This window comes from Bradyrhizobium sp. CCBAU 53338 (assembly GCF_015291665.1).
Taxonomy (GTDB): Bacteria; Pseudomonadota; Alphaproteobacteria; order Rhizobiales; family Xanthobacteraceae; genus Bradyrhizobium.
Map to the genome: position 1 here is coordinate 2,720,898 of NZ_CP030048.1, position 57,671 is coordinate 2,778,568.

Genomic DNA, 57,671 nt, shown 5'->3' on the forward strand with positions numbered 1-57,671 from the left:
GGAGGAGATCGACAATCTCCTCGGCTTCACCGTCGGCGACGTCACGCTCGACGACCACAGCGGCATTCGCGCGATCATCGACTCGGCGATGGTCTCCTACGAGCGTCTGCCGATGCTCGAAATCGTCTTCGACCGCCTGGTGCGGCTGTTGACGACCTCCTTGCGCAATTTCACCTCCGACAACGTCGAAGTCTCGCTCGACCGCATCACGTCAGTGCGTTTCGGCGACTACATGAACTCGATCCCGCTGCCTGCCGTGCTCTCGGTCTTCAAGGCCGAGGAGTGGGAAAACTTCGGCATGGCGACGGTCGATTCCAGCCTGATCTACTCGATGATCGACGTGCTGCTCGGCGGCCGCCGCGGCTCGAGCCAGCTGCGCATCGAGGGCCGGCCCTACACCACGATCGAGACCGAGCTGGTCAAGCGCCTGGTCGAGGTGGTGCTGGCCGACGCCGAGCAGGCGTTCCGGCCGCTGTCGCCGGTGACCTTCACGATCGACCGGCTCGAGACCAACCCGCGCTTCGCCGCGATCAGCCGTCCCGCCAACGCCGCCATCCTGGTGCGCCTGCGCATCGACATGGAAGATCGCGGCGGCAACATCGAGCTTCTGCTTCCCTACGCGACCATCGAACCGATCAGGCCCGTCCTGCTCCAGATGTTCATGGGCGAGAAGTTCGGCCGTGATCCGATCTGGGAAGGCCATTTCGCCACCGAGATCGTGCAGGCCGAGATTTCCGTCGATGCGGTGCTCTACGAGGCCGATATTCCGCTCAAGCAACTGATGCGGCTGAAGGTCGGCGACACGCTGCCGCTGGACATGCGCGCCGACGCCAACGTCTCCGTGCGCTGCGGCGACGTCATCATCACCGAGGGACGCATGGGCCGGGTCGGGGAACGCGTTGCGATCCGCGTGACGAAACCCTTGCGCAAGCCAAGTACGACACTTGCGATGTTCGAGAAGGTGGACGAACAGAACAAGCTGATGGAGGCCCCATGAACCACTCCCTGGGAATGGCGATCGAGACGCTGGTGGCTATCCTGCTGATGCTCACGATCGGCTACTGCATGCTGCTCAACAAGCGGCTGACGCGGCTGAAGGCGGACGAGCATTCGCTGAAGGCCGTGATCGGCGAATTGATCACTGCGACCGAGATCGCCGAGCGCGCGATCGGCGGGCTCAAGCTCGCGGTGCGCGACGTCAACGAGAATCTCGGCAACCAGCTCGCGGCTGCGACGCAGATGTCCGACCAACTCTACAAACAGCTCGGCGAAGCCGACAACGTGGTGCGCCGACTCTCCAAGATCGCGATCGCGGCGCGTCCGGTGACGAATCCGGAAACGGCCGCCGCGCCCGCCTCCAAGCCGTCGTCGGCGAAGGCGGTGGCCGCCGCCGCCGAAGCCTTCTCCGAGCGCCGGCGGTCCAACGGTCTCGCCGCATAAAGTCAGGGTATGAAGTCCTTTCGTAACATCCGCGTCATTCCGGTCGTCCTGGTTGCGGTCGCAGGTCTCGCCACGCTGAAGGTGGCGGGGCTCGTGATCAATGGCGGCTACGTCTTCGACTACCAGCCGAACAGTGTGAAGAAGTCCTGGGCGCAGGAGAATCTGAACTTCCCGACCGGGCGAGAGGATCCTGACATCACCGGCTCGACGCATGGCGAGCCGAAGGAAGCGCCCAAGCCGGCCGCGCCCGAAAGCAAGCCCGAGGGCACGCCGGTCAAGCTGGACGAGTCCCAGCCGCAGATTTCGGACTCGGAGCGTGCGATCCTGGAGCGGCTGCAGTCGCGCCGCCAGGAGATCGAGGCCCGCCAGCGCGAGATCGACATCCGCGAGAGCCTGCTGAAGTCGGCGGAGAAGCGTATCGAAGGCAAGGTCGAGGAGATGAAGGCGGTGGAATCCCGCATCACCGCGACCCAGGCCGAGCAGAAGGCCGCGGAGGCCCAGCGCCTGAAAGGCCTCGTGACCATGTACGAGGGCATGAAGCCCAAGGACGCTGCGCGGGTGTTCGACCGGCTGGAAATGAGCGTGTTGATCGAGATCGCCTCGGCGATCGCCCCTCGAAAGATGTCCGACATACTGGGCCTGATGTCGTCGGAGGCTGCCGAGCGGCTGACCGTCGAGATGGCGCGCCGTGCCAACGGGGGCGGGGATCAGTCCGCTTCCGCCGGGGACCTGCCGAAGATCGAAGGCAAGCCGACGCAAAAGCCGAATTGAGGGCTCATACTTAAGAAGTCCTTAATTGGCAAAACCTACATTCGAGGGCATGGGCCGGCACCAGTGCCGGCGTGGACTCGTCGAACCGGAAGAAATGCCGCCAATGGCGCAGAAGGCTGCCGCTGGATTTGTGTCGCGAGCCCGCGCCTTGGTGCTTGGGCTGTCGTGCCATGTCCGCAAGGCCGTCCTGCTGGGCGCCTGCGGGTTGATCGGCCTGAGCTCGGTTGCCCACGCGGCCGATCCTGTCAGGGGCGAGGCGACTTTCTCGGCCGGCGGCGGCTTTGCCCGCCTCGTGATCAAGCTCGGCGAGGACGTCCCCTCCGAGGTGACGACGGCCGGCTCCATCCTCATCATCCGCTTCGACCGCCCCGTCGACGTTCCCGTCGATCGCGTGCCGGAGGGCGCGCCCGACTACGTCAACTCTGCCCGCCGCGATCCCGACGGCGTCGCGATCCGGTTGTCGCTGGCGCGGCGCGTCACCGTCAACACCATGAATGCCGGCGAGCGCACCTACATCGACCTGCTGCCGGAAGGCTGGAAGGGGCCGCCGCCCAGCCTGCCGATGGACGTGGTGAAGGAACTCGCCGAACGCGCCCGTGTCGCCGAGCGCGCGCTTCGCGCCCAGCGCGCCGCGGCCGAGACCAAGAAGCGCCCGCCGATCCGCGTGCGCGCCTCGATCCAGCCGACCTTCGTGCGCTTCGTGTTCGAGATGCCCGACGGCGTCGGTGTCTCCTCCGTGCTGAACGAGCAGAAGCTGACGCTCGCCTTCAACGCCAATCTCAATTTCGACCTTGCCGACGCCGTCGTCGCAGCGCCTCCGAACGTGGCTTCGATCAAGCAGAAGGCCGACGTCGACCAGACCAGTGTCGAGATCGCGCTGATCGGCGATTCCGACGTGCACTCCTTCCGCGACGACAAGAACTACGTCGTCGACATCGCCTTCCAGCCCGACAAGGGCAAGACTGCCGCGACGCCCGAAGCCGCGATCGCGAAGGCGGAGGCCGGCGGTCACGGACCGGCCCGCGCTGCGGAAAAGCCGGCGGCCGCGAAGCCGAAGGACTCCCATAGTGAGATCGCGCCGCCGACCTCGGAGGCAATCGCACGCGAAGCCAAGATCGAGGTCAAGCCCGAAGCGAAGTCGGAAGCGAAGCCCGAGGCGGCTGCCGCGATGCCGCTCGCCGAGGGGGCGAAGCCGGCGGTTGTAGCACCCGTTGCCGAAGCCCCGCACACCGAAGCGCCCAAGGAAGCAGCCAAGGAAGCCGCGATGCCCGCGGTGCCCGCGAAGGAAGCGGTCACGCCCGTCAAGTCGGCGGAGCCCGTCGTTGCCGAAGCACCCAAAGCGGAAGCCGTCAAGGAAGCTCCGAAAGAGGCCGTGCAGGCTGAAGCCAAGCCTGCCAAGCCCGCACCGGCCGAGGCGCAGGCCGCGCCGTCGCCTGTCGCCAGCGTCGATGCGCAGCGCGACAGCGACGGTCTGCGCGTGACGTTCCCGCTTTCTGTTGCAACCCCGGCCGCCGCATTTCGCCGCGGCGACACGGTGTGGCTGGTGTTCGACTCGCAAAAGCCTCTTGACGTGGAGGCGATCCGCACCCGGGGCGGCGCGATGATCGGCGAGGTCAGCCGCATGCCGCTCGACAAGGGGCAGGCGGTCCGCATCCGCCTCACCCGTCCGCTGGTCTATTCGCTGACCAGCGAGGAGGTCGGCAAGGAGACCAACTGGCTGCTCACGCTCGCCGACAAGATCCAGGCGACGCCGCTGCCCTTGATGATGTCGCGCAACATCACCGATCCCGCGCTCGCCAACATCGCGATCCCCTTCGCCAATCCGGGCCTGCTGCACAAGTTCACCGATCCCGATGCCGGCGACATGCTCTACGTCGTCACCGCGCGGCGGCCGGTTCGCGGCTTCATCAAGCGGCAGGATCTCGTCGATCTGTCGCTGCTGGAATCCGCCCATGGCATCGCGATCCGGCCGAACTCCGACGAGGTCGGCGTCGAGGTCGGATCGGACAAGGTCATTCTCGGCAAGAAGGGCGGCCTGACGCTGTCGCCGGTCGACGTCTCGGCCGAGCGCGCGCCGACCGCGGTGCGGCCGGTCTTCAATCCCGAAGGCTGGCGCAAGGGCCAGTCGGAAGATTTCTGGACGCGCCAGAGCGATCTGATCACGGCGATCTCGGCCGTCGAGCCGGCGCAGCGCTCGCTGCCGCGGCTCGACCTCGCCCAGTTCTACATGTCGCGCGCGATGTACTACGAAGCCAAGTCCGTGACCGACGTGATGCTGAGCGATCCCCTCAACAAGGAGGAGAGCAGTGCGCTGATCATCCACGCGATCGCGAGCATCCTGATCGGGCGGCCGGCGCAGGGCCTGAAGGATCTCGCCAATCCCGTGATCGGCAACAGCCATGATTCCCAGCTCTGGAAGGCGCTGGCCTATGCGCGCCAGGGCAAATGGGCGGACGCCCGCGAGAAGTTCAAGAACGTCGAATTCGCCATCGCCTCGCTGCCGCTCGACATCCAGCGCATCGTGACGATGGACGCGATGCGCGCCTCGCTCGAGGTCAAGGACTATGCCGGTGCCTCCAAGCGCCGCGGTGAGATCGAGGTGGTCGGCGTGCCGCCGGAGGCCGCGCCCGGCTTTGCCGTGCTGCGCGGCCGGCTCGCCGAAGCGCTCGGTCACGACAAGGACGCGCTCGACGACTACAAATTCGCCGTCGCCTCGAACGACCGGCCGGCAGCCGCCGAAGCCAAGCAGCTCGAGGTCGCGCTACGGCAGAAGCGCGACGAGATCAGCAAGGAAGACGCACTGAAGGAGCTCGAGACGCTGTCGATGACCTGGCGCGGCGACGCGATCGAGGTCAAGACGCTTCAGATGCTGTCGCAGCTCTATGCCGAGAGCGGGCGGTACCGCGACGCGCTCACCGCGGCGCGCACTGCGACCAGGCTCCAGCCCAATGCGGAAGCCTCGCGCCAGGCGCAGGATCTGGCGTCGGATCTGTTCACGCAGATCTTCCTGGGACCCAAGGGCGACGAGCTGCCGCCGGTCGAGGCGCTCGGGATGTTCTACGAGTTCCGCGAACTGACGCCGATCGGCCGGCGCGGCGACGAACTGATCCGCCGCCTGGCCGATCGTCTCGCCTCGGTCGACCTGCTCGACCAGGCCGCCGAGCTCCTGCAATACCAGGTCGACCATCGCCTCGAAGGCGCGGCGAGGGCGCAGGTCGCCGCGCGCCTTGCCATGATCTATCTCGCCAACCGCAAGCCGGACATGGCGATCACGGCGCTGCGCGCGAGCCGCATCAGCGATCTCTCCGGCGAATTGCGGCAGCAGCGCCTGCTGCTCGAAGCGCGCGCGCAGAGCGATGTCGGCCGCCATGACCTCGCGCTCGACATCGTCTCCAACGTCTCGGGGCGCGAAGTGCTGCGGCTGCGGTCCGACATTTTCTGGGCGGCGCGGCGCTGGCGCGAGTCCGCCGAGCAGATCGAGCTCTACTACGGCGATCGCTTCCGCGATTTCAAGCCGCTCAACGCGGTCGAGAAGAGCGATATCATCCGTGCCGCCGTCGGCTATGCGCTCGCCGACGACTCGATCGGCCTGTCGCGCTTCCGGGAGAAATACGCGCCCCTGATGAGCGAGAGCGCCGATCGGCTCGCCTTCGACGTCGCCAGCAAGCCGGCCGCAGCCTCCAGCGCCGAATTTGCCGAAATCGCAAAGCTCGCCGCAAGCGTCGACACGCTCGACGGTTTCCTCCGCGAGATGAAGCAGCGTTTCCCCGACGCCACCGCGCGCGCACCGGCCTCGCCGCAGGCCAGGGACGAGACCGAGCACACCGGCTCGCTGCCCACGATCCCCGTCGTGCGGCAGATCAAGATGACGCGGTAGCGAAAACAACCCCATGCACAGTAGACGGCAGCCGTCGAATCAAAGGGGCAGCTGACGTTGCGATTGAATGCGGATTTTACGAAATAGGTTCGACTCGTCGGGCAAACCACTGGCATGATGTTATCATGCGCATCGCCCCTCCGTCGCCGGCGGATCCAGCCGCCAAACTCGGTCCGCGACGGCTCCGCATTCGACGCTACCCCCCGTAACTCTGCACCAGACTTCCCGCCACCAGCGACCAGCCGTCGACCAGCACGAAGAAGATCAGCTTGAACGGCAGCGAGATCGTCGCGGGCGGCAGCATCATCATGCCCATCGACATCAACACCGAGGCGACGACGAGGTCGATGATGAGGAAGGGGAGAAACAGCAAGAAGCCGATCTCGAAGGCGCGCTTGAGCTCGGAGATCATGAAAGCGGGGACGAGGATGCGCAGCTCAAGCGCGTCGGGCGTCGCCGGCGGCGGCTCGCCGGAGAGATCCAGAAACAGCTTCAGGTCCTTCTCGCGCACGTTCTTCTGCATGAATCCGCGCAAGGGGACGGAGGCGCGCTGAAGCGCGTCCTCGACGCTGATCTGGTTGGCGACGAGCGGACGGATGCCGTCGTCGTAGGACTTTTGCAGCACCGGCCCCATCACGAAGAAGGTGAGGAACATCGCCAGCGCCAGGATCACCGAGTTGGGCGGGGCGGTCGCCGTGCCCATCGCGGTGCGCAGCAGCGACAGCACGACCACGATGCGCGTGAACGACGTCATCATGATCAGGATGGACGGCGCGATCGACAGCACCGTGAGCAGCGCGATCAGCTGGATGGCGCGCTCAGTGACGCCACCGCCGCCCTGGCCGCCGAGATTGATGCTGATGTCCTGCGCATGCGCGGGCATCGCGAGCGACATCGCGGCGATCAGGACAGAGAAAAAGAATACTCTACGCGGGAAGGACGGCAGCCTCACGAAGACGGCTTCGGACGGCCGAGCAGGGAGGCCATCTCGTCTTCGAGATTTTCAAAGCTGGTCTTTTCCGCGGCCGGCTTGGCCGCCGGCGCCGGAGGGGGCGGCGGCTCGACGCGTGCGGCGCGCGGAGAAGCCGTGGGCGCCTCCGGCGCGACCGGCGGCGCGATGGTCTCGCCGGCCGGACGGCGCAGGGCCGCCTCGAGGCGCTGGGCCATCTCGGCGAGATTTTGCTCGGCGCTCGACGGCGCGGCAGCCGCGGGGGCCGGCGGCGGCACCGGCGGAGCCTGCGGCACGGGCGGAGGAGGAGGCGGCGGCGCGACTGCGCGCTCGGCGCGCACCGACGGCATCTTCGGCGGCTCGCCCTGACGCGGCGGGCGCGGCATCAGTGGCGGCTCGCTGCGCGGAACGCGCGGCGGCATCGGCTCGGGACGGGGCTCACGCTCCAGACGCGGCGGCATCGGCTCGGGCGAGAAGCCGCCGAGCTGCGGTTCGCCGCGGCGCTCGGCCAGAGTGGGCGCCGGCCGGCGGAGCTCGTCGGCGAAAGAGGGGCGGCTAGGCCGCGGCGGCGGCTCCGGCATCTGCGTTTCGGGATGGTCGAGCACTTCGGGGCGCGGCGCCTCGTCGGCCCAGCTACCGGCATCGGGCATCGGGGCGAGGCGCGGCGGCTCGGCGGCGCTCGGACGCTGCGGAATCTGGTCGCGGCCAGCGGCGGCGCGCACGATGTTCGGTTCGACGACGATGTCGGTGGGACCGCCGATCATCAGGAGATGTTCGACGTTGTCACGGCGGACCAGCACCAGGCGCCGGCGGCCATCGACTGCGGCGGCGTCGATCACGGCGAGCCGGGGCATCCTGCCGCGCTGGGTGTTGGCGCCGAGCCGGGTGGTCGCGAATCGGCGGACCAGCCACGCCGCGACGCCGATCAACGCCAGAACGACGATGAACGCGACGATGAAGGTGATAGGGCTACCGTTCATACCTGTCCTCGGTAAATGGCGCTTCCGTCGTGCCCATGGTCAGAAGCCGACCACCAGCGTGCGATGCCCCAAAACTGCGATCTCTTAACGTCCCACGGCAAGTTTTGCCGTCCCCAACTCTTAATAACCCATGAATCGCCCGATCCAAAACGACTTCTTGGCCTGTCCCTGCATCGCCAAGCGGTTGGGTTAATGCAGCTTTTGGAACGCGTAGAATCACGGGGGGAGAATGGCATGTTTCAATCAGAAACATGCATCCGACGCGCCTTAACCGCTTGTTAACCATACACGCGGCAAATTCTGCCTAGCTTCGGACCCAAGTACGCACATGGGTCCGCAAGAGGCGGAAGGAGCCGCAACGATGTCCATCAACGATCTTCCGGTGCTGTCGGCGCTTCGAACCAAGATGCAGTGGCACCAGGAACGCCAGCGCGTCCTGTCCGAAAACGTCTCCAATTCCGATACCCCCAATTTCCGGCCGCGCGACCTGGTCGAACCGAAGTTCGACAAGAACGGCGCCACCACAGGCTCGATGGGCACCCTGGCCATGACGGTGACCAGCGCCTCGCACATGACGCCGTCGGGGGCGGCCTCCAGCTTCGACCAGAACAAGAATGCAGGTTTCGAGACGCGCCCCGCGGGCAATGCCGTCAATCTCGAAGAGGAGATGATGAAGTCCGCCAACAACCAGATGGATTATGCGGCGGTGACCTCGCTCTATTCGAAGAGCCTCCATCTTCTGAAGACCGCAATCGGCAAGGGCTAGAGCTAGAGGAGCCGGATCATGGCGAATGACAGCAGCGATTTTGCCCGCTCGATGGCGATCGCAACCTCGGGGTTGCGGGCGCAGGCCGGTCGGATGCGGGTGATCTCCGAAAACATCGCGAACGCGGATTCGACCTCGGCGACATCAGGCGGCGATCCCTATCGCCGCAAGGTGCCGACGTTCTCCTCGGCGCTCGACCGCACGCTCGACGCGCAGGTCGTCACGCTGGGCAAGATCAAGCCCGACCAGTCCGACTTTCGCATCAAATACGAGCCGAGCAATCCGGCGGCGGATGCCAACGGCAACGTGAAATATCCCAATGTGAATTCGGTGGTCGAGATGACCGACATGCGCGACGCGCAGCGGTCCTATGAGGCCAACGTCAACATCATCAGTGCGACGCGCCGGATGATCCAGCGCACGCTCGACATCCTCAAGGCCTGAACGGGAATTCTCAAGCCATGGCAACACCCTCAATCGCGGCCAATGCCTATGCCAACCTTGCGCGCGTGCTGGAAAATACCGGCGCAGGCAAGGGCAGCGAGCCGAACGGGCAGTCCTTTGCCTCGCTGCTGAAAGACGCCGTCGGCAGCGTCGTGGAATCCGGCCGCAAATCCGACGCGCAGACCGTGGCGATGGCCAACGGCAAGGCCAACGTGATGGACGTGGTGACGGCGGTCGCCGACACCGATGTCGCGGTGTCGACGCTGGTCTCGGTCCGCGACCGCGTGATCGCGGCGTACGAAGACATCATGAAGATGCCGATCTGATTTTCGGCGCGGGCGCTCGCCTCATCGTCATTGCGGGCGCAGCGAAGCAATCCAGGCTCTCTCCGCAGGCACCAGTCTGGATTGCTTCGCTGCGCTCGCAATGACGGGGAGGGGTCTTCGTTCCCCGTCGGCTTGGCGGGGATGTGACTTGAACAAGGAAAGTGCAAATGACCGGACCTGAAACCCTCGACGTCGCCCGCGATGCGATCTGGACCATCGTGATCGTGTCCTCACCGCTGATGGTGGTCGGGCTCGCGGTCGGCGTGATCGTGTCGCTGTTCCAGGCGCTGACGCAGATCCAGGAGCAGACGCTGGTCTACGTGCCGAAGATTCTCGCCATCTTTGCCACATTGCTACTGGCGCTACCGTTCATGGCCGATGCCCTCCACGCGCACATGCTGCGGATCTCGTCGCGAATCATCGGCGGCTGAGGCACTATGCGCCCACCATGCGCATCGACGTCTCGCTGCTGCCGGCGCTCGCCGCGGCCTTCATGCTCGCTTTCGCCCGGGTCGGCGCGATGGTGATGCTGCTGCCGGGGCTCGGCGAGACCAACATACCGGCGCGGGTGAAACTGTCGATCGCGCTGCTGCTGACGCTGATCATCCTGCCGCTGCATCGCAACGCCTATCAGGTCGACATGGGCTCGCTCGCGCCGATGCTGGTGATGATGCTGCACGAGATCGTGATCGGCATCGTGCTCGGCGCGACCGCGCGCGTGACGCTGTCGGCGCTGCAGGTCGCGGGCGCCGTGATCGCGCAGCAGATGGGGCTCGGCTTCGTCACCTCGGTCGATCCGACCCAGGGGCAGCAGGGCGTGCTGGTCGGCAACTTCCTGACCATGCTGGGCGTGACCCTGCTGTTTGCCACCGACAGTCATCATCTGGTGATCGCGGCACTGAATGACAGCTATTCGATCTTCGCGCCGGGCGAGACCGTATCGAGCGGCGACGTGGCGTCGCTGGCAACACGCGCCTTCTCCGCAGCGTTCCTGCTCGGCCTGCAGCTGTCAGGGCCTTTTCTGGTGTTCGGGCTCGTCTTCAATATCGGGCTCGGCGTGCTGGCGCGCCTGATGCCGCAGATGCAGGTCTATTTCGTCGGCGTGCCGCTATCGATCTTCGCTGGCTTCATGGTGCTGGCCGTGGTGCTCACGGCGATGATGGGCACCTATCTCGATTACTTCATCGGTGTCATGCACCAGATGCTGCCGCTCAAGTAGGTGAGCTGGTGCCGCCGATTTGAAGTTCCTACATGGCAAACCTCGCGTTCGACCAGGAACTTCAAATCGATCTGCGGCACTAGCCAAATTGATTGAGAGTCTCGTAGCGCCCCTGTGCTTTCCGAAGTTCGTGCACGGGGGCCGCGAAAGTGACGAACTTCGGAAAGCGGGCGCTACGTGGCGGAAGACAACGATCCAGAGAGTCAAACAGAAGACCCGACGCAAAAACGCCTCGACCAGGCGCTCGAACGCGGCGACGTTGCCAAAAGCCAGGAGATCAACACCTGGTTCATGATCGCGGGCGGCACGCTCGTGATCTCGACTTTCTCAGGCTCGGTCGGCAGCGGGCTGCTGACGCCGATGCGCAATCTGCTGGCCAATTCCTGGATGATCAAGACCGATCCCGGGAACCTGCTCGCACTGATGCGGCAGATCGAGGTCGCGGTGCTCGCCGCAGTCGGCGTTCCGCTGTTGATGCTGGTGATCGCGGCCATTGCCGGCAACATGCTCCAGCACCGGCTGGTGTGGTCGGCCGAATCCCTCACGCCCAAATTCAGCAAGCTCTCGCCGGCAGCGGGCTTCAAGCGCATCTTCGGCAAGCAGGCGGGGGCCAACTTCCTGAAGGGCATCGGCAAGCTCGTCGTGCTCGGCGCGGTCATGACCACGATCCTGTGGCCGGAGCGGCACCGCATGGAGGCGATGGTCAAGCTCGATCCAATGGCCATGCTCGGTGCCACCACCGGCATGATCGTCCACCTGCTCGGCTCGGTGGTCGCAGCCCTCGCGATCATCGCCATCGGCGACTATTTCTTCCAGTACCGCAGCTGGTTCCAGCGGCAGAAGATGTCGCTCCAGGAGATCAAGGAAGAGTTCAAGCAGTCGGAAGGTGACCCGCACATCAAGGGCAAGCTCCGGCAATTGCGCCAGCAGCGCTCCAAGAAGCGCATGATGGCGGCGGTTCCCAAGGCCTCGGTGATCATCACCAACCCGACCCACTATTCGGTGGCGCTGTCCTACGAGCGCGGCATGTCGGCGCCGATCTGCGTCGCCAAGGGCGTCGACAACCTCGCTTTCAAGATCCGGGAAATCGCGCGCGAGCACGACATTCCGATCGTCGAGAACGTGCCGCTGGCCCGCGCGCTCTACGCCACCGTCGAGATCGACCAGGAAATCCCCATGGAGCACTACCATGCGGTTGCCGAGGTCATCGGCTACGTCATGCGGATGAAGCGCGGTTTTAGCGCCGCGCGGCAATAAAACCCCCGAAAAGTACCGGAAATGGCTGTAAGCTGGGAATCAGCGTACGCTTTCGCCCCGCCGCCCTTGCGTCTGCGGGTCCGATTCAGGCAGGGAGGACCCCACGTGCCCCCGAAGCGCGTTGATTCTCTGCCGACAGGCCAAACCTGCGTGAAATGACCGCCGAGACCGACCACGACCTGTCACGCGAGCCCGTTGCGGCGCAAGAACCGTCGCCGCGCTCGGGCAGCATTGCGCTGGTGCTCCTTGTGGCCACCGGCCTTGTTGCGGTCGCCGTCGGGCTGATGACGCTCGGGCGCGCGCAGGCGCAGCCCTATATTCTCGGCATTCTCGCCGTGCTGGCGATGATCGGCTTGTTCAATCTGTTCGCCTTCGCCGCCGGTATCATCCGCTTCGTCGACCGCAATCTCGACGATCCCGTGATGGGGCGCATTGCCGATCATGCCTTCGACGGTCTCGCGGTGACCGATCCCCGTGGCCATGTGGTCTATTCCAACGCGGCCTATCTTACGCTGACCGGCGCCGCCGGCCCGCAGGACGTGCGCCCGGTGGAGCGTGTCTTCATCGGCAATCCGGACGTTTCCGAAGCGGTGTTCCGCCTGCTCAAGGCGGCGCGCGAGGGCAAGCGTCAGCAGGAAGAGGTGCGCATTTCCGGCCAGGACGGCAGCCAGGGGCGCTGGCTGCGCATGCGCGTGCGTCCGCTCGGCACCGGAAAGCGCGAGGCCAAATATGCGGTGTGGTCGATCTCCGACATCACCCGCGATCGCGAGCGCCAGGAGGACGTGTTCCAGGAGCTCCAGCACGCGATCGAATACCTCGATCACGCGCCGTGCGGTTTCTTCTCGGTCAATCCCGCCGGCGAACTCGCTTACGTCAATGCGACGCTGGCGAACTGGCTCGACTACGATCTCGCCGAGATCGGCTCGGGCGGCTTGAGGCTTGCAGACATCGTCTCGGGCGACGGCACTTCGCTGCTGAGCTCGATCGTGGCCGTGCCGGGCGAAGTGAAGACGGAGGTCTTCGACATCGATCTGCGCATGCGCACCGGCAAGACCATGCCGGTCCGGCTCTATCACAAGCTCGCCTTCGGCGCCGACGGCGCACCGGGGCCGTCCCGCACGCTCGTCATCAGCCGCGCCCGCGACGAACGCAGCGATCCCGATCGCGCCGCCGAAGTGCGTTTCATGCGCTTCTTCGACCACACGCCGATGGCGATCGCCACCGTCGATCGGGGCGGCAACGTCGTGCGGGCGAACGCGCGCTATGCCAAGCTGGCGCAGGGGCTTGGGCTCGACAGCGCCTCCAAGTCGATCTTCCGCGCCATCAATGCCCGCGACCGTCATCTGGTGATCGCGGCGATCAACCAGGCCGCCGAGGGCCAGGCCGACATCGCTCCGGTCGAGGTTGCGCTGGAAGGCACCAAGGAGCGCTGGGGCCAGTTCTTCGTCACGCCCGTCGACGCGGCCGAGAATGACGCGGAAGCCGCCATCGTGCACATGCTCGAGACCACCGAGCGGCGCGCACTGGAGAACCAGATCAACCAGTCGCAGAAGATGGAGACGGTCGGTCAGCTCGCCGGCGGCATCGCTCACGACTTCAACAACGTGCTCTCCGCCATCATGATGGCGAACGACTTCCTGCTGAACGCGCACAAGCCGACAGATCCGTCGTTCCAGGACATCATGCAGATCAAGCAGAATGCGACGCGGGCTGCGACGCTGGTGCGGCAGTTGCTCGCCTTCTCGCGGCGGCAGACGCTGCGGCCGCAGGTGCTCGATCTCGGCGATGCGCTGTCGGATCTCACCATGCTGCTGCGACGCCTGATCGGCGAGAAGGTCAAGCTCGACCTGATCCACGGCCGCGACCTGTGGCCGGTCAAGGTCGACGTCTCCCAGTTCGAGCAGGTCATCGTCAATCTCGCGGTGAACGCGCGCGATGCCATGCCCGACGGCGGCAAGCTGATCATCCGCACGGCCAATGTCGCGACCGAAGAGGCGGGCAGGCTCGCTTACAAGGGCATGCCGGCCGCGGATTATGTGCGGATCGAAGTCGCCGACACCGGCACCGGCATCCCCGCCGACATCCGCGACAAGATCTTCGAGCCGTTCTTCTCGACCAAGGAAGTCGGCAAGGGCACCGGCCTTGGCCTCTCAACCGTCTACGGCATCGTCAAGCAGACCGGCGGTTTCATCTACGTCGACTCCGAACCGGGGCACGGCACCTCTTTCCACATCTTCCTGCCGCGCCATCACGCCGAGCCCGAGGTCCAGGTCGAGCAGCCTGCGGCTGCGAGCGTCGCGACGAACGGTGCTGCGAAGGAAGCCGTCCCCGCCGCGGTCGAGGCCAAGTCTCGCACCGATCTGACCGGACAGGGCACGATCCTGCTGGTCGAAGACGAGGAAGGCCTGCGTGCGCTCAACGCCCGCGGCCTGCGCTCGCGCGGCTATACCGTCGTCGAGGCCGAGAACGGCGTCGAGGCGATGGAGGTGCTGGAAGAGCAGAGCGGTGCGATCGATCTCGTCGTTTCCGACGTCGTGATGCCGGAGATGGACGGACCGACGCTGCTCAAGGCGATGCGGGAGAAGAACCCCGACATCCGCTTCATCTTCGTCTCCGGCTACGCCGAGGATGCGTTCGAGAAGAGCCTGCCCGAGGGGCAGCAGTTCGACTTCCTGCCAAAACCGTTCACGCTCAGCCAACTCGTGGCGGCGGTGAAGGAGACGATGACGAAGCAGGGGTGAGCGCGCGGCTGCGCCCGCGTTGACGAGGCGAAAACCCGTTCATCGTGAATCGACATTTCACCGGTAACAGGCGACCGTGGTTCCCGCTCCCATCCGGCCAAGTCCCCGGTAAATATGGGCTTTTGCCACATCCCCGCGACTGAGGGCCGCAGCCGCGGGTTCCGAAACCGGCTTCCATTTTGATGAAGGCTGCCCATCTTACTGGCACGTCCCCATGCCGGGGATTTGGGAAACGCACATGAAGTTCTCGCAATGGTCCCGCAGTTTCGTGAAGACGATTGCCGTCGTCCTGGCGCTCGCGCTGCCGACGGCGCTTGCGATCTCCTCCGCTGACGCCCGCGTCGGCGGAGGCTTCTCGTCGGGGTCGCGCGGTTCGCGGACCTTCTCGGCCCCGCCGTCGACCACGACCGCGCCTGGCTCGACCTCGCAATTCAACCGCACCTATAGCCAGCCGGGCGCCGGCATGAACAGTGCTGCGCCTGCGCGCGGCGGCCTGTTCGGCCGCGGCGGTGGCTTCCTGGGTGGTCTTGCGGCCGGCTTCCTCGGCGCGGGCCTTCTGGGCATGCTGTTCGGTGGCGGCCTGTTCGGCGGCCTCGGCGGCCTGTCGTCGATCCTGGGCCTGATCATCCAGATCGCGCTCGTCGTGTTCGTGGTGCGGCTGGGAATGTCCTGGTGGCAACGACGCAATTCGCCGCGGGCGGCCTATGCCGGCGGCGCTGACACCGGTTCGGGTCCGCAGACGAGCTATCGCAGCGGTCTCGGTGGTGGGCTCGGCTCGGGTCTTGGCGGCGGCTTCGGCTTCGGCGCCAACAACGCGCCGCTCGAGATCAAGCCCGACGACTACGAGGCGTTCGAGCGTCTGCTCGGCGACATCCAGTCTGCGTGGTCGAACGAGGACGTTGCCAAGCTGCACACGCTGGCGACGCCGGAAATGGTCTCTTATTTCGAGCAGGATCTTGCCCAGAACCGTGCGCGCAACGCGGTCAACAAGGTGACCAACGTCAAGCTGTTGCAGGGCGACCTCGCCGAAGCCTGGCGCGAAGGCGAGACCGACTACGCGACGGTGGCGATGCGCTTTGCGCTCACCGACAAAACGGTCGACCGCAACACCGGCGCGGTCGTCGCCGGCAGCGAGCAGCCGGGCGAAGTCACCGAGGTCTGGACCTTCGCCCGCCGCCCGGGCAGCCCCTGGGAATTGTCGGCGATCCAGCAGACCAACTGATCGCGCTCATAGCGACAAGCGAGGGCGTCGTGCTTCGGCACGGCGCCCTTTTTGTTTGGGGTCCAGTGCTCTCCGTCCCACTCTGACGGAACTTGCGTCACGTGCTAGGCTTGTCCTGCGCGTCGCAAAGGACTGTCTCATGACATACGAGCTCTACTATTGGCCCGAGATCCAGGGGCGCGGCGAATACGTGCGGCTGGCGCTGGAGGAGGCGGGGGCGGCTTACGTCGACGTTGCGCGCGGATCGCGCGGCAGCGGCGCCATGATGAAGATGATGGAGGTCCACAAGGGCACGCCGCCCTTTGCGCCGCCGTTCCTGAAAGCCGGCAAGCTCGTGATCGGCCAGACCGCCAACATCCTGCTCTATCTCGGCGCTCGTCACGGGCTCGCGCCGAAGACTGAAGCCGGGAAACTCTGGGTGCACCAGCTTCAATTGACGATCACGGACTTTGTGCTGGAGATCCACGACACCCATCATCCGCTCGGGCCTTCGCTCTACTATGAAGACCAGAAGGCGCCGGCGAAGAAGCGTACCGCCGAATTCTGGGATGAGCGCGTGCCGAAATATCTCGGCTATTTCGAGCAGCTTCTCGATGACCATGGTGGTGTCTATGTCACCGGTCGCAGGCTAACCTATGTCGATCTCTCGCTGTTCCAGATCGTGGACGGGCTGCGCTACGCCTTTCCCAAGCGCATGAAGGCGTTCGAGAAAAAGATCCCTGGCCTCGTCGACCTGCACGACCGCGTCGCGTCGCGGCCGGGCATCAAGGCCTATCTTGCAAGCGAGCGCAGGATTCCCTTCAACGAGCAGGGCATCTTCAGGCGCTATCGCGAGCTGGACGCATGAATCACCACACGCCCGGCAGCAGGCGATAGCGCACCCGCGCGGCATAGTCGGAATAACCCGGCAGTCCCGCGCGCAACGTGCGTTCTTCGATGTGGATGCGGATCGCAAGCAGGATCAAAAGGACAGGCGCCACGGCAAGTCCCCACCATGAGCCCAACAGCAGCGGCACGCCGGCGAAGAACATGATCATGCCGCTGTACATGGGATGGCGGACATGGGCGTAGGGCCCGGTCGAGATCACATGCTGGGCGCGCTCGGCCTGCAGCTTCACCACAGGTGCGGCGAACGAGTTCTCGCGGAACACCCACATCGTGAACGCCGTGCAGCCGAGATACAGCACGAAGCCGAGGGCCTGCAATGCGACCGGCACGTTGGAGGCAACGGCGCGCCGGTCGAGACCGATGGCAATCAGCCAGCCCAGGATGGCCGCGATGAAGATAACGATGAAGGCCTGGTCGGCGCGCGGCTGCTCCCTCTGGATCACCGGACGGAGCCGCTCTGCCAGCAGCCCCGGATCGATCCGGTAGAGCCACCAGCCGCAGAGCGGGCCGAGCAGGGCGGAGGTGGCGAGGAACACCCAGGCCGACGGCCAATGCAGCGTGCCCGCGGAGGCGAACAACAGTGCGCCCATCGCGACGACGAAGATCGTGTTCTGCAACAAGAGGCGTGCGATCATGCGCGGTTCCCCCGGGCATTCTCGCACGAGTCTCGCAGCGCTATCCGGCAAATATGCGACCGGATACGCGAAAAGCCCGGTCACCAGGACCGGGCGATCCATCGCAGGCAAACGCGATCAGGCGAGCTGATCGATCCGCGTGCCCTGACCCGGCGGCAGCGGCGCGGGCGGCGTCGGCTGATAGGTCGGGTCGTTGTCCCTGGTCTTGGTCTGGTCGTCCGGCTGCTTGGTCGTGTCGTAGCTCGGGACCACGATCGTGACAGGCGGCGGCGCAACGCTGGAAACGCTCATCCACAAATCCTCACAGATTGACACAATTGACCTTGCCCCGGAGGGGACGAAAGGTCCGTCAAGCCAATCGTTAAAATGCGAGGGATCCGGTGCGATAGATGCGCCGTTACTCGTCCTTCGGCCGCGTGATGGTGATTGCAGCTTCCTTCTTCGTCCGCGTGCATTCCATGTTGAGGCGCTTGTAGCGCATGGTGATCTTGTCGCCGCGCAACAGGCCCATGCGCTTCAGGCAGCGCGTCGCGCCGGTCGTGGTGTCGTCCTTCGTCACCGTGAAGATGATCGCGGCCGCGGACGCCACCAGTTCATAGAACTGCGGCGTCGGCTTGCGGTCGCCCTTGGCATAGAGCTCGTTGGAATAGGCCTGTCCCTGGGAGCGGCAGCCGAGCGACAGCTCCTTCGCCGCGGGGTGGGTGAGGTAGATGATGTTGGCGGCCTTGAAGTTGACCTTCAGCCCGTCGATGCCGCCGGCGAGCTGCTTGGCGATGTCGTCGCACTGGTCCGCGCGCGCCGACGGGGCGAGGGTCACAAGGCCGATGGTTGCGGCGGCGACCAGCATCGCGCCGCGAAAGTCCAGTTTGAAAATCATGATGAAAAGCCCCTTAGGGCGCGCATTCAACCGTCGCCGCGCGCGAAGTGCAAGGGGTGCAACCCCGCTCGGCCGGGCACAACTAAAGCTATTTGCCGGCGGAAGGCGGGCAACAAAAAAATGGCCGCAATGGCACCGAATCGGGATGCCCCGGCCGCGCCGGAACGCCTTCCCTTTGCGGCAAAAAAGCTTAGAACGCTTCTATGCTTAGAGGCCCGTGAGGGCTCCAGAACCCGAGATCACCCATGAACGCTCCCACCGCCTTCCCCGACCAGTCCAAGCCCGTTCCGCCCTACAAGCACACGCCGCTGTTTCCGCTGGGCAAGGACGAGACGCCGTACAAGAAGATCACGTCCGAGGGTGTCAGGGTCGAGAAGGTCCTGGGCAAGGACATGCTGGTGGTGTCGCGCGAGGCGCTGCGGGCGCTGTCGGAGGCGGCTTTTGGCGACATCAATCACTATCTGCGTCCCGGCCATCTGAAGCAGCTGCGCGCGATCCTGGAAGACGGCGAGGCGAGCCCGAACGACAAGTTCGTCGCGCTCGACTTTTTGAAGAACGCCAACATCGCCGCCGGCGGCGTGCTGCCGATGTGCCAGGACACCGGCACCGCGATCATCATGGGCAAGAAGGGCTGCAACGTCATCACCGACGGCGATGACGAGGCCGCGCTGTCGGAAGGCGCGCGCGATGCGTATCTGCGGCGCAATCTGCGCTACTCGCAGGTCGCGCCGCTGTCGATGTACGAGGAGAAGAACACCGCCAACAACATGCCGGCGCAGTGCGAGATCTACGCCGAGGGCGACGACGCCTACAAGTTCATGTTCATGGCGAAGGGCGGCGGCAGCGCCAACAAGAGCTTCCTGTTCCAGGCGACGCCCTCGGTGCTGACCAAGGATCGGCTGCTCGCCTTCCTGAAGGAAAAAATCCTCACGCTCGGCACCGCGGCGTGCCCGCCTTATCACCTTGCGATCGTGATCGGCGGCACCTCGGCCGAGCTCTGCATGAAGACGGTGAAGCTCGCCTCCGCCCGCTATCTCGATGCGCTGCCGACCCACGGCTCGCCCGACGGCAACGCGTTCCGCGACGTCGAGATGGAGAAGGAAATCCACAAGATGACGCAGTCGCTCGGCGTCGGCGCGCAGTTCGGCGGAAAGTATTTCTGCCACGACGTGCGCGTGATCCGGATGCCGCGCCATGGCGCCTCGCTCCCGATCGGGCTCGGCGTGTCCTGCTCGGCCGACCGCCAGGTGCTCGGCAAGATCACCAGGGACGGCGTCTATCTCGAGGAGCTCGAGCACAATCCGGCGCAGTATCTGCCGCAGGTCGAGCAGTCGCTCGGCGGCGAAGTGGTCAAGATCGATCTCAACCAGCCGATGAAGGACATTCTGGCGACGTTCTCGAAGCATCCCATCAAGACGCGGGTCTCGATGACCGGCACCATGATCGTGGCGCGTGACTCCGCGCATGCGAAACTCCGCGAGCGCCTGGAGAAGGGCGAGCCGCTGCCTGACTATTTCAAGAATCATCCGGTCTACTACGCCGGCCCGGCCAAGACCCCCGAAGGCTACGCCTCCGGCGCGTTCGGTCCGACCACGGCGGGTCGCATGGATTCCTTCGTCGACCAGTTCCAGGCTGCCGGCGGATCGATGGTGATGGTGGCGAAGGGCAACCGCGCGCCGGCCGTGCGCGAGGCCTGCAAGAAGTATGGCGGCTTCTATCTCGGCTCGATCGGCGGCGCGGCGGCGAACCTCGCCGAGCACTGCATCAAGAAGGTCGAGGTGCTCGAATATCCCGAGCTCGGCATGGAAGCGATCTGGCGCATCGAGGTCGTCGACTTCCCGGCCTTCATCATCATCGATGACAAGGGGAACGACTTCTTCAAGGAGTTGAATCTGGGTTAGCTCTTGACCTCGCCCCGCGACAGCGGGGCGAGGTAGTAAGATCAGGCGCGCGCGCCCGTGAACGGGAAGCTGCCCATAGGGCCGATGCCCATCTCGCCGCTCATGCTGTCGCCGGAGACGGTGCCGGTGAATTCGAGCGTGAGCGGCATCGGGTTGGTGATCGAGACCTTCCAGGAGACGTTGTCACCGGAGACGGTGCCGTCGAAAATCTCGGCGGTATTGCCTTCCGCACCCTGTGTGCCCGTGAGCGTGCCGCCCGCGGCCTTCAGGCTCAGCGTCGCCTGGCGTTCACCCATCGGCGTCGTCATGGTCAGATTCCAGTTGCCGTCCACGGCCATTCGCGTCTCCCGAACACTATTCCGGCGGGTTGCGATCATTCGCAGCCAGTCCTGAACCGAGCCTATAGCCTAACTTGAAGCTGCTGCCTAACGTCCCTTCGACGCTCCTTGGGGCGGCATTCAGGCGCGGGCGGCGGCGCGCCGGCGGCTGGTGACGACGAGCCTGAACACGAGGTATTGCACGGCAAAGGCGAGAGCCTTGGCGCCGCCCGCAACCGCGGAGATGTAGAAAGCCCACAGCTTCAGATCGCCGGTGGCGGCGACAGCGATCGTGCCGGCGCCGAGGGCGAACATCAGCGCGGCCCAGGCGTAGCCCGCAGCGGTGACATATTCGGGTGCGGTCTCGACCACGATCGGCGGCATGTAGCGCAGCATCCAGCCCCGCTTGAGCATGATCGCGCCGATCGCGAAATGCGCGATCGCAGGCTTGGCCAGCATGAAGCGAGGATCATTGGTCAGCAGCGTGATTGTACCGAGGACGACGACGAGCGCGAGGCTCGCATAGGTCATGTAGCCGAGTTCGCGTCCCTTGACGCGCGCGTAGATCACTTGCGCGATCGCGCCGGCTATTGCGACGGAGGTCGCCAGGATGACGTTGTCGGTGACCAGATAGATCACCAGGAAGACGATAGCCGACAGGAAGTCGGAGGCGAGGCGGGCGAATACGTCCTTCATTGTCGGTCCTGTCTCACTTGGCTTCGGACAGCGCGCCGGAAGGCGCACCATACTTGATCTGGCGATATTCGGGATACCATTTGGTGAAATAGATCGCACTGTTGCGTGCGGCGAAAGCGACCGCGAGGCCCAGCCAGACCGGCAGGCCCGGGAAGTAGAGCAGCACAATGTTGGCGGCCATCATCAGCAGGGCGGCCACGGTCCATGCGCCGGTGATGATGTAGTTGGCGGTGAGGAAGCCGGGCATTGCCGCGGTCTCGGCCGGAACGGCCTCGATCGCATATTGCAGCGTGAAAGGGCGGCGCGCGAGCATCGAGCCGAGCGAGATGACGAAGATGCCGATATCGACCGAGAGCTTGACGCCGAGCGTGCTGAGCACGGGGCCGCGGAGCGCGAGGTAGAGGCCGATGCCAGCGAACAGGATCGCCGAGCCGGCAGCCAGGGTCTTGATCGAGCGGCCCCGGGCCACGTCGATCGCGATCGTGGCGAGGCAGATCGCGGAGGCCGTGAACACGCTGACCGTGGCCGAGGTCATGAACATCAGGAGGGTGTAGACGCCGTAGGGGGCAAGGATCAGGAAGATCGTCATGGTCGCCTCGGTCGCACTAATCTTTACGATGTCAAGATTGGTAGTTCAGGCCAAGGAGCCGGTCAAGCAAAATCTTTACAGTGTCAAAATGACGTGAATGACTTCTAGAAATTGAATGGTCGCAATGGCTTGGTCGGTCAATTCATCGGCAAATGCCGCCCAGGGCAGGCGCGACAGGATGGTGAGGGCGCAGGAGATCAACAGGCCGATGGTCAGGAAGATGCCGCCGGCGCGGCAGATCATGAATCGGAGCGAGCCCGGCCTCGCGTACATGCCGAGTGGATGCAGCAGGCGCGACAGCACAAGTGCGCCCATCAGCATGTGAATGCGCAGTGGTGATGCGCCGGACATTTCGAGCAGGGCGATCATCAGCGCGATGATCGGGACGTACTCCATGAAATTACCATGGGCCCGGATCGCGCTGCGCAGGCCATCATTGCCGCCGTGATTGAACGCGGCGCCGCTGCTCCGTCGCAGCCGGATGACCTGCAACGCGAGCGCAGCGTAGATCAGCGCGAGGATCGCGAGGTAGTTCGCCGTGATGGTGGGGACGTGCATGCGAAGTCTCCCTGATGACATTCGCAAAGGAGTGAGGGTGGGAGCTACTGTGCTCCCACCCAGTTGCCGTGAAAGCCGTCGGGCACGCGATGGCCGAGCTGCACCAGCGCGGCGGGGCCGGCCTCGATGTCGGTGGCATTGAACACGGCGAGGTCGCTGCGGTTCTCCCGCGCGCGCCAGACCACCGCCAGCAGCCAGCCGTCGCCTTCCGCCGCATCCTTCGATCGCTCGACGAACACAGGCTCAGAGATGGTGTCGCCCGCCGGCAGCAGATATTGGCCGAGGCGCTTGCCGGCGCCGTCGACATGGACGATGCCGGATAGTGCGCCGAACATCGGCAGACGCGGATTGGCACAGGCGTACCAGCCATGACGGCTCTTCAAGCCGGCGCGGCGATCGTCGATGCGCGGGAATTCGCCGGTGAGGTCGTCGAGATAGGTCTGCTGGAAGCGGTCGGTATTCCCGGAGAGATCGAAGGTCCAGCGGCAGTGGCGGGCGCGCGATTTCTCCGGATCCGTCGGCCGGCCGTCGGGATGAGGAAACAGCGGCGCTTCTTCGAACTGCATGACGTCGGCGACAATGCGGCCGCCATTCTCCCACGCATTCATGATGTGGAAGACGTAGCAGGCTTCGCCGCGGAACCAGACGATATCTTCCGCCGTGCCGCTGCGTTTCATCACGCCGACATAGGCGCCTTTCTCCGGTTCCCAGGCATAGGGCGGCTTGCTGCTCATCGCGCGCTCCATGCTGCCGGTCAGGGGCAGGATCGGAAACAGCACGTGATTTTCGGTGACAATGAAGTCGTGCACCATGCTGGCATAGGGCGTCTCGAAACGCTCGAAGCGTGTGACCTTGCCGCCCGCATCGATCGATCCGTAGGAGAGGGCAGGCGTCAGCGGTCCCGCCGCGTTGTATCCGAAGAACACCAGTTCGCCCGTAACGGGATCGACCTTCGGATGCGCGGTGAAGGGCCCGGCAACGCCGCCCTGATAATTGTCGTAGCCGCGCGTTGCCAGCGTGCCCGGCTCGATCTCGGTCGGCAGATGTCCTTCTTCAAGGGCGAGCAGCTTGCCGGCATGGAAGACGATGTTGGTGTTGGCGACGCCGCCGTCGGTCAGGTTTTGCGGCGCACCCGGGAGCTTGCGGCCGAAGCCGCCGAACAGCGCACGACCGGCATCATGCTCGGCGAGCCATTTCGGCGTGCGGACCCAGCGGTTGCGGTAACTGGCGCGCCCCTCTTCGAGGTGGAAGGCGTGGAGCATGCCGTCGCCGACGAACCAGTGCGCGCCTGGCGAGTCGAACTGCGGATTGGGGCCGTTGCGGTAGAGCGTGCCGTTCAGTTCGCGCGGCAATTCGCCGACGACCTTGAGGAACGGCGCATCCGCCTCGAATGGAATCGGCGCGATGTTGTTGCGGCGCTCGGCGGTCGCATCCTGATGCACGGCGTATCCCTCCTATCTTTACATCGTAAAGATGCCATAGAACCAAGCGCGGCTTCCGTCAAGTGAAATCTTTACACTGTCAATATTGCGTCATATAGCTTGTAAATGGCCAAGAGAGACACCACCGGCGAGACGCCGCGCCGCCCCAAAAAGACATCGCCGGCATCTCGTCCGGCGCGTCGCCCTGCGAGCGCGAAGACCGAGACGCCCTATCACCACGGCGCCTTGCGCGAGGCGTTGCTTCTAGCCGCCGAACGGGTGCTGGAGCGCGACGGGCTCGCCGGTCTGACGTTGCGCGCGGTGGCGCGAGAGGCGGGCGTCTCGCATGCGGCGCCAACCCATCATTTCGGTGATCTCACCGGACTCGTCAGCGAACTCGCGGCGATCGGCTTCCGCCAGTTCAACGCGGCGATGGCCTCATCCTGCGACGCGGCCACCTCGCCGCTGGAGCGGGCGCTGGCGCGGCCCAAGGCCTATGTCGCGTATGCCCAGGCCCATCCCGGCATGTACGGGTTGATGTTCCGTACCGAGCGGCTCGACTATTCCAGGCCCTCGCTGCACGAGGCCGCTGAATCCTCGTTTGCCGGACTTGCTAATGCCATCGGCGCGATGCGGCAGGAGCCGATCAGAGGCAACGCGCTGACGATCGAGCAGGGCGCCGCGATCGCGCGGGCCTGGTCGATGGTGCACGGCTTCACCATGCTGCTGCTCGACGGGCGGCTCGAGGATATTCTGGAGCGGCTGCCCGATGGAACGACGGCCGAGCAGCTTCTGGAGGCGATCCTGAAGTCGACGGTGGCCGGACGGCTGCCAAGCACCTGATCGGACGAGACGTTCGCAATCCTCGCTATGAACCCTTGCCGTGCCCGGGCGTTGACGCCCATGGCAAGATCATCTCGCGCGCCCTGGAAACGCCAAAACCCGCGCAAGCGGGCGGGTAAAGCGTCAAAGCATCTTACTTCCGCGGAGAAATCGGCGGCGAAGGTGCGCGCCCGTCGTGCCGGTCGCCGCTATCCCAACCTCGTGGACAACATTCGCATGGCAGCCAGGAAGAGGACCAAGACGAAATCCGCCGGAACGTCAGCGACGAAAAAGACGCGGAAGGCCGCTGCGCGCAAGACCACAGCACGGAAGAGCGCAAAGGGACGCAAGCGCGGCGCCTCGGCGCCTGCGAAGGATCCGCGCGGCGGCCTGACCGCGGCGGGCCGCAAGGCCTTTGCACGCAAGCAGGGCGCACATTTGCGGCCGGGCGTAACCAAACGTGAATCCGAGATGACGCCGCAGGACATGCGGCGGAAGGGCAGCTGGGCGGTGCGCTTCTACGGCCGCGCGAAGCTGCCGCCTTTGGTCGATGCCAGGGGCCGGCCGACACGGCTCGCGCTATCGGCCCACGCCTGGGGCGAGCCGGTGCCGAAGACAGTCGCGGCCGCGCGGCGCATTGCGGCCAAGGGAGAGCGTCTGCTGGCACGCTATCGGCGGATCAAAGAAGGTGCCTAGTCATACGAGATGCCGCGGAACTCGCGGCTTGCACATTTTTCACTGTGGGCAAGCATCAAACGTCACAGGGACAGGCCTGACAGCGGTGCGGAATCGTTCTAGAAGAGCGGCTCCGCTCGGGCTCACGCAGCCTGGTCCGCGTCCTCGTTACACCTGATCATGCCAGCCATCGCTCCCCGCAAATCCTACCGTGTCGGCCGTTCCAAGACCGGACTTGGCCTCTTCGCCACCATGCCGATCAAGAAGGGCACAAGGATCATCCGTTACTTCGGGCCGATCCTGGACTGCCGCATTCCAGCGCAGGACGAGATCGAGAACAAATATCTGTTCGAGCTCAACAACCGCTGGACGATCGACGGCTCGGTGCGCAAGAACCTCGCGCGCTACATCAACCACTCCTGCCGTCCCAACGCGGAATCCGACGTCCGTCCGCGCGAGCGCAAGGTGTTCATCCGGGCCATCAAGAACATCGAACCCGGCGACGAGATCAATTACGACTACGGCACCGACTATTTCAAAGCCTATTTGAAGCCGATCGGCTGCAAGTGCCCCTCCTGCGAAAACAAGCGCAAGAAACAGCGCGCCGAAGCCCGTGTCGAACGGGCCAAGGTGAAGGCGCGCGCGGAGCGCAAGGCGGAGAAGGCAGCCGCCAGGGGCGCAAAGAGCGTCAAGAAGAAGCTCAACGGCCATGCCGTTGCCACGCCGAAGGGCCGCGCGCGGGCGTAGCCCGCGCGTTGCGCCCGTCGTGTGCCGCTAACGCAGCGCATCGAGCACTGGCTTCATACAGCCACCGCGTTCCCGCTCTTCCGCAAGCCCACATATTGCAGCTCGGCAAAGACGCCGGTTGCGATCGCCTGCGCGACGACCATGACCTCGCCGGCGAGGTTCGGTGAGGTCGTGCCAGAGAACAACAATGCGATACTGCCGACGGTCCACGCGGCGTTGCCGACGACGACCAGGAGCACGAGCGGCTTCGGCACCGTTGTGCGCGAGGCGAGCCAGCCGACCAGCGCAGTATAGGCGATCAGGAACAGGCCGGTTTCGCGCAAAAGTGCTTCAGGCAGATTGAACAGCGCCGCGAACGCGCCGGCACCGAAAGTGAAGCCGATTGCGGCGATACCGCTGAAGACGGTGTCGGCAAACAGGGCGCCGCGCAGGAATCTGGATGCGTGGATCACGAGAGGTCTCCATGGTTGGTTGGGCGCGAGGTGAAATCAATGCCGTCCGCGCCAGCAGGCGCGGAGCAGGCGGGTGAGGCGGAACGGGCAGAGGCTCCTGCCGATGCTGTGCTCGAAGGCGGAGACCTGCGCGAGGACATAGTCGCCGGTTGAGTGCACCAGTGGCTCGGGCATGTTCAGCCCACGCGCCAGCATCCGGGTCGCAAAAGCTATCGCCCAGGGTCCAAAGTGATCGGCGAGAAAGCGGTAGAGCAGCAGCGCGATCATGGTCATCTCCTGTCGTGACCGAAGATGCGCCGATGCGGGCCCCAATTCGATTACCTCAGGGGTAATCAACGGGCCAATTCAAATCCGTTCGAAGACGTTGGAGGACGTTGTTGTTCGCCGCCCACGAAAGCGTTCACGGTCGGGCGGCGCGGGCAGGGCCGGTCAGACCTCGAAGGTCCCAAGTCGGGAAATCATCGCGTTCGAGTAGGGCGAAGGCTGTATGACCGTGAAGACGGCATTCGGAAAGGCCTTCCAGACGGCGAGATCGTTTCGCGTAATTTCGACCAGGCCGAAGCGAGAGCGATGTTCGCCCGGTTCGCTCGGCTCGCCGACATCGGAAAAGCGCAATCGTAGAATGCGATCCTTCGGCAAGGGAAGCGGCGGATGGCGCGCTTTCACCACGGCCAACGGCTCAAGGCTGATGACTGGAGGTGTCTTTGCTGCCGGCGGGCTTGAAAGCACACTGGGCTCCTCGCCGCGCGCAGCCTCCGGCATGGGGTCCAGCGCACTCGCAGCTACACTGGTTGGGTCTCCAGGTAGAGAGATTGGCCCAGCACTGGGTTCACGGTCGGGTTCATCAACAGGCGGTGTGGTTTGCGAGGAAACCCGGTCACCGCCAGATGCACTGTCGACTTCCAAAGAGGCGCTGGCGGCGCTGGTTGGCGAAACCGGAATCGGCTTCGACCGTGGTAACGCCAACGCGCTCCAATCAAAATGCTCGGGAAGCTCGGCTTGCACATCCCCTACGAGGGCGGAGCCAGGTGTGTTCGCGTTGTCGTTCATTGCATCCGTCGTGGTCGTATTCTAAGCCAGCTCAATGATTTCGGATCGTGGGCCGGTCTTGCAAAGCGTTCCGCAGCCCATGCTCAGGCTCGCCGCTGATCGGTCAAATAAGCTATGGCCAAACATGGGCATTGGCCAGTTGATCGGCGCGCAATCGGTGGCCTCGGTTAATCGTAGACCCGAGACTTGGCGGGACGGGTGCATCGGGATTAAGGAGTGTTTAGTTACCTAAATGAATTCGAGTTGCGTTCTACCCACGAGACCCCGCTGGTCGTCTAGTGAAAATTGTACGATGCGTTCCTGAACCGATCACGTTTACTCCGCCCGCCAGTCCCGGTGCGTAGGGCTGTCAATCGGTATCCTGCGCAAGTCGAGCGTGCGCAAAGAAGATCAGTAGCGGCTGCCGTCGCTCTTCTGACGGGCGATCCATTGTGACAGGGTTTGCGGTCCGGGCCTCGATACTGCCGCCGTTCGCTTCGGTCGCGGCGGGGATGCGCCAGATTTGGCTGACGGGACGGCGACCGCAGCGGCTGCCTCTCTCTCGAGCCGAAGCTGCTTCAGCCGCACCATCTTGTCGCGCTCGGCCTCCAGCTCGGTGCTGTCGGAGAGCAGCCTTCTATGCTGAGGACTTTCTGCCTGGACCACGACGGCAATGACGGATGTTTCGCCAAGGGCTCTGCAGGCTTCAAGGCGATGCAATCCTTCAACCAGAATGAACTGATCCTTATCGACTCGAACGGAAATGGGCGCTTGCTGCCCGGTCTCCAGAATGCTTTCCGCGAGCTCCCGAACGCGCTCCGGCTGGAGCGCCCTGCTTCTTTTGGCCGGAATGTGGATCTTTTCGATCGGGAAGCTCTCCGCTTTCGGCATCGCTTCTGCTCCCTTCAACCCGGGCCGTCACGCGCAGCGATCATCGCCGATATCCTAGGGGTGGGCGAGCGAGAGAGGCAACCGATTTCCAGGTCTATGTCGACGCGGCTTGTGATGGAACCAATCGAACACCGAGAGCATCTGGCGCACGGGAGGTGCGGTTCGAGAGCGATCAGCTGCTGCTAGTGAGACGCGCACGACCTCTGCGATCTACTCGAAGTCTTCTTGCCTTCGGCCGTGGCTTGCATTCCGCGGGGCCGCTCACGGTTGCGCCAGGATGCAGCCTCCGAAGCATCTCGCTCGGTCGATCAGGCCGCGCCGGGCAGTTTGCCGCAGGTGAATGCGATACCCGCGAAATCCCAACAGCCTCCACATGAACTGCCGGCACTGCGCGCAGCGATCTCAATCCAACGATCCTGAATGTCTTTTCTTTAAGTCAATGCAGGGCAATGGAGATAGCGGCTTGCGGGTATGCCGAATTCGCTGCGGATACTTGTGCGACGCAAAAACGGCTGACGCATCTGCCCCAAGTTGGAAGCGTTTCAGAAAATCTCCCGCAAAAAAAAGTTTACTCCGCGCCGATCCGAGGGCTAAATTTGTTCTCCCTTTTGGTGACGAGTTGGGGAACCTCTCATGACTGCTTTCCAAGCCAAGCTGGAACGGTTTGAAGATCTGGCGGCCGAGTGCGAGTTGATCGCGAGCCGTGTGCAGGAAGGGCAGCGCGGGTTGTATGTGAGGCTGGGCGAGCGTTATCGCACCCTTGCAAGTGATATGCGGGCTCTGATCGCCACGTTCGACGTTGCGGCCTGAAAAGAGCTGGCCAAAGGCACCCGCAAGCTTCGGAAGCGCCGCTGCGGCTGGATATCAGGGTGGCAATTCACCGGCGCATTCGATCAGGCGCCGTCGGCCTTGGCGTCGTTCAGAAATCGACATCGAAATCTCGGACTCGAAGCCTCACCGGCGCGGCCCCTATCTGGTTTCAATTTCGTCCGCCGCATCGTTGCCGCTGATTCATGAATAAAATCAATTTGTTGATTGATATTCGGTTTTTTTTGAATTTCTCCATCAGTCAAATTAATTACGGGCGGAAAAACTCGCGCATTGCGCGTGTGGCTACTTTTCCGGTCGGCATTGTAATGCTATCTCAATAGGTAATTTAATTTATTTTTAACTATTTACGGTGGCGTCTTGAAGTACACCGACACATTGCCGTCGATCGGCTCGGATCACCAATCCCTTCATTTCGGCCCCGTTTCGGCTGCCGATCATCGGCCTACAAGCAGCGTCGAAATTCCCGACGCGCATCTTTTGTTCTCCGGCAACTTTGAGCGGATCGGAGCCGACCTGATCCTGTCGGACGAGCTTCATCGCGTCATCGTGCCAAACTACTTTCGCGATCACGTGCGCCCCTTGCTCGTGTCCCCGGAAGGAGCGCCGCTCGATCCCGGCGTCGTCGATACCCTGACAGGTCACACCCAGTATGCACAGGCCGGCGCGCCAGCTGCCGGCGGCAAGGTCGTGGGCCACGTCGTCAAGATGACCGGCAGCGCAAGCATCGTCCGCAATGGCGTGGCGATCGTCGCCAATGTCGGTGATGCCGTCTACCAGAGCGATGTGGTCCAGACGGGCAGCGGGTCGACCCTGGGTCTCGTGCTCGACGATGGCACGACGTTCAATCTGTCCGCCAGTTCGCGGTTCCTGCTGAACGAATTGACCTATGATGCCAGCAGCACTTCCAACAGCTCGCTGATGACCCTGGTTCAGGGCGCCGCCAGCTTCGTGGCGGGGCAGGTTGCAAAGACCGGCGATATGCGGGTGGCGACACCCACCGCCACGATCGGCATTCGCGGTACGGCTGTCATTCTCGACGTGTCCGCGACCGATGGAAAGGTGTCCGTCTCGGTCGTCGATCAGCAGGACGGTCAGGTGCATGCCGTTCAGGTTTTCAACACGGCCGGCGTCCTGATCGGTACCGTCACGAGCAACGGATCGACGCTGACGTTGACGCCGACCGCAAACTTCGACGTGATTGCTCAGCAGACCAACAAGACGACAGATCAGGTCGCTCAGGAATTCAGTGCCTTCCAGCAAGTGCTGAGCACATATGATTCCGGCAAGCAGCTGTTTCCAAATCTTCCCCAGCACACCGAGAACAAGGATCAGAACAACAACAACCCGAGCCCGAATAGCACCACGAAGTTCGCCGGCAGCCCGCCGCTCCAGCCGCCCGGTACCGAATATCATCCGCCGGCCGGGACAACTACCGTTCAACCCTCGAGCGCGACGACGTCGACGGTTGTCGTCACGGTCAATCCGTCTGACGCTGGCACGGACTTGGCGACCACCAAGTCCGTCACGGTCGATCCGATCATCATCCCGGTCAAACTGTCGTCGATACCTTTTGTCGTCACTCCGCCGAGCGTAGCGGCGATCACCTCCGGTGCGGGAGATCACATCGGCCCGGTCATGAGTGCCAATGGTGACGTGGTCTACGATCCTGACGGCGCCATCTATTTCTTCAGCCGCGAAACCGGCACGACTACCACCATCGCTTCGCCGTCGAGCGGCTGGAGCTATGGCTCGCCGACGATCAGTTCCGATGGGCGGTACATCGTCTATCAGGGATCCGATGGTAGTGGGAGTTTCGTATTCGTCTACGGCACTGATTCTTCCGATCCCGCGCATTACCATGTCCAGACTGAGCTGGCTCCAGGCAGCGCTCCCACCGTCAGCGGTGACGGCAGCGCGATCGTGGTCGAGCAAGGTGGCGGCAATATCGCGATCTACGATTTGCAGGGCAACCTGAAGGCCGTGATCACGCCGGCCGCTGCCGGAAGTTCGGGGGCGCTTTGGAAGCCCGCAATCAGTGCCGACGGCCACATTGTCGTGTTCTGGAACTCGGACGCAGCAGTTTCCGGAGGCGCAGGCCAGCTCGACGTGCTCGATCTCTCGACGGGGGGAATTACCCAGATTGGGAACACCGCCATCGGTGCGGGGACTGCGCCGCCGACCGTCAGCGCCGACGGCCACCTGATCGCCTACCAGAGCACTGACGGGACCGGCCATTCCGAAATCTATCTCTATGATCTGAACGCCGGCACGGTCGTATTCCACACCTCGAACGCCTCAGGCAGCAGTTACAGTCCGGTGCTGAGCCCTGATGGACATTTCATCGTCTTTACCAGCGACGCGCAGCTGGCGTCGGCCGATCACAACAGTTTTGCCGACATCTATATCGTCGATGTCACGAACCCGGCTGCACCGGTGTACAAGCTGGTTTCCGATGGTGTGAATGCGGCTTCCAATGGAGGCGCGGCCATCAGCGCCGGGGGCCAGTACGTCGCTTTTGGAAACAGCAGCAACATCTTCTTTGCCGACCCAACCTCGGGCCTCAGCGCGATCATTCTGGAGACCGTCAAATCGCCGGCGATGCTGACCGCGAAGGGGGCGATCTCGATCACCGGCGACTACACGGGCGTGGATATCGGCGTGACCGATCAATTTGGCAGCTCGACGCCAAATTTCACCGCGAGCTTCGATTCCGCCGGGCACATCAATTGGACCTTCAGCGAGTTGAAGAGCGACTTCGCCTTCTTGTCTTATGGCCAGGATGCGACGCAAGAGTTCATTGTCACGCTGTCCGCTGACAATGGCACCCTGACGATACCAGTTTTCATCACGGTGCATGACGGCGTACAGCCGACCATCCAGACTGCGGATGCCGCGCCGGTCGCTGCGCCCGTCACGCTTGCGCAGGGTCAGCAGGACAATTCGTATACGATCACGCCGGCCGCGCTGCTGACGGGGGTCGCCGATATCGATGGACCGTCGCTGACCATCACGTCGCTGGCGGTCAGGAGCGGAGGCGGCGGCCTCGTCCAGAACAGTGATCTGACATGGACCTATACGCCGGATCCCGGATTCAGCGGTCAGGTCGTTTTCGACTACACGGTGTCGGATTCCATCAAGTCGGCCGCTTCGATCGCAAGCCTCAACATTGCGCTGCCGCTTGCGATTACGTCGATCGCTCCGGACGGCGGCGTAGTTGGGGACTTTGTCACCAACGGTACGTCACTGACCGTCTCGGGGACCAACGGCACGCTATCGGCCGGCGAGAAGATTCAGATCAGCAGCGATGGTGGCATCACGTGGAGCGATGCCGTCCAGACGTCGGGATCGACATGGAGCCTGACCGATCCGGTCGTGCACATCTCGAACTTTGCGTATCAAGCGCGCGTCGTCGATTCCGCCAACAACGCCGTCAACTCGGTGGTTCAGGCGATCACGATCGACACGGCTGCGCCGGTGGTCGGAATCACGAGTGGCAGCGGCCTGACCAATCATGCCAACCAGATCGTCGCAGGAACAGTGGATCTGGCTGATGCGGGCACCACCGTCATTGTGTTCGATAATGGCAATTCCGTCGCCGGCGCCGTTGTCGGGGCGGATGGACACTGGAGCACGGTCGTTTCCCTGACCGAGGGGGACAATAGCCTGGTTGCCCAGGATTCCGACGTTGCAGGCAATGTCGGTGTCAGCAACACCATTGTCATTTCGCTCGACACGACGGCACCGAGCGCGGTCGCGACTGTCACGGCGCTGAGCCCGGACAGTGGCAGCTCGTCGACCGACTTCAATACCAACGTTGCCTCACAAACGATCAGCGGGACCTACACCGGTGCGCTCGGCTCCGGCGAGGTGATCCAGGTCAGCGCCGATGGCGGCGCGACTTGGGTGGCGGCGACGGCATCGAGTGGCAATTGGTCGGCCTCCGGGGTCACGTTGTCCCCCGGCGCCGGCCTGCTGTCGGTTCGCACGATCGACCTGGCAGGCAACACCACGTCCGGCACGGGCCACGCCTACACGCTGGATCAGAACGCGCCGACCGCGGTTGCGACCGTCACCGCGCTAAGCTCCGACACCGGCTCATCGAGCAGTGATTTCGTCACCAGCAGCAGCTCGCAGACAGTAAGCGGAAGCTTTACAGGCACGCTGAGCTTCGGCGAGCAGATTCAGGTCAGCGCCGATGGCGGTGCCACCTGGGTGACTGCAAGCACGAGCGGCGCGAGCTGGTCGGCGTCCGGCGTGACGCTCTCGACGGGCACGGGCGCGCTGTCGGTGCGCACGATCGACTTGGCCGGCAACATCACGTCGGGAGCGGGTCATAGCTATACGCTGGATCAGACTGCTCCTTCGGGCGGTGCGCCGGATCTGATTGCGACGTCGGATTCAGGCGTTTCCAGTACCGACAATATCACCAACGTACTGGCGCCGACGTTCTCAGTCTCGCTCGGATCTGGCGTGGCAGTGGGTGATATCGTTGAGCTGCGGCTGAATGGAGCGTCGTTCTCTCATCCGCTGGTGCATGCGGTCAGCTTGGCCGACCTCTCTGCCCAGAGCATCAGTTTCTCGGTTAATCCTGGCGATCTTGGGATCGACGGCGCCAAGCAGATTTCGGCGCTGTTCACGGATGCTGCGGGCAACAGCACGACCAGTTCGGTGCTTGGCGTCACGCTGGATACCTCGGCCCCTGTGGTGACAATCGGCAACGCGGGCGGCAACACGAACCAGGTCGCGCAGACCATTTCGGGGACTGTGGACCTCGCGGACGCAGGTGCGACCGTCAGCGTGCTGGATGGAGGTGCGCCGGTGGCTACCGCCACCGTTCAGGCCGACGGCAGCTGGAGTACGAGCGTTACGCTCCAGAGCGGCAACAACGATCTGACAGCTCAGGTCACCGATACCGCGGGCAATCAAGGTGTCAGCAATGTCGTCACCTATACGCTGAACACGAACGCGCCCATTGGCGGCACCCCGGACCTGATAGCCGCATCGGATTCCGGATCGTCCAGTACGGACAACATCACCAATGTAACGGCGCCTATTTTTACGGTTGCGCTAGGTACTAATGTAGTGGTCGGCGACACGGTCGAGCTGCTGCTTGGTGGCTCGTCTCTGGCAACTCCGGTGCTGCATACCGTCACCTCAGCCGATGTCACTGCGCACAGCGTCAGCCTGACGGTCACGGCGGGCGATCTCGGGGGCGACGGCAATAAGCAAATCTCGGCGCAGCTGAGCGATTCATTCGGAAACAGCTCTACCACAGCGGCGCTGATCGTCACCGTGGATACGACGGTGCCATCGGCGGTTGCGACGGTGACGGCGTTGGGCGCCGATAGCGGCAGTTCCTCGATCGATTTCGTCACCAACGTGGCGTCGCAGACGGTCAGCGGCACCTACACCGGTTCGCTGGGATCCGGCGAGACGATCCAGGTCAGTGCCGACGGCGGCACCACCTGGGTCACGGCGATCGCGAACACATCAAACAACACCTGGTCGGCAGCGGGAGTGACCCTGTCGGCGGCCGGCATAACGCTGTCGGTGCGGACCATTGATCCGGCCGGCAACGTCACGGCGGGCACGAGCCATAGCTATACGCTCGACACCACGGCGCCGTCGGCGGTTGCGACAGTGACGGCCCTGAGCTCCGATAGCGGCAGTTCGTCGAGCGACTTCGTCACCAACGTGGCGTCGCAGACGGTGAGTGGGACCTACATCGGTACGCTTGGCTCCGGCGAAACGATCCGGGTCAGCGCCGACGGCGGCGCCACCTGGGTTACAGCGGCCGCCAATACATCGAACCATACCTGGTCGGCATCGGGGGTAGCGCTATCGCCCAGCGGTACGACACTGTCAGTGCAGACGATCGATACGGCCGGGAATGCGACGGCGGGGACAGGGCACAGCTACACGCTCGACACATCCGCACCCACCGCAGTCGCGACGGTGACGGCGCTGAACTCCGATAGCGGCAGCTCGTCGAGCGACTTCATCACCGGCGTGGCGTCGCAGACGGTGAGTGGCACCTACAGCGGTACGCTGGGGTCCGGCGAAACGATCCAGGTCAGCGCCGATGGCGGTACCGCCTGGGTCACAGCGACAGAAAACATATCGACCAACACCTGGTCGGCGCCGGGCGTGACCCTGTTGGCGGCCGGCACCACGCTGTCGGTGCGGACCATCGATCTGGCCGGCAATGTCGCGGCGGGCACGAGCCACAGCTATACGCTCGACACGACGGCGCCGACGGCCGTTGCGACGGTGACGACGCTGAGTTCCGATAGCGGTAGTTCGTCGAGCGACTTCGTCACCAGCGTGGCGTCGCAGACGGTGAGCGGCACCTATAGCGGCACGCTGGGATCTGGCGAGACGGTCCAGATTAGCGCCGACGGTGGCGCCACTTGGGTCACGGCCACCGCGAACACGTCAAACAACACCTGGTCGGCGGCGGGGGTGACCCTGTTGGCAGCCGGCACTACGCTGTCGGTGAGAACCATTGATCTGGCAGGCAATTCCACGGCGGGCACGGGGCACAGCTATACGCTGGACACGACGGCGCCGGCGGCCGTTGCGACGGTGACGGCGTTAAGCTCTGATACCGGTTCATCGAGCAGCGACTTCGTCACCAACGTGGCGTCACAAACGGTGAGCGGCACCTACAGCGGCACGCTGGGATCCGGCGAGACGATCCGGGTCAGTGCCGACGGCGGCACCACCTGGGTCACGGCGACCGTCAATACGTCGAACCACACCTGGTCGGCGTCGGCGGTGACGCTGTCGCCCAGCGGCACGACACTGTCGGTGCAGACGATTGACACAGCCGGGAATGCGACGACGGGGACACCCCATAGCTATACACTGGATACGACGGCGCCGACGGCCGTTGCAACGGTGACGGCGCTGAGCTCCGATAGTGGCAGTTTGTCGAGTGACTTCATCACCAATGTGGCGTCGCAGACGGTGAGTGGTACCTACATCGGTACGCTGGGAGCCGGCGAGACAATCCAGGTCAGCGCAGACGGCGGCACCACCTGGGTCACGGCGACGGTCAATACGTCGAACCATACCTGGTCGGCATCTGGCGTGACGCTGTCGCCCAGCGGCACGACACTGTCGGTGCAGACGATTGATGCGGCCGGGAATGCGACGGCGGGGGTAGGTCACAGCTACACGCTCGACTCAACCGCACCTACAGCAGTTGCAACGGTAACCGCGCTCAGTTCCGATACTGGCTCATCGAACAGCGACTTCATCACCGATGTGGCATCGCAGACGGTGAGCGGGACCTACACCGGTACACTGGGATCCGGCGAGACGATCCAGGTCAGCGCGGACGGCGGCGCCACCTGGGTCGCCGCGATAGCAAATACATCGAACCATACCTGGTCGGCGTCGGGCGTGACGCTGTCGGCCAGTGGCACGACGCTGTCGGTGCAGACGATCGACACGGCGGGGAATGTGACGGCTGGGACCGGCCACAGCTATACACTGGACACGACGGCGCCGACGGCAGTTGCGACTGTGACGGCGTTGAGCTCCGATAGCGGCAGCTCGTCGAGCGATTTCATCACCAGCGCGGCGTCGCAGACCGTCAGCGGGACCTATAGCGGCACATTCGGAACCGGCGAGACGATCCAGGTCAGCGCCGATGGCGGCACCACCTGGGTCGCCGCAACGGTCAATACGTCGAACCACACGTGGTCTGCATCTGGCGTGACGCTGTCGCCCAGCGGCACGACACTGTCGGTGCAGACGATCGATACGGCCGGGAATGCGACGGCGGGGACAGGCCACAGCTACACGCTCGACACATCCGCACCGACGGCGGTTGCGACGGTGACGGCCCTGAGCTCCGATACCGGTACATCGAACAGCGACTTCGTCACCAGCGTGGCGTCGCAGACGGTCAGTGGGACCTATACCGGTACGCTGGGATCCGGCGAGACGATCCGCGTCAGCGCAGACGGCGGCACCACCTGGGTCACGGCGACGGCAAATGCGTCGAACCATACGTGGTCGGCATCAGGCGTGACGCTGTTGGCTAGCGGCACTTCATTATCGGTGCAGACGATTGACCCGGCAGGGAATGTGACGTCGGGGACACCCCATAGCTATACACTGGACACGACGGCGCCGACGGCTGCTGCGACGGTGACGGCCCTGAGCTCCGATAGCGGCAATTCGTCGAGCGACTTCATCACCAATGTGGCGTTGCAGACGGTGAGTGGCACCTATACCGGTACGCTGGGAACCGGCGAGACAATCCAGGTCAGCGCGGACGGCGGCACCACCTGGGTCACGGCGATCGCAAATACATCGAACCATACCTGGTCGGCGTCGGGCGTGACGCTGTCGGCCAGCGGCACGACACTGTCGGTGCAGACGATCGATACGGCCGGGAATGCGACGGCGGGGACAGGGCACAGCTATACACTGGACACGACGGCGCCGACGGCAGTTGCGGCGGTGACGGCGCTGAGCTCCGACAGTGGCAGTTCGTCGAGCGACTTCATCACCAGCGTGGCGTCGCAGACTGTGAGTGGCACCTACACCGGTACGCTGGGATCCGGTGAAGCGATCCAGGTCAGCGCCGATGGCGGCACAACCTGGGTGACGGCGACCGTCAATACATCGAACCATACCTGGTCGCTCTCGGGTGTGACGCTGTCGCCCGGCGGCACGACACTGTCGGTGCAGACGATTGATGCGGCCGGAAACATCACGGCGGGGACCGGCCACAGCTATTCGCTCGACACATCAGCACCCACGGCAGTTGCGACGGTAACGGCGCTGAGCGCCGATACCGGTACATCGAACAGCGACTTCGTCACCAGCGTGGCGTCACAGACGGTGAGTGGCGCTTACACCGGTACGCTAGGGTCCGGCGAGACGATCCAGGTCAGCGCAGACGGCGGCACAACCTGGGTGACGGCGACTGCAAACACGTCGGCCAACACCTGGTCGGCAGCAGGGGTGACGCTGTTGGCGGGGGGCACCACGCTATCGGTGCGGACCATTGATCTGGCCGGCAACATCACGGCGGGTACGGGGCATAGCTATACGTTGGATAGTTCGGCGCCGCCTGAAGCCGTCGCAATTACCTCCATTACCGGAGCATCGTCGCCTGCGAGCACGTCGATTATCGTTGCCGGCACCAACGGTGCGCTCCGGCCCGGCGACAAGGTGCAGATCAGCAGCAGCGATAATGCGACGTGGACGGATGTGGTGGCCAGCGGGTTGAATCGGTGGAGTTTCGCCGACAACGTCGCCCGCAGTTCGAGCTTCACCTACTTCATTCGGGTCGTGGATTCGGCCGGCAACGCCGGCGCGACGGCGACCCAGTCGGTGGTGGTTGCTAACAACGGTGCAACCGTGGCCATGGCCGCGGCCGGAGGTGTCGCCGAGTTCACCGGGACCGGCGGAAATCTCCAGGTCGGGGCGGCTGGTGTGTCCGCCACCATCAACGCCATTTCGGTCGCGAGCGGCGGATCCGCCACGATCAACGGGAGCGGCAATGTCATAACGTCTGCTGGCGATGCCATTGATCTTTACGCAACGGGAGCACCTCAGGGAAGCCCGGAAAACCTGCTGGTCAATCCAACAGGAACGATCACGGGCGCTGCCTCGGGCATCTCTGTGGCCCAGAATGCAGCGGGTTCGATCATGGTCACGACCTCCGGGCCGGTGACCGGCCTCGCGGGCCGAGGCATTCTGGCGCAGCAAACCGCAACGGGCACCGGCGCGATTACGATTAATGGATCGGGCACCGTAATCGGCACAGGCGCAGCCTTCAGTGGCATCGCAGCGCAGAACCTGAACTCATCGAACAATGCCGACATAACGGTCAGCCAAACCGGAAATATCATTGGTGGACACGACGGGATCCACGTCCAAACCAACGGCAACGGCAATATCAGCGTAACCACCGCGCCTAATCCGCTCGAGGCAACCGCGCAAATCGTCGGGTCCGCGCTCTACGGCATCGAGGCACAATCCAAGGGCACGGGCAATATCCTGATCACGACGGCTGCCGGCACGGTCATTACATCAGGCGGCGTCGGGATCAACGCGTACAACGAAGCGACCTCTTTGCCCAAGGTCGGCAATGTGATCGCAAGCTCGATTTCAGTCAATGCGAGCGGCGTGATCAACTCAGGCGTAGCTCTGACCGGACAAGGTGGCCGTGCAGCCGGTATCCTCGCCGGGTACAAAGGCGGCACGACCAATACGGTCAATGCCAGCGTGTACGGCAATGTCGTCGTCAACAACTCTGCGACCATCAACGCGGCGGGTGGTGACGGTATCCGCGCCTACAACTTCGGCCCAGGCAACGTCTCCATCAGCAATTCCGGGATGATCACTGCCAAGGATGTCTATGGCATCGTCGGTTCGAGCAACGGCACGGGCAACGTCTCGGTCACGACGACCGCCAGTTCCAGTATCACCTCGGGGTCGCATGGCATCCTTGCGATCAACCAGGCCACTTCGATTTTGCAGACCTTGGGCTCGACGGTCACCGTGATAGCCGACGGTACCATCAACTCGGGTGTACACCTTTCAGCCGGAGGCGCCTCGCCAGCCGGCATTTCGGCCGGATATTACGGCAGCAACGGCACGTCAAATCCGAACATCAACGGCTCGGTGCTTGTCGATAACGCGGCCAATATCACGGCGAGAGCGGGATACGGCATCATTGCCTTCAATCTCGGCTACGGAAACATCGCCGTCATCAACAGGGCCGACACGTCCGTGAGCGGCGGGCAATTCGGCATCAACGTCGGTTCGTCCGTCAACGGCACCGCGTCGCCGTCCGATGTCTCGGTGACCATCGAAGCCAATTCGACGCCGACGATTGCTGCAGTGACCGCGAGCTCGCTCATGGGCCTCGCCGCAATCAACGCCAACAACTCGAGCGGCGGCAACATCACGATCGTGACCGGTGCCAATGATCAGTTTATCTCCGGTGGCTTCGGCATCAACGCCAATTCGTCGGCGGGCAGCGTCGCAGTCGGAAAGCAGATATCAGTCACGACATCGACGGGGTTGATCGACTCCGGTTACAATGTCTTTTCGGGCGGTGGTACGCCTGCGGCCATTTCGGCCGGCTACGGTGTCCTCTCGCCGGCCAGCATTCACGGTAACGTCGTTCTGGACAATTCGGCGACTGTCACCGCGGCTTCGGGTTCCGGAATCAATCTCTACAACAACGGCAACGGCAGTATCAGCGCAACGCTGCGGCCGACGTCGTCGATCAACGCAGCGCAGGGAGCTGGCGTTACAGCATTCTCGGCCGCCGGCGGCAACATCGGGATCGACAACCAGGGCGCCATCACCGCGGCGGCCATCGGCATTTCCGTCAACAACGGATCCAGCGCTTCGGTCAACGGGTTGATCTCGATCTCCAATTCCGGAACGGTCTATGCGCCCGGCGTACCGTACATGCCCGTCGTGACAATCGGCAATGCGAACAGCACTCAGACCGCAACGGTTTCCAACAGCGCTACCAAGTCCATCGCCTCAACTCTCTTTGCCCGCACGACCGGCAACGTCGCCATTTCGTTCTTCACCGGCAATGGGTCGGTCACCAACAATGGCACGATCACCGGCAACGTCAATTTCAGCGGGAGTGCCAGCGGCAGCTTCAGCAACGCGTCCGGGGCAACCTGGAATATCAACGGCTGGAATTCCTTTGGCAGCGGTACAAGCACGATCGGCAATTCCGGTCTTATCAGCTTGTCTGGCCTTGCCGCCTTGTCCGGCCCAAGCGCGATCACCCTGACGAATACGGGCAGCATATCTGTCAGTTCCAATGCCTCGGCGCAGATCTTTGCGAACGTCAGCGGGGCAGGCGCGATCGCCTTGGGAGATCATGCGGCTCTCGAGCTTGGATCCTTTGTTGCGGCCTCACAGGCGATCAATTTGGCCGGCAGGGACCTTCTGACATTCGATAACCCGGCCTCGGTGGGTACCAATCTGCCGCTCACCTTTAGTACCAGCGGCAACGGCAACATTGGCACCGTCATAACCCTGCAAGGCAGTGGCATCACGGCTGCGAATGTAAGTGGCTCCACGCTGACCGTGAGCGGCGCTCAGAACCAAACGTTCCAGGTGTCCGGCACCGGGCTATCCGGCAACACGTTTGACGTTCTCTCGTCGAACCGCATCGTGCTGGTGCCAAGCAGCGCGCAGACCGTCTCAGGTATCTTTACATCGCAGCCGGCAGTAGCGCCCGCAAACTTCTACATCCTCGACAATTACCACATCAACAGCAGCACGGGCGCTGGATTCAACCTGTCGACGTCTGACACTGCGAATACGTATACGATCGTCGCCAACGCCAGTTCCGACATTGTGATCAACGGTGCGTTCCCCGGTCTCCGGGTCGCGACGCAGGGCGCCAGCGGCGCGATCATCAATGCTGCGAATATAGCCGGCCCGATCGCTGGCACTGGCCCCATCACCGGTGTCGTCGTGGATACCACGCAGAATGCAAACACCGGCAACGGCTCCGCCGACATCGTCAATTACGCAAATGTCAGCGGCACCACCAACGGCATCACCGCCAATACGGTCAACGGCAATATCAGTATTGTCAACATGGCCACCACGGTGGCCGGAACTAGCTCGTACGGAATATTGGGCGTGTCCAGCGGCACGGGCAACGTCACCATCACCTCGTCGGGCGGCACGATCACCGGCGGCTTTAACGGCATCCGCGCCGCAGCTCTGCAGGAGTTCACTCCCGGGACGGGCAACGTCATCATCTACAACTCGTCCAGCATCACGAGTGGCGCGAACTCAAACAATGCAGGCAGCGGCGCGGCCGGTCTTCGCGCGCGCATTCTCAATAACAACAACACGGTGCCGAACGCCGCGATCGCAGGCGACGTCACGATCGAGAATCGCGCCAGCATCACGGCGCTGGCCGGCGCGGGCATTTTTGCCGACAACTACGGTTCGGGAAATACGTCAGTTACGTTTGCGGGCGGCCAGAACACGATCACGGCGGTCAATGGCGGAGCGACGGGCGTCGGTAGTGGCCTTACTCAGTACGGCATCTTCGCCTTCACCTATGGTATTGGAAGCTCGCTGGTGAATTCCGGCTATGGCACCACCATTACATCGGGCAGCACTGGCATCAATGCCGGCAACCAGGCCACAACGATTGCTTCGGGCAGCGGCAGCACCGTCTCGGTCTACAGCCAAGGATTCATTTCATCCGGAACGAACGTCAACAACGGCGGCAGCGCGCAATCCGCGATCCAGGCAGGCTATAATCCCGGCGGCAGCGGCGCCTTCAGTTCTGCGGTGTATGGCGACGTGATCGTCAATGTCGCGAGTGACGGCAATCCCTTCGGCAACCCCAATCCGACTCTGCTCGCTGCGGCCGGGCCCGGCATCCTTGCGTACGACTACGGCGTCGGCAACATCACGGTCAGCGTCGGCTCGGGTGTGTCGATCAATGCACTGAACGCTGCATCGTCGTCATCGGGTGGTAATGCTCCCTATGGCATCAGCGCCACCAATCGCGGGCCGGGCAGTATTTCCGTCCTGACGTTGAACGGGTCCTCCATCAATTCCGGCAGCACCGGCATCAACGCCGTCAACGACGCAAATCCGACGGTGAGCACGCCGGATCTGGTCAATCTCTTCGCCGCCAATGCCGCTACCGGCAATCCTGCGGTCGTCGCGGTGACGGCGGCCGGCACGATCACTGCAGGCGGACAGCAAACAAACAGCGGCGGTACACCGTCCGGCATCGCCGCCGGCTTCTTTGGTGGAGGAGGGCACTCCAACCAGTATGTCAGCGGCAACGTCTTCATCAACAACGCCGCGGTGGTCAACGCTGCTGGCTTTGGTCTCCAGGGGTACAATTTCGGCTACGGCAGCATCACGATCAACGTCGCCTCGGGCGCCAACATCACGGCGGGCTCTAACGGCATCTACGCTCACGCCGACGGCGGCTTCACCGATCCGGTCACCGCCAGCGCGCTCACGCGTGATATCTCGATCAACGTATCGGCAAACACGACGATCACCGCCGGCTCTGCGGCTTTCAACAAGGCCTACGGCATTCTCGCCTTCAGCGTCAACGCGAGCAGCATCTCGATCGTGACTTCGGCGGGGGACACGATCGATTCGCAACAGGGCGGCTCCGGCATCAACGCCGTCAACGAGGCCACCAGCATTGCCCAGTCGTTCAACAGTTCGGTGGTCGTGACAAACGCGGCGACAATCCACTCCGGCATCGGCCTCACCGGATTCAACGGCCAGCCGGCCGGTATCATCGCGGGCTATATCGGCCAAACGACGGACCCGAGCCTGAACAATCCGCCGAACCCTGCGAACTACAACGTCTATGGCGAGGTCGACGTCAACAACTTCGGCAATATCACGTCGAATGCAGGCGACGGCATCAGGGCTTACAATTATGGCGTCGGCGACGTCTATGTGAACAATTTTGCCGGAACCATCGTCGCCATGGGCGGCGCCAGCCCGCCGAACGGAACGGGTGTCGGCATTCTCGCGCAGAATTTCGGACCGGGCAGCATTCATCTGACGACCTCGGCCACGACCTCGATTACGTCAGGCAGTTCCGGCATCGCTGCGGTCAACAAGGCGACCACTGCGGACCCGCTCCATCCCACCGTGGTCGTCCCCGCGACATCCGAGATCGCCGTTTATGCCTCCGGAATCATCAAATCCGGCACGACGCTGACGGGGTCCGGCGACGTGCCTGCGGGCATCTTGGCCGGCTACAACCCGAACAATTTGAACAACCCCCAGGTGGGCGTCGGCGTCCACGGCAACGTTTTCGTCGACAGCCATGCCACGATCCAGGCACCGTTCGGCACGGATGGTATTCGCGGGGTCAACTACGGCGGTCCGGATAGCAGCGGCGCTGGCGGCGATATCAATATTTTCATCGAAACCGACTCGACTGTGACGGGCGGGCGCTATGGCGTCGCCGCCCTGAGTTACGGCGTTGCCGTCGACCCACTGAGCCCTGACCCACAGAACCCGAACTATGTTCCCAATGGCGGAGACGTCAGTGTCACGAACAACGGCGCGGTGTTTGGTGGCGGGCTCGCGGCGATCAACGCGACGACCAACGGCGCCGGCGTGGCGACAATCGACAACACCGGTTTCGTCAGTGGTGTGGTGATAGGTTACAATGCGACTTTCACCAATGAGGCCAGCGGGCGCTGGCTCTTTGACGGCACCAGCAGCTTCACCGGCGCAAGCAGCTTCACTAACGCCGGAACCATCGAGACCAGCGGTACGTCCGCGATCAGCGGCCTCGATAGTTTCACCAACACCGGGATGATCACCGTCGATTTGGGCACCTTGACGATCGGCGCGCCCATGACCGGCGGCGGCACCGCCCGGCTCTACAATGGAACACTGGTTCTCACGGGCGTGTCCGACGTCAATGTCCAGTTTGCCGACATCAATCCCGTAAGCGGTGGCGAACTGGTGCTCTTGGATCCCATTCACTTCACCGGTACCGTTACAGGCTTCGACTTTGCCGACGCGATCGATCTTGCCAACGTTGCGCCTGGCAGCGTCAGCGTTACGAATGACGGCGGCTTCCTGCGCGTCAATTTCGCCGGCGGCGCGATCCAGCTGCTCGGCAATTACGCGGCCAACGGCTTCTCGATCAACTCCGATCTCAGTGGCGGCACGCTCGTCCGCTGGGAAGGGACCACCCACGGACCAGTGATCGACGCCTCGCATTTCACGCTTCAAAACAACGCGGACGGTACGACCACGATCTTCGGCCTTAATGTGAGCGATACCGATCCGGTCGGATCGCTGAACATGGCGATGGCCACGATAACCTCCTCGGGGGTGGATACGGTCTCGCCAAGCAGCGGCTCGGGAACCCTCTCCGACCTCACCACCACGCTCAACAACGGCGTGATCTACAATCCGACTGCGGCACCGGCGCAGAAGGAAATGATCACGATGACGATCACCGACAGTGACGGTGGGTCTGACGCGGTGCATTTTATCTTCACGCCCGGTTCGAACAACGGCGGCAACGGTGTTACCCTGCAGGGGACCTCCGGCGAGGACGTGATTTTCGCGACCGGCGGCCCTGATACGCTGACCGGCGGTGCGGGCGCCGATCTGTTTGTCATCACGCCTAACGGTTCAAGCACGGCGCAGGACACGATCACCGACTTTGTCGAGGGCTTCGACAAGATCGATCTCAGGCAGATGCCAGGGATTTTCTTCCTGGCTGACATCCAGTCACGCGCCACGCAGCAGGGCAACGATGCCCTCATCGACTTCGGCGCTACCGGCGGAGTGATACTGAAGAACGTCCTGGCGACGAGCCTTCTGGCCGGCGACTTCATCTTCAACAACGGCGTCACCGGGACCACCGGCAACGACACGCTGGTCGGCACCGGCCAGGTCGACGGGCTGTTCGGGCTCGATGGCAACGACCGCCTGCAGGGCCTTGCCGGCAACGATTGGCTGGATGGCGGTCAGGGCTTTGACCGCGCGATCTATACGGATGCGACCGGGCCCGTGACGATCAATCTGGCCGCGGGCACGGTGAGCGGTGCCGGGGTCGGCACCGACACGCTGGTCAACATCGAGGGCGCGGTCGGCAGCAATTTTGCCGACACGTATAACTCGGCGGGATTTACCGGCGACAGCGCGATACCGGGCACGCCGGTCGGCTTCAACGAATTCGAGGGCAAGGGTGGCGACGACACCATCATCAGCAATCTCAACAGCCAGGGCGCCGAGCTGACACGGGTGTCCTATGTCAGTGCGACCGGGGCGGTGACGGTCGATCTTATGGCGGGATACGCCCAAGGGGATGCGTCCGTCGGTCACGACACGCTCGTCGGCTCGGGCTTCAGTGGCGTCTACGGATCGGCGTTCGACGACACCATCAGCGGCAGCAATAATCCAAACTTCACGGCGGAAGTTTTCGCCGGCTTTGCCGGCAACGATCTGATCGACGGTCGCGGCGGCTTTGACCGCGCCGACTACAACGTCGATTCGACGACCACGTCGGGCATCAACGTCAACCTTGCGGCGGGCATCGTGACGGGTGACGCAACGGTCGGAACCGATACGCTGCGTTCGGTCGAGGCGGTCCGCGGTACCAACTTTGCCGATACCTACGACGCGACGGGTTTCAGCAATAACAGCACGAATGCAGGCTCGCTCGGTACGTTCAACGAGTTTACCGGCAACGGTGGTGACGACACGATCATCGGCAACGGCAACACGCGACTCGGCTTCAACAACGCCACGGCGGGCGTGAATGTCGATTTTGTGACCGGTATTGCCACCGGAGATGCATCTGTCGGCACCGATCACTTCAGCGGAGTGAATGCGGTGCAGGCGTCGGTGTTCGATGACACCCTGCTCGGAGGTGCGACCAACGACACCTTTACCGGACTTGCCGGCAACGACTACATCGACGGTCGCGGTGGCTTTGACATCTCATCCTACAACAACATCTTCTTCACCACCGGCGGCGTGACGGTGAACATGGCGGCGGGCATCGCGGCCGGAGACGCCTCGATCGGCAGCGACACGCTGCACTCGATCGAGGGCATCCAGGGCACGATGTTCGCCGACACCTACGACGCGACCGGCTTTGGCCAGGCGGGCGCTGCCAATGTTGGCAGTCTCGGCACCTTCAACCAGTTCGAAGGCCTTGGCGGCGACGACACGATCACCGGCAACGGCAACACCAAGGTCATCTATGGCAATTCGACCGATGGCGTGACGATCACGATCGGCGTCGGCGGCGCCGGCACGGCACAGGGCACGGCGAGTGGCGATCTGGCCACCGTCGGCCACGACGTCTTCACCGGTGGCGTCAACGCCGCGCTCGGCAGCAACTTCGCCGACGTCTACGACGCACACGCCTTCGACGGCGGCTTCAACGCGTTTCAGGGCAATGCCGGGGATGACACCATCACAGGCAATGGCGCGACCCAGATACAGTACGGCAATGCGACCACCTCAGGTGTGACGATCACGATCGGCGCAGGCGGGGTCGGCACGGCTGCAGGCGATACCTCGGTCGGCACGGACCACTTCACTGGAGTTAACAGTGCGATCGGTAGCAGCTTTGCCGACAGCTACAACGCGTCCGGGTTCAGCGGCTTCAACTCGTTCCAGGGCCAGGGCGGCAACGATACCATCACCGGCAATGGCGCGACCCAGATCCAGTTCAGCAACGCCACCGCCGGCGTCGCAGTGGACCTTGCTGCCGGCACTGCGGACGGCGATGGCTCGGTCGGACACGACATCTTCACCGGCGTCAGCAATGTCGTGGGCTCGAACTTCAACGATACGATTACGGGCAATGCCGCCAACAACGTTCTCTCCGGCTTGAATGGCAACGATACTTTTGTCTTCAAGGAGGTGACCGGTGGCGGAATAGGAAATGACGTGATCACAGACTTCGTCGCCGGACAGGATCATATCCAACTCGACTATGCGGCATTCGATCCGAACAACGCTTCGACCTTTTCCGCCTGGCTGTCGAGCCACGCCAGCACGGTGAACGGCACGGATACGTTGATCGACCTCGATCCCGTGTCGAACCCGGGCAAGGATACGATCCTGCTGAAGACCGTGGCGCAAGCCAGTCTACATGCCAGCGACTTCATCGTGCCCTGAAGTGGCTGTCTGCGGAGGTGTCTCGCCATTGAATTACTGCCTTTGGGTGCCGTCGTGTTTGTGCAGGTAGTGCGTCTGGCTCTCAAGAACCCGGGTCGGGAGCACGGATGAAGGAGATAGAGGTTTTGCTGAGGTCTCTCGTTGACGTCGACCGCGACATGTTGATCTCAGTGTTGTCCATGGAGGTTCAGACTGCGACAAAGATCGCGATGAGCGGTCACCAGCGAACCGCCTGGCAGCGCGTCAAGAGGCAAGGCGCCGTCGAGCGCGCCGCGCGTCTTGCACATATCCTGGCCTATTTCAGGGACGGCGAGGCACCGCCCGGCATGTCGGAGGATGACCGTGAGCTTTGCGCACAGATTGCGGAAAAGCGCAGCTTGTAGGTCGATGCGATGATGCGGACTGCAAGACGTTCGATGAAGAGTTGATCGCCATGGATGAGAACGACGCATTGCTGGCGGACCTTGCGGTCGGCAGTCGCTTCCGGGTCAAGTCCCTTGGAAAGCACAGCAGACGTCTGCACGGCCGGACCGGACGGGTCGTCGGTTTCGCCCATACCAAGAACGCGCTTCGGGTCATTCTCGATGGACAGAAATCCCCGCAGACGCTCCATCGCAGCTACCTCGAACCCCTGACCGAGACCGCACCCTGAGGCAAGGTGCGCTCGACCCTCCGGCTTGATGCGACGTCAGTTGGATTCGATAGGTGCGATCAGATCGACGATGCGAAGCAAGCCCTGACAGACGCGCCAGATGCAGCCTGTCCCGAGAAAGAGTTCGGTAGACGCATTCATGTCGCCGAACTGGAGGTGATATCCGTTGGCGATCACGTTGATGGATATGCGGATGCCGTTCGTGCCCACCAGCTGGGTGCGCGCGGTATGGACCGCTTCCACCAGCCGCCGTCCGAACTCCCTGGCGTCCTCGATATCGAGCGTTGCCAGCCGCGGCGGCGTGCGGGCTTGGTTGAACGGAAACACCGCGTCGATGAGTATGGTGTGCCCGTCCGATTGCAGTAGCAGCTGGCTGACCGACTTTCCGGCCGGGAAGAGGAAACAGCGCTCGTCGAGATCGATCTTGATCTCGTGCTTCGGCCGTAACTCGGCGATGATCCGGGGTGCGGGATTGATATTCATCGTGCTGCAATGCGAGTTGACCGTAAAATGGCTTTATCCTAGGCCGCTGTCGTGGAAGCGGCAAGCTGGATGAGATCAGGGACCGAAATGTTCCGGCATTCGACAGGCCGGCGGAGGCGCTATCGCGAGCCGCCATGTGCGGTATAGTCGATAAAGATTTAGACACGGACGCGGGCCGGGGAGACCCGACCGCGATTTTTTTGGGACATTGGGCCAATGGCAATCAGGATTGCGGCGGTGAGCTCCGCCACCATGTCGGACGACCGCAAGGAATTCGTCGTTCATACCACCGGTAAATACACCGGCGCGCTGGAGCTGCGGTTCGCCAGCGACTGCGTCGACGATTTGATCGCTGCGCTGACAAGCGCGCGGGGCGACGCGCACCCGGCGGCCCCAGATGCCGCCCAGCCGGCCGCCGCCCCGGCAGTCGTCCGCAATCCGAACGGCGCGGAGGCGGTCGCGCCGGCTGTGCCCAGCAAGGACAATCCCGACGAGGTGAAGTTCGAGATCCCCAAGAACTGCACGATTTCCGCCGATAACTCCGGCCGTGGCCTGGTGCTGTTCATTCTCAATCACCGGCTGGAACGACAGGCCGGCTACGCATTCACCCCGGACGCGGCGAAACAATTGGCCGGAGGGCTCACCAAGAGCGCCGATGCATTGCTGGCGCGGCAGGCGGCACCGAAGACCTAGGCGTCGAGCCGCCGTGTTGGTTTCCGGTCTTTTTTGACCCGTTCCGCAAGAAGTGACGATGATGAACAACGCAATCACGCTCAGCATTCGCCCGAAATGGCCGAGATCTCGGATCACTACGCGGCCTGGTCCCAAGGCCGCGAGATTGGCACGATCCGTCACGCGCGCGATGCGAGCGGGCCTGATCGTTCGTGGGAATGGTTCATCGTGGTCCCGATGGGTCTGCCGGCCTGGGCGAGCGGCGACGCACCGGACAGGGACACGGCAATCAGGGCGTTCAGCGCAGCCTGGGGAAGGCTGCTGAAGGAAACGCAGCCGCAGCGGCTGCAGCGCGCCTGGGAACTGGGCCATGCGGCGCAATCGCGAAGCGCGCCGTCGCAGTGCTCGCCGTCTCCGACCGTTGGCTGAGAGCCGGACGATCCTTCCGCTCGTCGGGCTGCCTAAGGTATTTGCCAACCTGCGAAAATCGGCGTTTGTCCGGATTTTCCCGACCATTGACGTCTCCAGCCGTAGCTTTTGCTCTTATAAACGTTGCATTATTGGCAAATAATTGCTTAATTTTCCCGGTTTGGCTCGTTTTGGGCAGAGGCTGTTTTGATTGATTTTTGCCCTCGTTGTTTTGCGTAGGCCGGCACGCGTGTCCCGCGTGAACGGTTTTTTTTATGCAGCCAACGACCGCAGAGCGGCGTCCTCCCAATCGGTTCCGGAATTTTTTTGATTCAGGGCTTTTGGAGGGTAGGTCATGGCAACGTTCAAATACGATCCGGCGACGGGCACGTACACTCTTGTCGATGACACGCAACTGATCGCAGATCCCACTCTAGCCAATCTTTCAGTCGCCACGGATCAAATGGATTATGCGCCGGGCTCGACGGCCGAGATCACGGTTTCGGGCTTTAGCTCGGGCGACACCGTCGAGATTACCGCTCAAGTGGTTGAAGCCGACGGAACGCTGGATGCCATCACGTTCGACACGATATTGACCGTCGACGGCAACGGCACCGGATTGACCACCATGTGGATCGATCCAACGCTCTATACCAACCAGACCATCCTGCTGACCGCGACCGACCTGACCGCGGGCGTCATGACGACGGAAATTTTCACCGACGCGACGCCTCCTGTTCCGACCGATTTCGGATATGTCGATGCGCATATCGACCTGGCGACGACCAACGCCACCACGCTCAGCGACGCTGGAGCCATCTGGGCCAACTCAGGAACGGCGCTGGTTCCCGGCAAGACCAGCGGCACCGGCACTTACAGCACATTCTCGGAGGTGCAAACTTCGAGCGGATCGGAGCAGGGGTTCAACACGAGTGCAAATGGTGTCCTGGACGAGAAATATAGCGACGTTCACAATCACCAACTCCATCTGACGAATCTTGTCGCGGTCTACGACGACGGCAGCGTGGTGGGTTCGGGGACGCCAACAGGAACCACCTATTACGAGTTCAAGCTCGATCTGCATCAAAGTGGCAGCAAGCCGTATCTGTCGCTCGACGGCTTGCAGATTTGGCAGTCGCACACCGACAACCTCGGTCTCAACACCTATACGGCGACGCCCGATACCGATGGTTCGCAGCCATCCACTGCCCCAAGCTTCAGTTTCAATGCGGGTGTTGCGACGCAGATCTACGATCTCGGCGCTCACTCTGTTCTCCTGAACGCTTCGTTCGCGGCGGGTAGCGGCGGCGGTAGCGACGTGATCGTGCTGATTCCGACGGCCGACTTTGACCCGTCATTGGGCAATGCCATCTATCTCTACTCGGCCTTTGGCAACCAGGGCGCCGATTGGCAGGCGAACTCGACCTTCGAGGAGTGGGGGGCTCTGACCGGCACGAACAGCACCCCCAATCCGACGGCGATCCTATCCGGATTCAAATATAATGATCTCAACACCAATGGTGTGCTGGATCCCGCCACGGATCTGCCGTTGCAAGGTTGGACGATCGACCTTTACAAGGACAACGACAATTCGGGAACGCTCACGGCTGCGGACACGCTATTTGCGAGTACGTCGACCGACGCGAGCGGCGCCTACCAGTTTGGTGATCTCGTAACGGGCATTGCCGCCGGCAATTACATCATTGTCGAGGAGAACCAGGCCGGTTGGACGGAGACGCCCGACATCCACACGACGCTTGTCAACGCGGCCTTCAATGCTGGCGATGCCGAACATGGCTATGCTGTGACCGTTCTGGCTACGGATACGACCCGCACCGGATTTAACTTCGCAAACCACGAGTCGAACTTCTCGGCCAGCGGCCAGAAGTTCGAGGACCTGACTGGGGACGGCAAGACGGCCGACGACCAGGGCTGGACCTATGGTCCGGTCACGATCTTCATTGACGAGGACAACAGCGGTACCCTGACGGCTGGTGACAAGTCGACGACGACCGATGCGACCGGTCACTGGTCGATTGGTGGACTGACGCTGTCCGACGTCGGCAAGATCATTTACGAGGTCGTGCCGAGCGGCTCTGAGCAGACCGGCGTGCTGGTGCAGACGGTCGACAATCCCGGCGGCGGCGGGACCGATACCGGCAACGACTTCACCAACTTCCGCAACTTCACCGTCAGCGGCCAGAAGTTCGAGGATCTGACCGGCAACGGCAAGACCGCCGACGACCAGGGCTGGACCTATGGTCCGGTGACGGTCTTCATTGACGAGGACAACAGCGGGGATTTGAGCGCCGGCGATAAATCGACGACGACCGATGCGACCGGTCATTGGTCGATCGGTGGTCTGACGCTGTCCGACGTCGGCAAGAGCATCTACGAGGTCGTGCCGAGCGGCTCTGAGCAGACCGGCGTGCTGGTGCAGACGGTCGACAATCCCGGCAGTGGCGGGACCGACACCGGCAACGACTTCACCAACTTCCGCAATTTCACCGTCAGCGGCCAGAAGTTCGAGGATCTGACCGGCAACGGCAAGACCGCCGACGACCAGGGCTGGACCTATGGTCCGGTGACGGTCTTCATTGACGAGGACAACAGCGGGGATTTGAGCGCCGGCGACAAATCGACGACGACCGATGCGACCGGTCATTGGTCGATCGGTGGTCTGACGCTGTCCGACGTCGGCAAGAGCATCTACGAGGTCGTGCCGAGCGGCTCTGAGCAGACCGGCGTGCTGGTGCAGACGGTCGACAATCCCGGCAGTGGCGGGACCGACACCGGCAACGACTTCACCAACTTCCGCAACTTCACCGTCAGCGGTCAGAAGTTCGAGGATCTGACCGGCAACGGCAAGACCGCAGACGACCAGGGCTGGACCTATGGTCCGGTGACGGTCTTCATCGACGAGGACAACAGCGGGGATTTGAGCGCCGGCGACAAATCGACGACGACCGATGCGACCGGTCACTGGTCGATTGGCGGGCTGACGCTGTCCGACGTCGGCAAGAGCATCTATGAAGTCGTGCCGAGCGGCTCTGAGCAGACTGGGGTGCTGGTGCAGACGGTCGACAATCCCGGCAGTGGCGGGACCGACACCGGCAACGACTTCACCAACTTCCGCAACTTCACCGTCAGCGGCCAGAAGTTCGAGGATCTGACCGGCAACGGCAAGACCGCCGACGACCAGGGCTGGACCTATGGTCCGGTGACGGTCTTCATCGACGAGGACAACAGCGGGGATTTGAGCGCCGGCGACAAATCGACGACGACCGATGCGACCGGTCATTGGTCGATCGGTGGTCTGACGCTGTCCGACGTCGGCAAGAGCATCTACGAGGTCGTGCCGAGCGGCTCGCAGCAGACCGGCGTGCTGGTGCAGACGGTCGACAATCCCGGCAGTGGCGGGACCGACACCGGCAACGACTTCACCAACTTCCGCAACTTCACCGTCAGCGGCCAGAAGTTCGAGGATCTGACCGGCAACGGCAAGACCGCAGACGACCAGGGCTGGACCTATGGTACGGTGACGGTCTTCATCGACGAGGACAACAGCGGGGATTTGAGCGCCGGCGACAAGTCGACGACGACCGATGCGACCGGTCACTGGTCGATTGGTGGACTGACGCTGTCCGACGTCGGCAAGAGCATCTACGAGGTCGTGCCGAGCGGCTCTGAGCAGACCGGCGTGCTGGTGCAGACGGTCGACAATCCCGGCAGTGGCGGGACCGACACCGGCAACGACTTCACCAACTTCCGCAACTTCACCGTCAGCGGCCAGAAGTTCGAGGATCTGACCGGCAACGGCAAGACCGCAGACGACCAGGGCTGGACCTATGGTCCGGTGACGGTCTTCATCGACGAGGACAACAGCGGGGATTTGAGCGCCGGCGACAAGTCGACGACGACCGATGCGACCGGTCACTGGTCGATTGGTGGACTGACGCTGTCCGACGTCGGCAAGAGCATCTACGAGGTCGTGCCGAGCGGCTCTGAGCAGACCGGCGTGCTGGTGCAGACGGTCGACAATCCCGGCAGTGGCGGGACCGACACCGGCAACGACTTCACCAACTTCCGCAACTTCACCGTCAGCGGCCAGAAGTTCGAGGACCTGACCGGCAACGGCAAGACCGCCGACGACCAGGGCTGGACCTATGGTCCGGTGACGGTCTTCATTGACGAGGACAACAGCGGTACCCTGACGGCTGGTGACAAGTCGACGACCACCGATGCGACCGGTCACTGGTCGATTGGCGGGCTGACGCTGTCCGACGTCGGCAAGAGCATCTATGAAGTCGTGCCGAGCGGCTCTGAGCAGACTGGGGTGCTGGTGCAGACGGTCGACAATCCCGGCAGTGGTGGGACCGATACCGGCAATAACTTCACCAACTTCCGCAACTTCACCGTCAGCGGCCAGAAGTTCGAGGATCTGACCGGCAACGGCAAGACCGCCGATGACAAGCCCTGGAGCTATGGTGCGGTCACGATCTACATCGACGAGGACAACAGCGGCACCTTGACGGCTGGCGACAAGTCGACGACCACCGATGCGACCGGTAACTGGTCGATTGGTGGTCTGACGCTGGCCGACGTTGGCAAGAAGATCTACGAGGTCGTGCCGGGCGGTTCGCAGCAGACCGGCGTGCTGGTGCAGACGGTCGACAATCCCGGCAGTGGCGGGACCGATACCGGCAACAACTTTACCAACTTCGAGCTCTTCTCGATCTCGGGCAAAAAATACCTCGATGCCAATTCGAATGGAAAGATTGACGCCGGCATTGATACCGGTCTTGGCGGCATCAAGATCGATCTCTTTGCTTGGACCGACACCAATAACAACGGCAAGGTCGACTCGGGCGAGACATCGCTCCTCACAGTCGCGACAACGGCGGCTGATGGTTCGTACTCGTTCAGCAATCTGGGCCCTGGCAAATACTTTGTGCAGGAGGAGGTGCCCGGAGGCTATACGGAGACCTTCGGTACAGCGGGTTATGCAATCGTTGGAACGAGCGGCACTAACGTCACCAACGACAATTTTGCCAATGCAATCAACCAAACAACTCCCGGCCTGACCAAAGGCTACTGGTCCACGCATTTGACGCTGTGGGATGTCTATAACGGAAATGAAAAGGGGGCGGGCGCTGAAGTGAATGTGACTCCGGGATATGACTGGAACCACAACGGCTCAACCGCAGCAATAACGCTTGCCAATCTGACCACGACCGGGAACTCGAGCGGCCTCGGCCAGGTCAAGACCGCAAACAATGGCGGCGGTGATTCCGGGTTACTGATGGGCGATCTCAACCATGATGGGCTTGTGGGCGGCGACGGGTCGTCTGACCATCTGTTCTTCGACCTTGCCTCCGCCCAGGTACTTGCGAATACCTCAGTGTCGGGGGATGCCCGCGCTATTCTCGCAAGCCAGGCAGTAGCCGCGCAACTCAACGAGTACGTCGATTATGCCTATGACATGGCGCACGGTGGTGTGGCAGCAGGCTTTGACGCATCTCCCACCGGACTGATCGAAGAGGCGGTGCTGTGGTTGAAGGGAACTGGGCTGATCAGTAACGGCGATAGCAAATTGAATTGGTCAACCGCCAACGACCTGACGTCTCCGTCTGTTCAGGCGATCATCAATCTCGGCAGTACTTCGTCGAACCCGGCAGTTGGCACCAACGATTATACGATTAGCGGCAATGCCATTACGTTCAAGAGCACGTCGATGCCGTCGAGCGACGCATCGTGGAACAAGTTCGTTGCAGTATTCAACGAAACGGCGGCCGGTTACCATCCAAACACGGGGAATGCCGCTGTCGACGCTACTCAATACACTGTTACGGCGACCGGCGAAGGCCTGAAAAACGCTCTCGCGGCCTACAACCATGGATTGGATGGTACGACGGCGGGATTTGTCGTGAGTGCCGATGGGAGCTTGATCGGCTGGCAGGATAGCCTTGGCGGTGCCGTATACGATGTGCATGCCAATACGACAGACGCTTTCTGGGGCATCCTGGAGGACCAGAACCTGCTCGGCATACACCCGATCGCAGGCATCAGCCACGCTTAGGATTGCGACCAGGACTTTGTGGACGGAAACCCGCGGCAGATATCTGCCGCGGGTTTCTATTGCCGGTCATGCAACCAGCGTCCACGGCGTTCCCGAGTGGAGCTGGTTCGAGGCCACGCCGGTCACGTCGACAACCGTTACCGGCGTCTGCCCGTTGTGGGCATCGACGACAACGTTGGTTCCCCCATGCCCGTCAGAGAGCAGGTTTAGCCATCCATCCGTGACGGGATTGGTGCCGACATATCCGGCGGACGTGAGGATCTGATTCAGGTCGATAATATCCTGGCCCGCAGTAAAGTCGCGAATGACGGCTCCTGCGGTGGTCAGGAATTTGAACATGAAGGTGTCGCTGCCGGAGCCTCCATAGAGAACGTCAGCGCCGTGCCCGGCGACGATCGTGTCATTGCCGCGGCCGCCCTGGATCGTGTCGCCGAAATCGTTGGCGATGATGGTGTCGTTGCCATCTCCGGCCCAGGCGTTCTTGATGATCGTGCTGGCTCCGATCTGTAGGGCCTTGCCGGCGATGGTGTCGGTCGCGCCCCGATTCAAGTCGAGATATGATCCTGTCGAAACTGCCGCGGTGTTGATTGTCGCGGATCCGCTGGCATCGTTGAGGACCTGCCGACTTGCGCCGGCGGCGGTTGCGAACTCGTCCGTGTAGACGTACGTGGTCGGTGTATTCGGCGCGTCGCCGAGTGCGGTCAAAGTCCAGCTGTTGAGCGTTCCGACGTTGCCCGACACTGAATCGGTCACCGTCAGGGTCCAGGTGCCCTTTGCATCCTCGCCCCAGAAACTATTGGCGGTCGTTTCGAATACGATACCGCTGCCGGTGCCGCCGGTTGGATGTGACGCAAGCACCGCTGTCGTTCCACTCGACGAAGTCAGTGTGACCGCCAAATCGGAGACATGAGCGTGGGTGATGTTGAGATCGATCACCATCTTCTCGACCTCCAGTGAGGACGCAAAGGTGATCTGGCTTTGCAGGCTGCCGGAGCCATCCGGGATGGCCGCGTTATCGGTGTGGCCGGCCGATTCAGTTGACATGTTGGCGTAGGTTGATTGCTTTTGCCAGCTCTCGGCCAATCGAACCGCGGCGGTCGCATCGACCAGGCCGAAGCCATAGTCGTTGCTGAAATGCAATCCACCGCCGTTCCAGTCGTGCGCGCCGTTGGTTTGCCAGCCGGTATTGGTCGGGTCGGAATTCTTGGCCGAGTAAGCCAGAATGTCCATCACGTCGCGATAGCCGAGAGTGGGGTTTGCCTGCAGCATCAGGGCGATCACACCAGCGACGGTTGGTGCCGCGTAGGATGTGCCGGCTGCAGACGTATAATCGTCAGTTGAATAACCGGCGGAGCCGAGCCGATCGTCGGTATAGGTTCCCAGG

The 57,671-nt window shown here is 63.0% G+C and carries 39 protein-coding genes (2 of these 39 cut by a window edge); 22 read left to right on the forward strand and 17 right to left on the reverse strand.

What is annotated here, in order from left to right; genetic code table 11:
* The 4 genes from fliM to XH90_RS12755 all read left to right on the forward strand — a co-directional run.
* Nucleotides 1-997, forward strand: the 3' portion of a protein-coding gene (gene fliM, locus XH90_RS12740; protein ID WP_194481806.1) for a flagellar motor switch protein FliM. Its footprint begins 206 nt before the window's first position; only the last 997 of its 1,203 coding nucleotides appear in the window; its start codon lies beyond the left edge, outside the window; it ends in the stop codon at nucleotides 995-997.
* A complete protein-coding gene (locus XH90_RS12745; RefSeq protein WP_194481807.1) occupies nucleotides 994-1,440 on the forward strand; it encodes a DUF6468 domain-containing protein in 447 nt (148 codons plus the stop codon). The genes fliM and XH90_RS12745 overlap by 4 nt, the downstream gene beginning before the upstream one ends.
* A gap of 9 nt (nucleotides 1,441-1,449) precedes the next feature.
* Nucleotides 1,450-2,211 carry a MotE family protein gene (locus XH90_RS12750; protein WP_194481808.1) on the forward strand — a complete coding sequence of 254 codons (762 nt, stop codon included), beginning with the start codon at nucleotides 1,450-1,452 and terminating at the stop codon, nucleotides 2,209-2,211.
* 103 nt (nucleotides 2,212-2,314) lie between these two features.
* On the forward strand, nucleotides 2,315-6,088 hold the full coding sequence (locus XH90_RS12755; RefSeq protein WP_194481809.1) for a tetratricopeptide repeat protein: 3,774 nt from the start codon (nucleotides 2,315-2,317) through the stop codon (nucleotides 6,086-6,088).
* A gap of 196 nt (nucleotides 6,089-6,284) precedes the next feature.
* Here the strand turns inward: XH90_RS12755 and fliP are convergent, their stop codons facing one another.
* Both fliP and XH90_RS12765 read right to left on the reverse strand, forming a co-directional pair.
* Nucleotides 6,285-7,040 carry a flagellar type III secretion system pore protein FliP gene (gene fliP / locus XH90_RS12760; protein WP_194481810.1) on the reverse strand — a complete coding sequence of 252 codons (756 nt, stop codon included), beginning with the start codon at nucleotides 7,038-7,040 and terminating at the stop codon, nucleotides 6,285-6,287.
* Complete coding sequence (locus XH90_RS12765; RefSeq protein ID WP_194481811.1) at nucleotides 7,037-8,017, reverse strand: flagellar biosynthetic protein FliO; 981 nt, start codon at nucleotides 8,015-8,017, stop codon at nucleotides 7,037-7,039. Before XH90_RS12765 ends, fliP begins: the two co-directional genes overlap by 4 nt.
* A gap of 361 nt (nucleotides 8,018-8,378) precedes the next feature.
* Between XH90_RS12765 and flgB the strand changes: the two genes are divergently transcribed.
* From flgB to XH90_RS12810, 9 genes are all read left to right on the forward strand, one after another.
* Nucleotides 8,379-8,783, forward strand: coding sequence for a flagellar basal body rod protein FlgB (gene flgB, locus XH90_RS12770; RefSeq protein WP_194481812.1), 405 nt, complete (start codon nucleotides 8,379-8,381; stop codon nucleotides 8,781-8,783).
* An 18-nt stretch (nucleotides 8,784-8,801) separates the two neighbouring features.
* Nucleotides 8,802-9,227 carry a flagellar basal body rod protein FlgC gene (gene flgC / locus XH90_RS12775; protein WP_194481813.1) on the forward strand — a complete coding sequence of 142 codons (426 nt, stop codon included), beginning with the start codon at nucleotides 8,802-8,804 and terminating at the stop codon, nucleotides 9,225-9,227.
* 17 nt (nucleotides 9,228-9,244) lie between these two features.
* Nucleotides 9,245-9,553 (forward strand): flagellar hook-basal body complex protein FliE, encoded by a 309-nt coding sequence (gene fliE, locus XH90_RS12780; protein WP_194481814.1) that lies wholly within the window; start codon nucleotides 9,245-9,247, stop codon nucleotides 9,551-9,553.
* A 167-nt stretch (nucleotides 9,554-9,720) separates the two neighbouring features.
* Nucleotides 9,721-9,984 carry a flagellar biosynthesis protein FliQ gene (gene fliQ / locus XH90_RS12785; protein WP_194481815.1) on the forward strand — a complete coding sequence of 88 codons (264 nt, stop codon included), beginning with the start codon at nucleotides 9,721-9,723 and terminating at the stop codon, nucleotides 9,982-9,984.
* A 17-nt stretch (nucleotides 9,985-10,001) separates the two neighbouring features.
* Nucleotides 10,002-10,772: a flagellar biosynthetic protein FliR gene (fliR, locus tag XH90_RS12790; RefSeq protein WP_194481816.1), complete on the forward strand. Its 771-nt coding sequence runs from the start codon at nucleotides 10,002-10,004 to the stop codon at nucleotides 10,770-10,772.
* 177 nt (nucleotides 10,773-10,949) lie between these two features.
* Nucleotides 10,950-12,029 (forward strand): flagellar biosynthesis protein FlhB, encoded by a 1,080-nt coding sequence (gene flhB / locus XH90_RS12795; RefSeq protein ID WP_194481817.1) that lies wholly within the window; start codon nucleotides 10,950-10,952, stop codon nucleotides 12,027-12,029.
* Nucleotides 12,030-12,184: 155 nt separating this feature from the next.
* Entirely contained in the window at nucleotides 12,185-14,770 is a 2,586-nt protein-coding gene (cckA, locus tag XH90_RS12800) for a cell cycle histidine kinase CckA (RefSeq protein WP_194481818.1), read from the forward strand.
* A 214-nt stretch (nucleotides 14,771-14,984) separates the two neighbouring features.
* Nucleotides 14,985-15,992, forward strand: coding sequence for a Tim44 domain-containing protein (locus XH90_RS12805; protein ID WP_194481819.1), 1,008 nt, complete (start codon nucleotides 14,985-14,987; stop codon nucleotides 15,990-15,992).
* A gap of 139 nt (nucleotides 15,993-16,131) precedes the next feature.
* Complete coding sequence (locus XH90_RS12810; RefSeq protein ID WP_194481820.1) at nucleotides 16,132-16,839, forward strand: glutathione S-transferase; 708 nt, start codon at nucleotides 16,132-16,134, stop codon at nucleotides 16,837-16,839.
* Between the two features lies 1 nt (nucleotide 16,840).
* Here the strand turns inward: XH90_RS12810 and XH90_RS12815 are convergent, their stop codons facing one another.
* The 3 genes from XH90_RS12815 to XH90_RS12825 form a co-directional block, all read right to left on the reverse strand.
* Complete coding sequence (locus tag XH90_RS12815; RefSeq protein WP_194481821.1) at nucleotides 16,841-17,515, reverse strand: isoprenylcysteine carboxylmethyltransferase family protein; 675 nt, start codon at nucleotides 17,513-17,515, stop codon at nucleotides 16,841-16,843.
* Between the two features lie 117 nt (nucleotides 17,516-17,632).
* Nucleotides 17,633-17,806, reverse strand: coding sequence for a hypothetical protein (locus XH90_RS12820; protein WP_194481822.1), 174 nt, complete (start codon nucleotides 17,804-17,806; stop codon nucleotides 17,633-17,635).
* 106 nt (nucleotides 17,807-17,912) lie between these two features.
* Entirely contained in the window at nucleotides 17,913-18,392 is a 480-nt protein-coding gene (locus tag XH90_RS12825; protein WP_194481823.1) for a hypothetical protein, read from the reverse strand.
* Nucleotides 18,393-18,637: 245 nt separating this feature from the next.
* On the opposite strand from XH90_RS12825, the gene XH90_RS12830 reads away from it, so the two are divergent.
* Complete coding sequence (locus XH90_RS12830; protein WP_194481824.1) at nucleotides 18,638-20,293, forward strand: fumarate hydratase; 1,656 nt, start codon at nucleotides 18,638-18,640, stop codon at nucleotides 20,291-20,293.
* A gap of 41 nt (nucleotides 20,294-20,334) precedes the next feature.
* Here XH90_RS12830 and XH90_RS12835 read toward each other — a convergent pair whose 3' ends face one another.
* From XH90_RS12835 to XH90_RS12855, 5 genes are all read right to left on the reverse strand, one after another.
* On the reverse strand, nucleotides 20,335-20,631 hold the full coding sequence (locus XH90_RS12835; protein ID WP_194481825.1) for a hypothetical protein: 297 nt from the start codon (nucleotides 20,629-20,631) through the stop codon (nucleotides 20,335-20,337).
* 120 nt (nucleotides 20,632-20,751) lie between these two features.
* Nucleotides 20,752-21,306 carry an inner membrane-spanning protein YciB gene (locus XH90_RS12840; protein WP_194481826.1) on the reverse strand — a complete coding sequence of 185 codons (555 nt, stop codon included), beginning with the start codon at nucleotides 21,304-21,306 and terminating at the stop codon, nucleotides 20,752-20,754.
* A gap of 13 nt (nucleotides 21,307-21,319) precedes the next feature.
* A complete protein-coding gene (locus XH90_RS12845) occupies nucleotides 21,320-21,895 on the reverse strand; it encodes a hypothetical protein (RefSeq protein ID WP_194481827.1) in 576 nt (191 codons plus the stop codon).
* Between the two features lie 75 nt (nucleotides 21,896-21,970).
* Nucleotides 21,971-22,453 (reverse strand): MAPEG family protein, encoded by a 483-nt coding sequence (locus XH90_RS39615; protein ID WP_194481828.1) that lies wholly within the window; start codon nucleotides 22,451-22,453, stop codon nucleotides 21,971-21,973.
* A 44-nt stretch (nucleotides 22,454-22,497) separates the two neighbouring features.
* Nucleotides 22,498-23,895, reverse strand: a complete 1,398-nt coding sequence (locus XH90_RS12855; protein WP_194481829.1) for a carotenoid oxygenase family protein — start codon at nucleotides 23,893-23,895, stop codon at nucleotides 22,498-22,500.
* Between the two features lie 105 nt (nucleotides 23,896-24,000).
* Here XH90_RS12855 and XH90_RS12860 point away from each other — a divergent pair, with 105 nt between their 5' ends.
* The 3 genes from XH90_RS12860 to XH90_RS12870 all read left to right on the forward strand — a co-directional run bounded on the left by XH90_RS12860 (nucleotide 24,001) and on the right by XH90_RS12870 (nucleotide 26,118).
* Nucleotides 24,001-24,717: a TetR/AcrR family transcriptional regulator gene (locus XH90_RS12860; protein ID WP_194481830.1), complete on the forward strand. Its 717-nt coding sequence runs from the start codon at nucleotides 24,001-24,003 to the stop codon at nucleotides 24,715-24,717.
* Nucleotides 24,718-24,933: 216 nt separating this feature from the next.
* On the forward strand, nucleotides 24,934-25,392 hold the full coding sequence (locus XH90_RS12865; protein ID WP_246755785.1) for a DUF6321 domain-containing protein: 459 nt from the start codon (nucleotides 24,934-24,936) through the stop codon (nucleotides 25,390-25,392).
* Between the two features lie 159 nt (nucleotides 25,393-25,551).
* Nucleotides 25,552-26,118, forward strand: a complete 567-nt coding sequence (locus XH90_RS12870; protein WP_194481832.1) for an SET domain-containing protein — start codon at nucleotides 25,552-25,554, stop codon at nucleotides 26,116-26,118.
* A gap of 53 nt (nucleotides 26,119-26,171) precedes the next feature.
* Here XH90_RS12870 and XH90_RS12875 read toward each other — a convergent pair whose 3' ends face one another.
* From XH90_RS12875 to XH90_RS12890, 4 genes are all read right to left on the reverse strand, one after another.
* The gene (locus XH90_RS12875) at nucleotides 26,172-26,570 is read right to left on the reverse strand and encodes a hypothetical protein (protein WP_194481833.1); all 399 of its coding nucleotides are present in this window, start codon (nucleotides 26,568-26,570) and stop codon (nucleotides 26,172-26,174) included.
* Between the two features lie 36 nt (nucleotides 26,571-26,606).
* Nucleotides 26,607-26,837, reverse strand: a complete 231-nt coding sequence (locus XH90_RS12880) for a hypothetical protein (RefSeq protein ID WP_194481834.1) — start codon at nucleotides 26,835-26,837, stop codon at nucleotides 26,607-26,609.
* A gap of 162 nt (nucleotides 26,838-26,999) precedes the next feature.
* Nucleotides 27,000-27,620 (reverse strand): hypothetical protein, encoded by a 621-nt coding sequence (locus tag XH90_RS38945; protein ID WP_246755786.1) that lies wholly within the window; start codon nucleotides 27,618-27,620, stop codon nucleotides 27,000-27,002.
* A gap of 390 nt (nucleotides 27,621-28,010) precedes the next feature.
* Entirely contained in the window at nucleotides 28,011-28,490 is a 480-nt protein-coding gene (locus XH90_RS12890) for a ParB N-terminal domain-containing protein (protein WP_194481835.1), read from the reverse strand.
* Nucleotides 28,491-29,123: 633 nt separating this feature from the next.
* Between XH90_RS12890 and XH90_RS12895 the strand changes: the two genes are divergently transcribed.
* Nucleotides 29,124-29,300 carry a hypothetical protein gene (locus tag XH90_RS12895; RefSeq protein ID WP_194481836.1) on the forward strand — a complete coding sequence of 59 codons (177 nt, stop codon included), beginning with the start codon at nucleotides 29,124-29,126 and terminating at the stop codon, nucleotides 29,298-29,300.
* Nucleotides 29,301-29,678: 378 nt separating this feature from the next.
* Complete coding sequence (locus XH90_RS12900) at nucleotides 29,679-47,993, forward strand: Ig-like domain-containing protein (RefSeq protein ID WP_194481837.1); 18,315 nt, start codon at nucleotides 29,679-29,681, stop codon at nucleotides 47,991-47,993.
* Nucleotides 47,994-48,288: 295 nt separating this feature from the next.
* Here the strand turns inward: XH90_RS12900 and XH90_RS12905 are convergent, their stop codons facing one another.
* Both XH90_RS12905 and XH90_RS12910 read right to left on the reverse strand, forming a co-directional pair.
* A complete protein-coding gene (locus XH90_RS12905) occupies nucleotides 48,289-48,606 on the reverse strand; it encodes a hypothetical protein (RefSeq protein WP_194481838.1) in 318 nt (105 codons plus the stop codon).
* 75 nt (nucleotides 48,607-48,681) lie between these two features.
* Nucleotides 48,682-49,128 (reverse strand): hypothetical protein, encoded by a 447-nt coding sequence (locus tag XH90_RS12910; RefSeq protein ID WP_194481839.1) that lies wholly within the window; start codon nucleotides 49,126-49,128, stop codon nucleotides 48,682-48,684.
* Nucleotides 49,129-49,365: 237 nt separating this feature from the next.
* Between XH90_RS12910 and XH90_RS12915 the strand changes: the two genes are divergently transcribed.
* From XH90_RS12915 to XH90_RS12925, 3 genes are all read left to right on the forward strand, one after another.
* Complete coding sequence (locus XH90_RS12915; protein WP_194481840.1) at nucleotides 49,366-49,821, forward strand: hypothetical protein; 456 nt, start codon at nucleotides 49,366-49,368, stop codon at nucleotides 49,819-49,821.
* A 96-nt stretch (nucleotides 49,822-49,917) separates the two neighbouring features.
* On the forward strand, nucleotides 49,918-50,229 hold the full coding sequence (locus XH90_RS12920) for a hypothetical protein (protein ID WP_194481841.1): 312 nt from the start codon (nucleotides 49,918-49,920) through the stop codon (nucleotides 50,227-50,229).
* Nucleotides 50,230-50,563: 334 nt separating this feature from the next.
* The gene (locus tag XH90_RS12925) at nucleotides 50,564-56,287 is read left to right on the forward strand and encodes an SdrD B-like domain-containing protein (protein WP_194481842.1); all 5,724 of its coding nucleotides are present in this window, start codon (nucleotides 50,564-50,566) and stop codon (nucleotides 56,285-56,287) included.
* 66 nt (nucleotides 56,288-56,353) lie between these two features.
* Here XH90_RS12925 and XH90_RS12930 read toward each other — a convergent pair whose 3' ends face one another.
* Nucleotides 56,354-57,671, reverse strand: the 3' portion of a protein-coding gene (locus tag XH90_RS12930) for a S8 family serine peptidase (protein WP_194481843.1). Its footprint extends 1,049 nt past the window's final position; only the last 1,318 of its 2,367 coding nucleotides appear in the window; its start codon lies off the right edge, out of view — the gene reads right to left on this strand; the stop codon is at nucleotides 56,354-56,356.

Coding starts and splice junctions, on each gene's coding strand:
- XH90_RS12745 (WP_194481807.1), top strand. CDS start 994: ATGAACCACTCCCTGGGAATGGCGATCGAGACGCTGGTGGCTATCCTG.
- XH90_RS12750 (WP_194481808.1), top strand. CDS start 1,450: ATGAAGTCCTTTCGTAACATCCGCGTCATTCCGGTCGTCCTGGTTGCG.
- XH90_RS12755 (WP_194481809.1), top strand. CDS start 2,315: ATGGCGCAGAAGGCTGCCGCTGGATTTGTGTCGCGAGCCCGCGCCTTG.
- XH90_RS12765 (WP_194481811.1), bottom strand. CDS start 8,017: ATGAACGGTAGCCCTATCACCTTCATCGTCGCGTTCATCGTCGTTCTG.
- flgB (WP_194481812.1), top strand. CDS start 8,379: ATGTCCATCAACGATCTTCCGGTGCTGTCGGCGCTTCGAACCAAGATG.
- flgC (WP_194481813.1), top strand. CDS start 8,802: ATGGCGAATGACAGCAGCGATTTTGCCCGCTCGATGGCGATCGCAACC.
- fliE (WP_194481814.1), top strand. CDS start 9,245: ATGGCAACACCCTCAATCGCGGCCAATGCCTATGCCAACCTTGCGCGC.
- fliQ (WP_194481815.1), top strand. CDS start 9,721: ATGACCGGACCTGAAACCCTCGACGTCGCCCGCGATGCGATCTGGACC.
- fliR (WP_194481816.1), top strand. CDS start 10,002: ATGCGCATCGACGTCTCGCTGCTGCCGGCGCTCGCCGCGGCCTTCATG.
- cckA (WP_194481818.1), top strand. CDS start 12,185: ATGACCGCCGAGACCGACCACGACCTGTCACGCGAGCCCGTTGCGGCG.
- XH90_RS12805 (WP_194481819.1), top strand. CDS start 14,985: ATGCCGGGGATTTGGGAAACGCACATGAAGTTCTCGCAATGGTCCCGC.
- XH90_RS12810 (WP_194481820.1), top strand. CDS start 16,132: ATGACATACGAGCTCTACTATTGGCCCGAGATCCAGGGGCGCGGCGAA.
- XH90_RS12815 (WP_194481821.1), bottom strand. CDS start 17,515: ATGATCGCACGCCTCTTGTTGCAGAACACGATCTTCGTCGTCGCGATG.
- XH90_RS12820 (WP_194481822.1), bottom strand. CDS start 17,806: ATGAGCGTTTCCAGCGTTGCGCCGCCGCCTGTCACGATCGTGGTCCCG.
- XH90_RS12825 (WP_194481823.1), bottom strand. CDS start 18,392: ATGATTTTCAAACTGGACTTTCGCGGCGCGATGCTGGTCGCCGCCGCA.
- XH90_RS12830 (WP_194481824.1), top strand. CDS start 18,638: ATGAACGCTCCCACCGCCTTCCCCGACCAGTCCAAGCCCGTTCCGCCC.
- XH90_RS12835 (WP_194481825.1), bottom strand. CDS start 20,631: ATGGCCGTGGACGGCAACTGGAATCTGACCATGACGACGCCGATGGGT.
- XH90_RS12840 (WP_194481826.1), bottom strand. CDS start 21,306: ATGAAGGACGTATTCGCCCGCCTCGCCTCCGACTTCCTGTCGGCTATC.
- XH90_RS12845 (WP_194481827.1), bottom strand. CDS start 21,895: ATGACGATCTTCCTGATCCTTGCCCCCTACGGCGTCTACACCCTCCTG.
- XH90_RS39615 (WP_194481828.1), bottom strand. CDS start 22,453: ATGCACGTCCCCACCATCACGGCGAACTACCTCGCGATCCTCGCGCTG.
- XH90_RS12860 (WP_194481830.1), top strand. CDS start 24,001: ATGGCCAAGAGAGACACCACCGGCGAGACGCCGCGCCGCCCCAAAAAG.
- XH90_RS12865 (WP_246755785.1), top strand. CDS start 24,934: ATGGCAGCCAGGAAGAGGACCAAGACGAAATCCGCCGGAACGTCAGCG.
- XH90_RS12870 (WP_194481832.1), top strand. CDS start 25,552: ATGCCAGCCATCGCTCCCCGCAAATCCTACCGTGTCGGCCGTTCCAAG.
- XH90_RS12880 (WP_194481834.1), bottom strand. CDS start 26,837: ATGATCGCGCTGCTGCTCTACCGCTTTCTCGCCGATCACTTTGGACCC.
- XH90_RS38945 (WP_246755786.1), bottom strand. CDS start 27,620: ATGAACGACAACGCGAACACACCTGGCTCCGCCCTCGTAGGGGATGTG.
- XH90_RS12890 (WP_194481835.1), bottom strand. CDS start 28,490: ATGCCGAAAGCGGAGAGCTTCCCGATCGAAAAGATCCACATTCCGGCC.
- XH90_RS12895 (WP_194481836.1), top strand. CDS start 29,124: ATGACTGCTTTCCAAGCCAAGCTGGAACGGTTTGAAGATCTGGCGGCC.
- XH90_RS12905 (WP_194481838.1), bottom strand. CDS start 48,606: ATGGAGCGTCTGCGGGGATTTCTGTCCATCGAGAATGACCCGAAGCGC.
- XH90_RS12910 (WP_194481839.1), bottom strand. CDS start 49,128: ATGAATATCAATCCCGCACCCCGGATCATCGCCGAGTTACGGCCGAAG.
- XH90_RS12920 (WP_194481841.1), top strand. CDS start 49,918: ATGGCCGAGATCTCGGATCACTACGCGGCCTGGTCCCAAGGCCGCGAG.
- XH90_RS12925 (WP_194481842.1), top strand. CDS start 50,564: ATGGCAACGTTCAAATACGATCCGGCGACGGGCACGTACACTCTTGTC.